This window comes from Pseudomonas sp. GW821-FHT07E12 (assembly GCF_058986605.1).
Genome location: NZ_JBYSVX010000015.1, coordinates 1 through 57,671 on the forward strand (window position 1 = coordinate 1; position 57,671 = coordinate 57,671).

44 protein-coding genes (1 of these 44 running past the window's edge) are annotated in these 57,671 nt (G+C 66.1%); 29 read left to right on the plus strand and 15 right to left on the minus strand.

Annotation, left to right across the window (positions count from 1 at the left end; genetic code table 11):
* Positions 1-306: 306 nt before the first annotated feature.
* Both AC3WJE_RS10400 and AC3WJE_RS10405 read right to left on the minus strand, forming a co-directional pair.
* Complete coding sequence (locus tag AC3WJE_RS10400; protein WP_493730719.1) at positions 307-1,404, minus strand: dipeptide epimerase; 1,098 nt, start codon at positions 1,402-1,404, stop codon at positions 307-309.
* Positions 1,401-2,846, minus strand: coding sequence for a C40 family peptidase (locus tag AC3WJE_RS10405; RefSeq protein ID WP_493730720.1), 1,446 nt, complete (start codon positions 2,844-2,846; stop codon positions 1,401-1,403). The genes AC3WJE_RS10400 and AC3WJE_RS10405 overlap by 4 nt, the downstream gene beginning before the upstream one ends.
* Positions 2,847-2,972: 126 nt before the next feature.
* On the opposite strand from AC3WJE_RS10405, the gene AC3WJE_RS10410 reads away from it, so the two are divergent.
* From AC3WJE_RS10410 to AC3WJE_RS10445, 8 genes are all read left to right on the plus strand, one after another.
* A complete protein-coding gene (locus AC3WJE_RS10410) occupies positions 2,973-4,454 on the plus strand; it encodes a transglutaminase-like domain-containing protein (RefSeq protein ID WP_493730721.1) in 1,482 nt (493 codons plus the stop codon).
* A gap of 36 nt (positions 4,455-4,490) precedes the next feature.
* On the plus strand, positions 4,491-7,490 hold the full coding sequence (locus tag AC3WJE_RS10415) for a TonB-dependent receptor (protein ID WP_493730722.1): 3,000 nt from the start codon (positions 4,491-4,493) through the stop codon (positions 7,488-7,490).
* A 55-nt stretch (positions 7,491-7,545) separates the two neighbouring features.
* Positions 7,546-9,126, plus strand: coding sequence for a serine hydrolase (locus AC3WJE_RS10420; protein WP_493730723.1), 1,581 nt, complete (start codon positions 7,546-7,548; stop codon positions 9,124-9,126).
* 1 nt (position 9,127) lies between these two features.
* Positions 9,128-9,802: a M15 family metallopeptidase gene (locus tag AC3WJE_RS10425; protein ID WP_493730724.1), complete on the plus strand. Its 675-nt coding sequence runs from the start codon at positions 9,128-9,130 to the stop codon at positions 9,800-9,802.
* A gap of 15 nt (positions 9,803-9,817) precedes the next feature.
* On the plus strand, positions 9,818-10,006 hold the full coding sequence (locus AC3WJE_RS10430; protein WP_493730795.1) for a CPXCG motif-containing cysteine-rich protein: 189 nt from the start codon (positions 9,818-9,820) through the stop codon (positions 10,004-10,006).
* Positions 10,007-10,055: 49 nt separating this feature from the next.
* Positions 10,056-10,433, plus strand: a complete 378-nt coding sequence (locus AC3WJE_RS10435; RefSeq protein ID WP_493730725.1) for a hypothetical protein — start codon at positions 10,056-10,058, stop codon at positions 10,431-10,433.
* A gap of 225 nt (positions 10,434-10,658) precedes the next feature.
* Complete coding sequence (locus AC3WJE_RS10440) at positions 10,659-11,003, plus strand: EF-hand domain-containing protein (RefSeq protein ID WP_493730726.1); 345 nt, start codon at positions 10,659-10,661, stop codon at positions 11,001-11,003.
* Positions 11,004-11,150: 147 nt separating this feature from the next.
* Positions 11,151-11,909: an HAD family hydrolase gene (locus AC3WJE_RS10445; RefSeq protein WP_493730727.1), complete on the plus strand. Its 759-nt coding sequence runs from the start codon at positions 11,151-11,153 to the stop codon at positions 11,907-11,909.
* 98 nt (positions 11,910-12,007) lie between these two features.
* Here the strand turns inward: AC3WJE_RS10445 and AC3WJE_RS10450 are convergent, their stop codons facing one another.
* The gene (locus AC3WJE_RS10450; protein WP_493730728.1) at positions 12,008-12,763 is read right to left on the minus strand and encodes an MHYT domain-containing protein; all 756 of its coding nucleotides are present in this window, start codon (positions 12,761-12,763) and stop codon (positions 12,008-12,010) included.
* Between the two features lie 59 nt (positions 12,764-12,822).
* Positions 12,823-13,641, minus strand: coding sequence for a V4R domain-containing protein (locus AC3WJE_RS10455; RefSeq protein WP_493730729.1), 819 nt, complete (start codon positions 13,639-13,641; stop codon positions 12,823-12,825).
* 409 nt (positions 13,642-14,050) lie between these two features.
* On the opposite strand from AC3WJE_RS10455, the gene AC3WJE_RS10460 reads away from it, so the two are divergent.
* Together AC3WJE_RS10460 and hglS are read left to right on the plus strand one after the other, a co-directional pair.
* Positions 14,051-14,611 carry a hypothetical protein gene (locus AC3WJE_RS10460; RefSeq protein WP_493730730.1) on the plus strand — a complete coding sequence of 187 codons (561 nt, stop codon included), beginning with the start codon at positions 14,051-14,053 and terminating at the stop codon, positions 14,609-14,611.
* A gap of 245 nt (positions 14,612-14,856) precedes the next feature.
* Positions 14,857-16,215, plus strand: coding sequence for a 2-oxoadipate dioxygenase/decarboxylase HglS (gene hglS, locus AC3WJE_RS10465; RefSeq protein WP_493730731.1), 1,359 nt, complete (start codon positions 14,857-14,859; stop codon positions 16,213-16,215).
* 435 nt (positions 16,216-16,650) lie between these two features.
* On the opposite strand, the gene AC3WJE_RS10470 is transcribed toward hglS, so the two are convergent.
* From AC3WJE_RS10470 to AC3WJE_RS10485, 4 genes are all read right to left on the minus strand, one after another.
* Positions 16,651-16,995, minus strand: a complete 345-nt coding sequence (locus tag AC3WJE_RS10470) for a hypothetical protein (protein ID WP_493730732.1) — start codon at positions 16,993-16,995, stop codon at positions 16,651-16,653.
* Positions 16,940-20,065, minus strand: a complete 3,126-nt coding sequence (locus tag AC3WJE_RS10475) for an efflux RND transporter permease subunit (RefSeq protein WP_493730733.1) — start codon at positions 20,063-20,065, stop codon at positions 16,940-16,942. The genes AC3WJE_RS10470 and AC3WJE_RS10475 overlap by 56 nt, the downstream gene beginning before the upstream one ends.
* A gap of 115 nt (positions 20,066-20,180) precedes the next feature.
* Complete coding sequence (locus AC3WJE_RS10480; RefSeq protein ID WP_493730734.1) at positions 20,181-23,414, minus strand: efflux RND transporter permease subunit; 3,234 nt, start codon at positions 23,412-23,414, stop codon at positions 20,181-20,183.
* A 92-nt stretch (positions 23,415-23,506) separates the two neighbouring features.
* On the minus strand, positions 23,507-24,751 hold the full coding sequence (locus AC3WJE_RS10485) for an efflux RND transporter periplasmic adaptor subunit (RefSeq protein WP_493730735.1): 1,245 nt from the start codon (positions 24,749-24,751) through the stop codon (positions 23,507-23,509).
* A gap of 367 nt (positions 24,752-25,118) precedes the next feature.
* Between AC3WJE_RS10485 and AC3WJE_RS10490 the strand changes: the two genes are divergently transcribed.
* The 5 genes from AC3WJE_RS10490 (at position 25,119) to AC3WJE_RS10510 (ending at position 31,038) form a co-directional block, all read left to right on the plus strand.
* Positions 25,119-26,435 carry a M20 family metallopeptidase gene (locus AC3WJE_RS10490; RefSeq protein ID WP_493730736.1) on the plus strand — a complete coding sequence of 439 codons (1,317 nt, stop codon included), beginning with the start codon at positions 25,119-25,121 and terminating at the stop codon, positions 26,433-26,435.
* A 195-nt stretch (positions 26,436-26,630) separates the two neighbouring features.
* Positions 26,631-27,449, plus strand: a complete 819-nt coding sequence (queF, locus tag AC3WJE_RS10495; RefSeq protein WP_493730737.1) for an NADPH-dependent 7-cyano-7-deazaguanine reductase QueF — start codon at positions 26,631-26,633, stop codon at positions 27,447-27,449.
* A 168-nt stretch (positions 27,450-27,617) separates the two neighbouring features.
* Positions 27,618-27,914 (plus strand): LysM peptidoglycan-binding domain-containing protein, encoded by a 297-nt coding sequence (locus tag AC3WJE_RS10500; protein WP_493730738.1) that lies wholly within the window; start codon positions 27,618-27,620, stop codon positions 27,912-27,914.
* A 28-nt stretch (positions 27,915-27,942) separates the two neighbouring features.
* Entirely contained in the window at positions 27,943-28,428 is a 486-nt protein-coding gene (locus AC3WJE_RS10505; RefSeq protein WP_493730739.1) for a hypothetical protein, read from the plus strand.
* A gap of 378 nt (positions 28,429-28,806) precedes the next feature.
* The gene (locus AC3WJE_RS10510) at positions 28,807-31,038 is read left to right on the plus strand and encodes an NADP-dependent isocitrate dehydrogenase (RefSeq protein WP_493730740.1); all 2,232 of its coding nucleotides are present in this window, start codon (positions 28,807-28,809) and stop codon (positions 31,036-31,038) included.
* A gap of 194 nt (positions 31,039-31,232) precedes the next feature.
* Here AC3WJE_RS10510 and AC3WJE_RS10515 read toward each other — a convergent pair whose 3' ends face one another.
* Positions 31,233-31,436 carry a hypothetical protein gene (locus AC3WJE_RS10515; RefSeq protein ID WP_493730741.1) on the minus strand — a complete coding sequence of 68 codons (204 nt, stop codon included), beginning with the start codon at positions 31,434-31,436 and terminating at the stop codon, positions 31,233-31,235.
* Between the two features lie 101 nt (positions 31,437-31,537).
* Between AC3WJE_RS10515 and AC3WJE_RS10520 the strand changes: the two genes are divergently transcribed.
* Both AC3WJE_RS10520 and aceK read left to right on the plus strand, forming a co-directional pair.
* A complete protein-coding gene (locus AC3WJE_RS10520; protein WP_493730742.1) occupies positions 31,538-32,464 on the plus strand; it encodes a LysR substrate-binding domain-containing protein in 927 nt (308 codons plus the stop codon).
* Between the two features lie 13 nt (positions 32,465-32,477).
* On the plus strand, positions 32,478-34,217 hold the full coding sequence (gene aceK / locus AC3WJE_RS10525) for a bifunctional isocitrate dehydrogenase kinase/phosphatase (RefSeq protein WP_493730743.1): 1,740 nt from the start codon (positions 32,478-32,480) through the stop codon (positions 34,215-34,217).
* Between the two features lie 135 nt (positions 34,218-34,352).
* On the opposite strand, the gene AC3WJE_RS10530 is transcribed toward aceK, so the two are convergent.
* Entirely contained in the window at positions 34,353-36,014 is a 1,662-nt protein-coding gene (locus AC3WJE_RS10530) for an alpha/beta hydrolase fold domain-containing protein (RefSeq protein ID WP_493730744.1), read from the minus strand.
* A gap of 32 nt (positions 36,015-36,046) precedes the next feature.
* Positions 36,047-37,498 carry an amidase family protein gene (locus tag AC3WJE_RS10535; RefSeq protein WP_493730745.1) on the minus strand — a complete coding sequence of 484 codons (1,452 nt, stop codon included), beginning with the start codon at positions 37,496-37,498 and terminating at the stop codon, positions 36,047-36,049.
* Positions 37,499-37,847: 349 nt separating this feature from the next.
* Here AC3WJE_RS10535 and argE point away from each other — a divergent pair, with 349 nt between their 5' ends.
* The 3 genes from argE to AC3WJE_RS10550 all read left to right on the plus strand — a co-directional run bounded on the left by argE (position 37,848) and on the right by AC3WJE_RS10550 (position 42,573).
* Positions 37,848-39,026 (plus strand): acetylornithine deacetylase, encoded by a 1,179-nt coding sequence (gene argE / locus AC3WJE_RS10540; RefSeq protein WP_493730746.1) that lies wholly within the window; start codon positions 37,848-37,850, stop codon positions 39,024-39,026.
* Positions 39,023-40,336, plus strand: a complete 1,314-nt coding sequence (locus tag AC3WJE_RS10545) for a spinster family MFS transporter (RefSeq protein WP_493730747.1) — start codon at positions 39,023-39,025, stop codon at positions 40,334-40,336. The genes argE and AC3WJE_RS10545 overlap by 4 nt, the downstream gene beginning before the upstream one ends.
* Before the next feature lie 110 nt (positions 40,337-40,446).
* Positions 40,447-42,573, plus strand: a complete 2,127-nt coding sequence (locus AC3WJE_RS10550; RefSeq protein ID WP_493730748.1) for a TonB-dependent siderophore receptor — start codon at positions 40,447-40,449, stop codon at positions 42,571-42,573.
* A 55-nt stretch (positions 42,574-42,628) separates the two neighbouring features.
* Here AC3WJE_RS10550 and AC3WJE_RS10555 read toward each other — a convergent pair whose 3' ends face one another.
* Both AC3WJE_RS10555 and AC3WJE_RS10560 read right to left on the minus strand, forming a co-directional pair.
* Positions 42,629-44,077 (minus strand): alpha/beta hydrolase family protein, encoded by a 1,449-nt coding sequence (locus AC3WJE_RS10555; protein WP_493730749.1) that lies wholly within the window; start codon positions 44,075-44,077, stop codon positions 42,629-42,631.
* On the minus strand, positions 44,074-45,213 hold the full coding sequence (locus tag AC3WJE_RS10560; protein ID WP_493730750.1) for a helix-turn-helix transcriptional regulator: 1,140 nt from the start codon (positions 45,211-45,213) through the stop codon (positions 44,074-44,076). The genes AC3WJE_RS10555 and AC3WJE_RS10560 overlap by 4 nt, the downstream gene beginning before the upstream one ends.
* 496 nt (positions 45,214-45,709) lie before the next feature.
* On the opposite strand from AC3WJE_RS10560, the gene AC3WJE_RS10565 reads away from it, so the two are divergent.
* The 5 genes from AC3WJE_RS10565 to AC3WJE_RS10585 all read left to right on the plus strand — a co-directional run bounded on the left by AC3WJE_RS10565 (position 45,710) and on the right by AC3WJE_RS10585 (position 50,683).
* A complete protein-coding gene (locus AC3WJE_RS10565) occupies positions 45,710-46,201 on the plus strand; it encodes an Lrp/AsnC family transcriptional regulator (protein ID WP_493730751.1) in 492 nt (163 codons plus the stop codon).
* 139 nt (positions 46,202-46,340) lie between these two features.
* The gene (locus tag AC3WJE_RS10570) at positions 46,341-47,531 is read left to right on the plus strand and encodes a CaiB/BaiF CoA transferase family protein (RefSeq protein ID WP_493730752.1); all 1,191 of its coding nucleotides are present in this window, start codon (positions 46,341-46,343) and stop codon (positions 47,529-47,531) included.
* Complete coding sequence (locus tag AC3WJE_RS10575) at positions 47,531-48,295, plus strand: enoyl-CoA hydratase/isomerase family protein (protein ID WP_493730753.1); 765 nt, start codon at positions 47,531-47,533, stop codon at positions 48,293-48,295. The genes AC3WJE_RS10570 and AC3WJE_RS10575 overlap by 1 nt, the downstream gene beginning before the upstream one ends.
* Positions 48,296-48,316: 21 nt before the next feature.
* Positions 48,317-49,603, plus strand: a complete 1,287-nt coding sequence (locus AC3WJE_RS10580) for a hydroxymethylglutaryl-CoA reductase, degradative (RefSeq protein WP_493730754.1) — start codon at positions 48,317-48,319, stop codon at positions 49,601-49,603.
* Between the two features lie 240 nt (positions 49,604-49,843).
* A complete protein-coding gene (locus AC3WJE_RS10585) occupies positions 49,844-50,683 on the plus strand; it encodes an energy transducer TonB (protein ID WP_493730755.1) in 840 nt (279 codons plus the stop codon).
* A 147-nt stretch (positions 50,684-50,830) separates the two neighbouring features.
* Here the strand turns inward: AC3WJE_RS10585 and rho are convergent, their stop codons facing one another.
* Both rho and trxA read right to left on the minus strand, forming a co-directional pair.
* A complete protein-coding gene (rho, locus tag AC3WJE_RS10590) occupies positions 50,831-52,066 on the minus strand; it encodes a transcription termination factor Rho (protein WP_493730796.1) in 1,236 nt (411 codons plus the stop codon).
* Between the two features lie 761 nt (positions 52,067-52,827).
* Positions 52,828-53,169 (minus strand): thioredoxin TrxA, encoded by a 342-nt coding sequence (gene trxA, locus AC3WJE_RS10595; protein ID WP_493730756.1) that lies wholly within the window; start codon positions 53,167-53,169, stop codon positions 52,828-52,830.
* Positions 53,170-53,366: 197 nt separating this feature from the next.
* On the opposite strand from trxA, the gene rhlB reads away from it, so the two are divergent.
* The 4 genes from rhlB to AC3WJE_RS10615 form a co-directional block, all read left to right on the plus strand.
* On the plus strand, positions 53,367-55,043 hold the full coding sequence (rhlB, locus tag AC3WJE_RS10600; protein WP_493730757.1) for an ATP-dependent RNA helicase RhlB: 1,677 nt from the start codon (positions 53,367-53,369) through the stop codon (positions 55,041-55,043).
* A gap of 230 nt (positions 55,044-55,273) precedes the next feature.
* Complete coding sequence (ftsE, locus tag AC3WJE_RS10605) at positions 55,274-55,960, plus strand: cell division ATP-binding protein FtsE (protein ID WP_493730758.1); 687 nt, start codon at positions 55,274-55,276, stop codon at positions 55,958-55,960.
* A complete protein-coding gene (gene ftsX, locus AC3WJE_RS10610) occupies positions 55,957-56,931 on the plus strand; it encodes a permease-like cell division protein FtsX (protein ID WP_493730759.1) in 975 nt (324 codons plus the stop codon). Before ftsE ends, ftsX begins: the two co-directional genes overlap by 4 nt.
* 7 nt (positions 56,932-56,938) lie before the next feature.
* Positions 56,939-57,671: the 5' portion of a response regulator gene (locus tag AC3WJE_RS10615; protein ID WP_493730760.1), read on the plus strand. Its footprint extends 110 nt past the window's final position; 733 of the gene's 843 nt are visible here — the first part of the coding sequence; it begins with the start codon at positions 56,939-56,941; the stop codon falls past the right edge of the window.

The following is a 57,671-nucleotide window of genomic DNA, read 5'->3' on the forward strand; positions in this document are numbered from 1 at the left end:
CCCCCCCCCCCCCCCCCCCCCCCCCCCCCCCCCCCCCCCCCCCCCCCCCCCCCCCCCCCCCCCCCCCGCTCCTACAAAAGCAAAAGCGAGAGCGTTTCACGCCCTGTCGGGCGCGAGTTACCTTTCTTTCTGTCCCTGCCGCGAACGACGCGCATTCATGCACGCCGCCCTTCGGGTTTTTCCCGCTGTCTCCACCGCTACGGAGGGGACCCCGGCGAGCAAAAGCCAAAACAACGGCAAGAACGGCACCAGCACCAGCAGGCCGCGCTGAGGACCTGGACCACACGCCGCTCGCGCGCAGCGCCATCACGGTCGCAACATCTCCAAGCCACGAATCTCGCGAATCCCCAACCCCGGTGCATCGGTGATGCTGATCTCCGATTCGTTGAAGATCACACCACCCTCGACCGGATTGAACTGTCCCAGCGACGGGCCATCCAGATCCACCTTGGTGATCACATCGGACTTGGCCACTGCCAGGTGCACCGCCGCCGCCACGCTGATGCTCGATTCGATCATGCAGCCGATCATGCACGGCACCCCGTACAGCCCGGCGATGTCGGCGATGCGGATCGCGTTGGACAGGCCGCCGGTCTTCATCAGCTTGATGTTGATGATGTCCGCCGCGTGGCGCTGGATCAGCTCGAACACCTGGTGCGGCGCGAACACACTCTCGTCGGCCATCACCGGCGTGTTGACCCGCTCGGTGACGTACTTGAGCCCATCAATGTCGGCAGCCTTGACCGGTTGCTCCAGCAGTTCCAGCGCCATGCCGGCTTCCTCCAGCGTGCGCATCGCGTGTACTGCCTGCTTGGCGGTCCAGCCCTGGTTGGCATCCAGGCGCAGCAGGGCGCGGCCCTCGACTGCGGCGTGGATCGCCTTGACCCGCTCGACATCCACGCCGATGTCCTTGCCGACCTTGATCTTCAGCGAGTCGAAGCCGCGCTCCACCGCCGACAGCGAGTCGGCCACCATCTTGTCGATGTGGTCCACGCTGATGGTGATGTCGGTGGTGATCACCGGATCGCCGCCGCCCAGCATCCGGTACAGCGGTGCGCCGTACAGCTGTGCCCACAGGTCGTAGACGGCGATTTCCACGGCGGCCTTGGCGCTGGTGTTGCGCTCCATCGACGACTGGATCAGCGCGGTGATGCGGTTGAGGTCGGCGATGTCCTGGCCGATCAGGCGCGGTTTGATGTGGCGTTCGATCGCCTCGACGATCGAGCCGTGGGTGTCGCCGGTGATCGGTGGGGTCGGTGCCGCTTCGCCGTGGCCGACGTGGCCACTGTCGGTGTGGATCAGCACGATCACGTCCTCGACCGTCTCCACGGTGCGCAGCGCGGTCTTGAACGGGGTCTTGAGTGGCACGCGCAGCATGCCGAGCTGGATGTCGGTGATCTTCATTCGTCAGTATGCGGGCGCATGCGCTGGATGTTGGTGATGAGGTCGAGATAGGACGCAGTATCGCTGGCAAGCATCGGTTCCAGCGGCGTCACCGATACGCCATTGAGGTGACCGGACACGCGCTTGCCATCCGCGCCGGCCCAGCCGCCGCCGGCGGTGTCGTGGATCATGTAGGTCAGTCCGTGATCGTGGCCGAGCGTGACCATCACATGGCCGGGGATATAGACCAGATCGCCGACCTGCAGCTGCTTCACCGCGGCCATGCGCCTGGCCGTGTCGTCGTTCTGGTCGAAGGCGATACGGTCCAGCGCCGGGCTGACTGCCTGCGCGCTGGTGTTGCGCGGCATCAGCACGCCGAAGCTGCGGTAGATCTCCGAGACGAAGCCGCTGCAATCGCGGGTGCCGTAGTCGTGGCCCCAGCCGTAGCGCTCGCCGAGGAACTTGAAGGCCTGGGTGATGAAGGTGCGTGGCGTCAGCGGCAGGTAGTCGGCAGCGGTGTCGGCGGTGCGTGGCAGCAACGCCGGCATCAGCGCGAGACTGCCATCGTCGTTGCGCACCGGCAGCTGGATCACCCACGCGGTGTACGGCAACTGGCCGTTGACCGGCTGGTCGGCCGGCCAGTCGGCGAGCACCGGCACGCGCACGCCCATGTCCAGTTGCAGACGCGAGAGCTGTGGCTGCTCGGGCGTGTAGGTGGTGAACACGCTGGAACCGGTGACGATGCGCTGCGGTCCCGGCCGGGCGTAGCCGAACACCTGCCCGGCGCTGCCGGTGGCGACGTAGCGTTTCTCGATCCAGGCGAAGTAGCGCTCGCTGGCGACGAACAGCCAGCGGCCATCGCGACTCTGGTGCAGCACCGCGACCGCGTCGCCGGGGAACAGCGCCGATTCCTGGAAGCGGTCGATATCGGTGTCGCCGATGCGGCTGAACACGCGCACGTCGGTCGGGAAGGTGCGCAATGCCGCGCGCTGGGTCACCAGTCCGTATTGGAGCGGGCGTGTGGCAGGAATGGTGTCGAGTGAGAGGTCGGCGACGAATCCGTCGAGCGTGGCCGCAGCCAGCGGCTGGCCCTGCGCGTCGTACAGCGTGCGGGTGGGGCGCCTGGACAGCTGGCCGATCTGTTCGCGCACCCAGTCCGCAGGCAGTGGCGAGGGCAGTGCACGCAGATCGTGGATGTGGGCGTCCTGGGCGCGCATGCGCGCGTTCTGCGCGCCGATGCCGGTGCGGTCGAGGATCACGCGGTCTGGCGTGGACTGGCGCGCGATCCAGTAGTCCGGCGACAGCTGCGCGGGGGCGACCGCGACCACGCCGGTGACCGGATCGATCGCCGCTATCGGAGCATTCGCCTGGCGCGCACCGGCCGGCAGGATCAGCGCGAACAGCAACCCAGCAGCGATGACCGGCCAGCGGCCGGGGCGGCGTCGGTTCGCTTGCATGGTCATGGCGCTCCGCGGGATATGTTCAAGAATATTTATTCGTTAATTCGTAAATTGCAAGAATAAATTATTGACCGACGGTGCCGGTGCGTGCTACACCGCGATCACCACCTGCACCGGGGAAGTGTCGTCGTGGATCTGTCTCCTGACCAGCGCCGCCCGTCGCCCGCCATGCGCGGATTGCGCGCGTTGGGCTGCGCGCTGCTGCTGGCGACGCTGCCGGCCATTGCGGCGGACGTGCCATCGTCGCTGCTGGCGCAGATCGAGGCCGGCCACTTCCGCGAGGCCGAGGCCCAGATCGATGCGGCACTGGCCAAACCGGGACTGACCGCTTCGCAGCGCGAGGCCTACGCATTCCAGCGCGAGCGGATGCGCCGGATCCGGCTGGATTTCGGCCTCGACCAAGCGGCGGTGAAGCAGCGTCTGCGCAAGTGGATCCCGGATTTCAGCGATGCCGATTTCACTGCCTGGGATGGTGCCGGGTTGCTCGAACATCTCGACATCGACGGCAGCCGTCGTTACTTCAATCGCGCGCCGTCCAACCTGTTCCGGCTCGATGCCGCCGCCAGGGCGCGGCGTGGCCCCGATGCGCCGAAGATGGTCGATGGTCCCTACGAGCATCTGCAGCCGTACCACCGGCAGGTGATCGCGGCGGCGAAGGCCGATCCGACTGCGACCAGCCTGCTGCCGCAGCGGGTGCGCATCACCCAGTCGCTGACGGTGAAGGCCGATGCGGTGCCGGCCGGCGAGACGATCCGCGCGTGGATTCCGTATCCGCGTGCGATTCCCGGCCAGCAGGAGGCGATCCGTTATCTCGTCAGTGCACCGACCGGCGCGCGCGTGGCGCCGGAAGCCACGCTGCAGCGCACCGCCTATCTGGAGCGCAAGGCCGTGGCCGGCACGCCCACCGAATTCTCGGTGAGCTACGAGCTGACGATCTACGCGCGTCACTTCGCGATCGATCCGGACAAGGTGCAGGCGACGCCGGCCGATCCGGCGCTGCAGCCGTACCTGGCCGAGCGTCCGCCGCACATCGTTTTCACCCCGGCGTTGCGCGCGTTCTCACGGCAAATCGTGGGTGATGAGACCAATCCCTACCGCATCGCACGCAAGCTGTTCGCCGCGGTCGATCGCATTCCGTGGGCCGGTGCGCGCGAGTATTCGACGATCGCCAACATCAGTGACTACGCGCTGCATGCCGGCCATGCCGATTGCGGCCAGCAGACGCTGCTGCTGATCGCGCTGCTGCGTTTGAACGGCATTCCGGCGCGTTGGCAGTCCGGCTGGACGTTCTCCGACAACGCGATCGGCTACGCCAACCTGCACGACTGGGGCTGGTTGTATCTGGCGCCGTACGGCTGGGTGCCGATGGATGTCACCACCGGCGCGCTCGCCAGCGACGATCCGGCGCTGCGCGACTTCTACTTCGGCGGCCTCGACGGCTACCGCATCGTCTTCAACGACGACTACGCGCAGCCGCTGTGGCCGGCCAAGACGCATTTCCGTTCGGAAACCGAGGACTCGCAGCGCGGCGAAGCCGAATGGCGCGGCGGCAACCTCTATTTCGACCAATGGGATTACCACTTCGACTGGCAGGTGCTGCCGGCCAATTAGCACCACCACTTCAACAACTGCAGGAGAGAGCAGGGGATGAACGGCAAGCGTTTGCGCAAGGCGGCGTTGTGCGTCGCACTGGGGGCGTGTATGGGATCGATCGCGCCGATCGTCATGGCCCAGGATGGCGCCGTCGTGGGACGCCTGCTCAGCGATGGTGGGCAGAAGCTGGAGGGCGCCACCGTGATCGTGCGCAATCCCGAAACCGGCCTCGCCCGCAGCGCCACGGCCAATGCCGACGGCAGTTATCGCATTCCACTGCTGCCGCCGGGCAACTACGTGATGGAACTGGCGGTAGGTGGCGGCGCGCCGGTGCGGGTGGGTGAGGTGAGCGTGCTGCTCGGCAACGCCACCACGGTGAACGTGCCGGTCGGTGCGGTCAGTACGCTTGGCACCGTGCAGGTGCGTGCGCCGCAGGTGATTTCGATGGTGGATGTCACCTCGACCGAGTCGGCGATGAACATTTCGCGTCAGGACGTGGCACGCCTGCCGGTCGATCAGGATCTGAAATCGGTGGCACTGCTGGCGCCGGGCGTGGTCTCGGGCAAGTCCTCGCTCGGCGGGCAGGGCATCTCGTTCGGTGGCTCCTCGGTGGCCGAGAACGCGGTCTATATCGATGGATTGAATGTCACCGATTTCTACAACCGGATCGGCTTCTCCTCGGCGCCGTTCGCGTTCTTCCAGGAGTTCCAGGTCAAGACCGGCGGCTACTCGGTCGAATACGGCCGCACCACCGGCGGTGTGATCAATGCGGTCACGCGCTCGGGCACCAACGAGTTCCACGCCGGTGTGGAGATGACCGCCGAGCCAAGTGCGTGGGGTTTGGGTGGACGCGATTACTTTACTCCCGATGGCCAGGCGTACTACATCGCCAGTCGCGACGGCGGCACCCACAACAAGCTCAACGTGTTCGCCTCCGGCGCGATCGTGAAGGACCGGCTGTTCTTCTTCGGCATGTACGAGGCGCGCGACAACCGCGACTTCAACACCAACAGCAGCGGCAGCGTCTACAACAACGGCACGTCCGACAACGGCTTCTGGGGCGGCAAGCTGGACTGGCAGATCACCGACAACCATAGCCTGTCGCTGCTGGCGTTCTCGGACAAGGACGACAGAACCACCGATGTCTATGACTACGACTATGCCAGTGCCACCCGCGGTGAAAAGACCAACGAGATCTACACCGACACCGGCGGCAGCAACTGGGCACTGACCTACAACGGCCACCTCACCGATCGCTTCACGATGAAGGCGATGGTCGGTGAGAACAAGCGCGACTATTCGAGCAAGAGCCTGGCCGACATCGAGTGCAACCGCGTCGTCGCCACCACCGCGATGACACCCTCCGGCGCGGTGCTCGGCTGCACCACCAGCTCGGCGGTGGAATCACGCCTGGATGAGCGCAAGGCCGGGCGCCTGGACTTCGAATGGTCGCTTGGTGACCACCTGCTGCGTTTCGGCCTGGACCACGAGCAGAACACCTCGACCTACGAGCGCAACTATCCCGGTCCGGGCGGCTACTACTACAACGTCTACGCGACCACGCCCGGTGCCACGCTGGCCAATGGCGGCGTGGTGCCGGCCGGCGCGACCGGTTATGTGCGTGCCCGTCGTTACGAGATCGCCGGCAAGTTCGAGACCGACAACGCCGCTTACTACCTGGAAGACAACTGGTCGATCACGCCCAACCTGCTGCTCAACCTGGGGCTGAGGCTGGAGACGTTCGACAACAAGGACAGCGAGGGCCGCAGCTACATCAAGATGGACGACATGCTCGCGCCACGCTTCGGTTTCTCCTGGGATCCGAAGGGCGACGGCTCGATGAAGGTGTTCGGCAACGTCGGCCGCTATTTCCTGCCGGTGGCCAACGTCATCAACATCAAGCAGGCCGGTGGCCTGCTCGACGAGCGCACCTACTACGTGTTCGATGGTTGGCAGAGCAATGAGCGCAATGGCTCGACCTATCTGACGCCGATCCTCGGCGCGCAGATTGGCGCGGTGGACGACTCGCAGGGCAACGGCAGCGTCGGCGACCTGCGCTCGGAAGTGGACCGCGACATGGACCCGGTCTATCAGGACGAGCTGATCCTCGGCTTCCAGCAGGCGATCAACGCGGCATGGTCGTATGGTGTGCGCGGCATCTACCGCAAGCTGCACAACGCCATCGACGACATGGAGATCACCGCCACCGGTGTCTGTGGCGATGCCTACGTCGGCTGGGTGATGGCCAACCCGGGCAAGACCGTCACCGTATGGGGCGATACCAACTGCGACGGCAAGGCCGATGGCTGGGTCAGCATCGACACCTCGAAGGAAGGCTGGGCACTGTATGACGACGAGGGCAACTACGTCGGCCAGCGCGGCTGGGTGAAGCCCAGGCGCGACTACAAGGCGCTGGAGCTGCAGCTGGATCGTGCCTGGGACGGCAAGTGGTCGATGAACGCCTCGTACACATTGGCCTACGGCCGCGGCAACGCGGAGGGGCCGGTCAATTCCGACACCAACTTCGCCGACACCGGACGCACCGAGAATTTCGATGATCCGTGGGTGAACTACGCCGGCTACGGCTATCTCGCCAACGATCGCCGCCATCAGATCAAGTTGCGCGGCGCCTATGCGATCAATGAGGAGTGGACCATCGGCGCAACCCTGGATGCGCGCTCGGGTGGGCCGATCACCGGCTTCGGCGTCGGCAATCCCTACGACGGTACCAACTACCACAGCTATTACATCTGCGTGGCCAACTGCACCTCGGCCAACGCTTCCGAGCGGGTCTACGAGCATTCCGGCCGCGGTGCCTACGGGCGGTTGCCATGGAGCTACGAGCTGGGAGCCAGCGTGACCTGGCGGAAGCACTTCGGTGCTGCCGATCTGAAGGTCAAGTTCGCGGTCTACAACCTGACCAATCAACAGAAGAAGCTGTCGGTGGACCAGGACCTGGAGACCGACATCGGTTATCGCAGCGAAACCTTCCTGTGGCCGACCAGCTTCCAGTCGCCACGCTACGCACAGCTGGTGGTCTCGCTGAACTACTGAGCCATCCGTCGCCGGACGCGCTATCGTCCGGCGACGTCGTTCCAGGAACCCCCGCATGATGCCGCCCTCGTTCGTGCGCGCCGCGCGCCGCTGCCTTCTTGTTGCGCTGTTGGCATCGCCCGTGCTGGCGTCAGCCGCCGATCGTGCACGGCTGGACACGCTGTTCGACCAGACCATGGCCGAATACCACCTGCCCGGGCTCGCGGTGGGCGTGATCGAGGACGGCCGGATCGTCTACCAGCGCACCGGCGGCGAGCGCGTGGCCGGCAGCGGCGAGGCGATCGATGCCGATACGCTGTTCAAGATCGCTTCCAACAGCAAGGCGATGACCACCGGTGTGCTGGCGCGGTTGGTCGACCAGGGCAAGCTGGCCTGGGACGATCCGGTTATCAAGTACCTGCCACAGTTCCGCATGTACGACCCGTGGGTGACCCGCAATATCCAGGTCCGCGACCTGCTGGTGCACAACAGCGGTCTCGGGCTAGGCGCGGGCGACCTGATGCTGTGGCCGGAGCCCAATGACTTCACCCGCACCGACATCATCGCCGGGCTCGCCTTTCTCAAACCGACCCACAGCTTCCGCGCGCACTACGCCTACGACAATCTGCTGTACGTGGTCGCAGGCGAGGTCGCTGCGGCCGCAGGCGGCAAGCCCTACGAGCAGTTGGTGCGCGAGCAGGTGTTCGGCCCGCTCGGTATGACCCGCTGTCAGGTCGGTGCGTGGGAGCGCGATGAGGTCGGCAACATCGCCCAGCCACACATGCGTCAGGGCGAGCGCAACCTGCCGGTGCGCGAGGACGGTGCCCGCATCCCCGATTCGCCGTCGATGGCCGCCGGCGGCATCCGCTGCAGCCTGCGCGACATGCTGACCTGGATGCAGCGCGCCTGGCTGGTGCCGGATGCCGCCGCGCCCTGGCTGTCGGATACGCAACGCCGCGCGGTCTGGACATTGGCCACGCCGATGCCGATCAGCCAGCGCATGCGCGATTGGGACAGCACCCGCCTGTACGGCTATGGCTACGGATGGCGCCTGTCGGACGTGGATGGCGAATGGAAGGTTGCGCACACCGGCACGCTGATGGGCATGTATTCCTCGCTGGTGCTGCTGCCGGACCGACGCAGCGGCTTCGTGATCCTGGTCAACGGCGATGGCGAGGCTGCGCGCACCGCGCTGGGCGAGGCGTTGCAGAAGAGTTTCACCCGCCCCGGCTCGCCCGAACTGGACGTGAGCCACTATGCGCGTCTGCTGCAGGCCGAGCGCGATGCGCCGAAGCCGGCCTCGGCGCGTAAACCTGATACCTCCGACCGCCGCGATGCGACGCCCACCGAAACCAGGCCCTGGCTGGGTGTGTATCGCGATCCCTGGTTCGGCGAGGTCAGGCTGTGTCCGGCTGGCGGCGCGGTGCGCTTCGTCGCGGCGCGTTCGCCACTGCTGCGCGGCAGGCTGATGCGCTCGCACGAGCGCTGGCTGGTGGACTGGGACGACGACAGCGTCGATGCCGAGCCGTGGCTGGCCTTCGCCAACGAAGGCACGCCGGTACGGGCTAGGATGACGCTCGCCGCGATCGATCCGGACGCCGACTTCAGCTATGACTACGCCGACCTGCATTTCACCCGCGTGGCGGATTGCCGCTAGCGTGCTGCTGTTCGCCGGTAGCGCGACTGCTGCGCCCCCGACGGTCTCGCCCGCGCATGACGCCGCGCAGGCCGGCATGCGCGACGTGGCCACGCTCGCGTCGGGCTTCGTCGTCGACATGCGCTATGCCGGTCGCGACAACTTCACCGGCCGCATCGTGCCGGGCTACGAGGCGCCACGTTGTCTGCTGCTGAAACCGGCCGCCGAGGCGCTCGCGCGCGTGCAACGCAGCTTGCACGCACACGGCTACGCGCTGCGCCTGTACGACTGCTACCGCCCGGTACGCGCGGTGCAGGCCTTCGTCGCCTGGGCGCAGGCGCCGGACGATCCGTCCAGCAAGTCCGTGCATTATCCGGACGTGGACAAGCACGCGCTGCTGGGCGACTACATCGCCGAAACCTCCGGCCACAGCCGCGGCGCCACGGTCGATCTGGGGCTGCTCGATTGTCGCGATGGCCCATGCCGCGACGTCGACATGGGCACCGGCTTCGATTTCTTCGACACGCTCGCCAACACCGACTCGCCGCGCGCCACGCCCGAACAACACCGCCATCGCCAGCAACTGCTGGAGGCGATGCAGGCGCAGGGATTCGCCAACTATCCGATGGAGTGGTGGCATTTCACCTACAAGCCGGAGCCGACCCCGGATACCGCCTACGATTTCCCCGTGAGGTGACCGCCGATGCCCGACATGCAGGAATTCATCGACATCGCCTGTCCTTATTGCGGCGAATGGATCGAGATCGCGATCGACACCTCGGTCGACCAGCAGCAGTACATCGAGGACTGCCAAGTGTGCTGCCGGCCGATCGCGATCAGCGTGACGGTGGACGAGGAGGGGCAGGCGCAGGTGCACGCGCGCTCGGAGAACGAGGCCTGACGCAGGCACGGCACACTAGAATGACGCTTCTCCCACCGGAAGCCCTTACATGAACCTGCCACTGCACTACGGCCTGCTCGGATCGCTGGAAGCCGGCCTGATCGCATTCCTGGTGGGCGTGCTGATGCTCGTGCTGTGGGAAGCGCTACGCCGCCGGACCTCGCTGTCGTACGGCCACGTGCTCGGTGGCGCTTGCGTCACCGCCGCGGCGATCGCCGCCGGCTACGACATCTGGAATCTGTTCTACACCAGCATCGTGCGGCTGGAATCGCCGCTGTATGCGCGTATTGCGCTGGCCAGCATCCACGATCCGGACGAACTGGGCTCGCGCGTGGTGCTGGAACTGGTCGGCGCACTGTCCGGTGTCGGCCTCGGCTGGTGGTTGTTCAGTGGCCAATCAGAAAAAAAGCATCCCGACGAAGGCTGAAACGCAGCGGGGAAAACGCGCGCTGGCTCGCAGTTTCCGGCGCGTTGAATGCGTGCGTTACCAAGCAATCACCTGCTGCTAACTTCGGGCTAGCCGCATTCGCCGGCGAGGTGGTTAAAACGATGTTTCGCCTCTGATCGGAGGGCAAGGCAGGTTCATGCGGGGTGGATAGCTTGGGGTGCGTGCACGGCCGCTGTGCACCCCCGAATCGAAGGAGACACCCGCATGAGTACCCGCAATCGCAAGTCGCTGCTCGTTATCACCGCCGCGCTGACCGCTGCCCTGGCGTTGCCTGCCATGGCCCAGAGCGCCGCCTCGCAGGATCCCGCCGCTGCCGCGGCGGCACAGTCAGGCCAATCGTCCGGTGGCGGGCAGACCTGGGCCAGCCTCGACACCGACGGCGATGGCGCGATCAGCAAACAGGAAGCGCAGGTCAACGCCGGCCTCGCCCAGATCTTCGATCAGGCGGACGGCAATGGCGACGGCAAGCTGACGCCGGACGAATACAAGGCCTTCGTCGCCAAGCAGCAGAGTGGCGGCAACAGCGCGCCCCCGCAGCAGCAGAACTGATCCCTGCACGCGTGTGGAGCGGAGCTTGCTCCGCTGGGGCCTTCCTGGGAAAGCTTCAGCGGAGCGGGTTCCGCTCTACGACGGGAAGGCCCGGCGGAGCAAGCTCTGCTCTACAACGCGGCGAGGCCGGGCCTTACAATCGTGTCGATGAACAGCATCGACATACGCGACGGCCACGCGATCCAACTGGTCGGCTTCGACGGCGACGACACGCTCTGGAAGAGCGAGGACTACTACCGCACCGCCGAGCAGGATTTCGAGGCGATCCTCGGCCACTACATCGATCTGCGCGACCAGCGCATGCAGCAGCACCTGCTGGCGGTCGAGCGGCGCAACCTCAAGATCTTCGGCTACGGCGTCAAGGGCATGACCCTGTCGATGATCGAGACCGCGATCGAACTGACCGATGCGCGGATCTCCGCGCAGGACATCCAGAAAGTGCTGGAAATCGGCCGCACCACGCTGCAGCACCCGGTGGAAGTGATCGCCGGCGTGCGCGAGGCGGTGGAGGAGATCGCGCGCGAGTTCGAGGTGGTGCTGATCACCAAGGGCGATCTGTTCCACCAGGAGCAGAAGATCGCCGAGTCCGGCCTGTCGGACCTGTTCCACCGCATCGAGGTGGTGTCGGAGAAGGATGCGTCGACCTACGCCCGCGTGTTGGCCGAATTCGACCTGCCAGCGCAGCGCTTCGCGATGGTCGGCAATTCGCTGCGTTCGGATATCGAGCCGGTGCTGGCGCTGGGCGGCTGGGGCATCCACACGCCCTATGCGGTGACCTGGGCGCACGAGCAGGAACACGGCGTGACCGAGGGCGATCCGCGCCTGCGTGAAGTACCCGCTGCCTCGGGTTGGCCGGCGGCGGTACGTGCGTTGGATGTGCTCGCGGGTGGAAAGGCCCCGGCCTGACACCCGGCGGCCCATGCGACATCACCGCGTGCACGACGCGCGCTGACGCGCGAATGGCGGGACGGCCACGGGCACGCCCCGTCGCAAGCCATGGCGGATCAGATCGAAACCGAGGCGCGCTGCTGCCGGCGCTGCATGGTCATCACCAGCATCACCGTCAGCAAGGCTGTGGCCACCGCGAAGATGCCCATGCCCAGGTAGTCGCCGCCCAGCCCGCCGGCGGTGCTCAGCGCGACATCCTCACCGTTGGGCATGAAGCTTGCGGCGTACATGCCGGTGTAGTGCATGCCGCACACCGCCACGCCCATCACCAGCGCGCTGCCCAGCATCTGCAACCAGCCGCGCAGGTTGAAGGCCAGCCACAGCGCCACCGTCGAGGCGACCACGGCGATCACCACGGACAGGCCGACGATGCCCGCGTCGTAGTGGATCGCTGCCGGCATCTTCATCGCGGCCATACCGGTGTAGTGCATGCCGGCCACGCCCAGGCCCATGCACAGTCCCGCCAGCAGCAGCTTGCCCCAGCCGAACACGCCGGAGCCGGCCAAGGCCAGGCCGATCATGCACGAGGCGATGCCGACCACCGCCGACAGCGTGGTCAGGCCCAGGTCGTAGGTCACCTGGATTTCCATCCGGCACGCCAGCATGGCGATGAAGTGCATGGCCCAGATCGCGCCGGCCCCCAGCGCCACGCCACCGGCGGTCACCGCCTGCCAGCGCTGCGCTCCGGTCCGCGCGGCCGGGATGCCGACTGCTATCTGCAACGCGGTGAACGAGCCGAGGACCGAAACCAGGTAGGACAACAGCATCAGGATCGGGTCGTGGATGCAATGGATCGCGTGGTCGTGCGGCATGGTGGATTTCCCCTTGGCTCGTTGTCGCGGTGGTGGCTGGCTGGCCGGGACAGCTCGGGTCAGACGTGGAACACGAACTTGCAGCAGCTCGCGCCGTTGGCGCGGCAGGACACTTCGCTGACCCGCACCAGGCCCAGATTGCCGGCCTCGTTGAGTGCGCCTTCGAGGAAGCCGCGCAGGAAGTGGCATTGCGGCGCGGTGACCGCTGGCCCCGAGTTGGCGAACGGGCTGCTGTAGGTCTTCAGCGCGTCTTCCTCCAACTCTGCGGGCAGCAGCTGGCGCAGCGCCGGCAAGGCAATGTGGCGGATCGAACCGGCCATCGGCAGACGCGCGCCCAGGGCGAAGTCGCGCTTGTACACCCAGGTGCCGACGCGGGTGCCGATGTAGCGCAGGGTCGATTCGCGCTGGGCCGGCTCCAGGCCGCGCTCAAGGCTCATCACCTGACCGAACACCTGCGGATAGTCCTTGGCGATCTGTGGCAGCAGGGCTTCGACCCGCTTCTGGTCGTAGGCGACCTTGGCCTGCTGGGTAGGGGCTTGAATGGGGGCTGGTGCCGCGACCGGTGCCACGGCGGCCGGCGCGGGTGCTTCCCGGTGTGCCGGGGGCGCCGTCTGCAAAGTGGCCGGTGCGCTGGCGTCGTAAGCGTTGGCCTCCAGGCTCTGCACCATCCAGTGCGTGCCCAGCTGTTCCTCCATCTGCATGAGGTTGGCCTCGGGCCCCTGCACGACCATGATCATGATCACGCCGCTCTCGGTGTTGGCGCGGCGGTGGCGCAGCAGGTTGAAGCGGTTGGCGATCAGCACCTCGCCCAGCGCCAGCAGCAGACCGTCCCGGCGATCGGAAACGATCTTCAGTTCTATGTCGACGAGTTTGTCCATGATTCCCCGTGTCGAACGACCGCCCGCGTGGGGCGTTTCCTGCACCGCGCGTTCCTGCATAAAAACGAGTCTCTATGCAGCTCGGTAAGAAATATCACGAAGCATGAATGCAATAACGCGACGGCCTGCACACAGGCCCACAGATGTTCGTGAGTGTCATCACGGTTCGTCAGGCCAAGAATCGGGACAGTCGGGCCGGTTGCAACGGAAGCGCCGCACAAGGGGACAGCAGGGCGAGCTCATGTTTTTCGGCACGGTCGCGGTGATGATCCGGGGCTGTGGGCGGCGATGCACAGGCCCATGAATCGCAGATCGCGCAGCAAGGTGATGGTGGATGCGTTCGTGCCTGGCAACGCCTCGGCCTGACACCCGGCGGCGCATACGGCATCATCGCCGCATGAGCTTCCGCATGCTTCCCGTCGTGTTCGCACTCGCGCTGGCGTCCGCTCCGGGCGCATTGTCGGCGCAGCAGCACGCCGCGGAATCCGCACCGGCACCGACTTACGCAGCCGGTACCGGCGATGCCTGGATCGACCGCCAGCTCGACGACATCAACACCTACGCACGTCGCTACCCGGACGCTTTCGTCGACGAGGTGGCCCGTTACGCCAATGTCCGCCGGGGCTACATCCAGGCATTGCTGGAACAGCAGCACTGGCAGCCGGGCGACATCTATTTCGCCTGCACCTGGACGTTCGTGATGAACCTGTCGTGCCGCGAGGCGGTGCGCGCGTGGAGCCGCGACCACCACGATGGCTGGAACGGCGTGGTCGGGCGCCTGCCGATCGCCCCGAACAACCTGCATTACCGCGCAGTGCGCCACGCCATCGTCGCCAGTTACGACCGCTGGGAGCGACCGATCCGGCTCGATGCTCAGCTGCAGCGCCAGTTGGGCAACCGCGCGCAGCGCCTGGAACGGGCCCAGGAAGCTGCCCGGGCCGCCGAGGCGGCCGACAAGGCCAGGCTCTGATCCACGCAATCCCCGAATCCCTGTAGGAGCGGCGTAAGCCGCGATGGGGCTTTCATGCAGGTCCCTCTGCAAAAGCCCGCACATCCATGTGCGGGGATTCAAATGGCAAGCCCCATCGCGGCTGAAGCCGCTCCTACAGGAATTTCGCGTGCCTTGCTTTGCTGCCCCGCAACTGGTCTCCCTGGGTGACCTCGGCGAAAATGCCGCATCGCCGGACCTGCCGGCTTCCGATCCGGCCCTTACCGATGAGCGACCCCGCATTCGTTTCCCCCGATGAGATCCGCAGCCTGTTCGCACAGGCGATGTCGGACATGTACCGCACCGAGGTGCCGCTGTACGGCACGCTGATGGCGCTGGTGGCCGAGGTCAACGCCGACACGCTGGCAGCCGATCCGGCGTTGGCCGGGCAGTTGCAGCGCAACGACGAGCGTGCGCGCCTGGATCTGGAACGGCACGGCGCGATCCGCGTCGGCACCGCGCAGGAACTGGCCACGCTGCGCCGGCTGTTCGCGGTGATGGGGATGCAGCCGGTCGGCTATTACGACCTGTCCGTGGCCGGCGTGCCGGTGCACTCCACCGCATTCCGCCCGGTGCGCGCCGAGGCGCTGGCGCGCAATCCGTTCCGCGTGTTCACTTCGCTGCTGCGGCTGGAGTTGATCGAGGATGAGGCGCTGCGGGCGCAGGCGGCGGAGATTCTTGCCCGACGCAAGATCTTCACCGAGCGCGCGCTGGTACTGATCGAGCAGGCCGAGCGCGAGGGTGGATTGCAGCGCAGCGACGCCGGGCAGTTCGTCGCCGAAGCACTGGAGACCTTCCGCTGGCATCGCGATGCGACGGTTTCGCTGACCACTTACCGCGCGCTGAGCGATGCACATCGTCTGATCGCGGACGTGGTGTGTTTCCACGGTCCGCACATCAACCACCTGACCCCGCGCACGCTCGATATCGACGCCGCCCAGGTCGAGATGCAGCGTCGTGGTATCGATGCCAAGGCGGTGATCGAAGGGCCGCCGCGCCGGCGCTGCTCGATCCTGTTGCGCCAGACCAGCTTCAAGGCGCTGGAGGAGGCGGTGGATTTCCCGGATACCGCTGGCGGGAAGGCGGGTACACATACCGCGCGCTTCGGTGAAATCGAACAGCGCGGCCTGGCGCTCACGCCGAAGGGGCGCGCGCTGTACGACGCGCTGTTGGCGCAGGCGCGCGCAGCCGAGGGCAGTGCGGGGGGCGACTATGCGACGCGGCTTGAAGCGGCGTTCGTCGGGTTTCCGGATGATTACGACACGCTGCGCCGCGAGGGCCTGGGCTATTTCCGCTATGGCCTGACCGAGGCAGGGCGTGCTGATCCTGCTGCGGTGGCAAAGCTGCCGGCGGAGGCGGCGATTGCGGCGGGATTGGTCAGCGCCGATCCGGTGGTCTACGAGGACTTTTTGCCGGTCAGCGCGGCGGGCATTTTCCAGTCGAATCTGGGGGGTACTGAGCAGCGTGCCTACGCGGCGCATGCCAATCGTGATGCGTTCGAGCAGGCGCTGGGGGCGGCTGTGGCGGATGAGTTTGCGATTTATGAGGGGATCGAGCGGGATTCTTTGGCGGGGTTGGTGGGGTAGTTCGTTGGCGGGGTAGTTCGAGGGGCTTTCTGTGAAAGCGGAAAGCCGGTGCTTTCTCGACGATCTATCAACTGTCGTCCCCGCGCAGGCGGTGACCCAGCGACTTCCGCGCGATCTCCCTAACATCGCGTAATTTCTCTAACGTCATCCCCGCGAACGTGGGGATCCAGTGCCTTCCGCGCCATCTCACCACCGTGGCCATCTCACTATCGTCATCCCCGCGAAAGCGGGGATCCAAGGACGTTGCTTGCTGGTTTTGACGTTGCAGTGACAGCAATAGCAATAGCAACTTCAACTGCAAAAGCTTTCGCTCCTTCGGAGCGAGTTACCTTTCTTTGCTCGTGCAAAGAAGCGCTTTTCAGCAGCCGAATGGCTGATCAACGTAACCCAAAGAAAGCACGCCCCAGTCCTCGCGCCCTCCGCTGCGCTACGGGTTCACTGCGCCAGCGGGATTTTCTGACGCGGCATCCATGCCGCGGCAGAAAACGACGTGCATCCATGCACGTCGCCCTTCGGGTTTTTCCCGCCGTCTCCGCCGCTGCGGATGGGGGCCCCGGAAGAGCGAAAGAGCAACCGCAAAATCACGGGCAACGGCAACGGCAACGGCAACGGCAACGGCAAAGCAGCGGCGTTGGTCTGCGTCGAACGTTGATTGGTCCGGGATCGGCGGCAAATCTCTCGCAAGACATTGCCGCATCCGAACAACGCGATCAGAACAACCCGGTCAGTACGAAGCAATCGGCCGCTGACGCGCCAGCTTCCGTTCGCGTCGACGTGCACGCCAATCCTTCCAGCGCTGTGCCAGGCACGAGAAGATCACGTACAGCGCGGGGGTGCTGAGCAACGTCAGGCTCTGGGAGATCAGCAGGCCGCCGATCATCGCGATGCCGAGTGGGCGTCGCAGCTCCGAGCCTTCGCCCAGGCCGATTGCCAGCGGCAGTGCCGCCAGGATCGCCACCATCGTGGTCATCATGATCGGGCGGAAGCGCACGATCGAGGCTTCGCGCACCGCCTCGCGCGGGTTCTTGCCGTGCTCGCGCTGCGCTACCTGTGCGAAGTCGATCATCATGATCGCGTTCTTCTTGACGATGCCGATCAGCAACACCAGCGCGATCATCGAGATCACCGACAGTTCGGTGTTGCTGACGTACAGCGCCAGCAGTGCACCCATACCTGCCGCCGGCAGGGTCGACAGGATCGTGACCGGGTGGATCAGGCTCTCGTAGAGCATGCCCAGCACGATGTAGACGGTCAGGATCGCCGCGATCAGCAGTATCAGCATCGAGTTCGGGTTGAGCTGCACGTTGAAGCCGCCGCCGTCGGTGAGGCGGATGTCGCCCGGCATGCGCAGGCCATCGACGGTGGCCTTGATGATCGCGTCAGCCTCGCCGGTGCTTACGCCCGGTGCGAGGTTGTAGCTCAGGTCCATCGTCGTGTACTGGTTGTTGTGGGTGATCTGCGGCGGCGCCAGTCCGGCCACTTGATGGGCGACTGCGGTGATCGGCACCATCTCGCCGCTACGGTTGGGCACGTAGATCTGGTCCAGCGCGGCGGGAGTGGCAGTCTGCGATGGCAGCGCGTTGACCACCACGCTGTACTGGTTCATGTCCGAATAGATCGTCGAGATCGAGCGCTGGCCGAATGCGCCGTACAGCGCGCCGTCGATGGTGCCGATCGAGATGCCCAGCCGCGCGGCCTTGGCGCGGTCGATCACGATGTTCTGGCGCAGGCCGGAGGTATCGACATCGCTGGCGACGTCGCGCAGTTTGGGGTTCTGCTTCAGCGCGGCGACCAGCTTGGGCAGCCATTCCTGCAACTGCGCCAGATCGTTGCCCTGCAGCGAGACCTGGTACTGCGCGCCCTGGCTGGTACCGCCGCCGCCATCGCTGGGCAGGTCCTGGATCGCGCGCAGGCGCAGGTCCAGGTCGGGGTAGTTGGCGGCCTTGGCGCTGAGTCGCGTGACCACGTCGGCGGTGGTGTCGCGACGACCTTCGGTGCGGGTCTTCAGCTCGATGTTGAACGAGGCGCTGGAACCCTGCCGGCTGGAGCCGAGTCGCGCGCCGACGATCTTCACCGCCGGATCGGCCATCAGCATGTCGGTGATGCGGCGCTGGCGCTCGACCATGTCGGCGAAGGAAACCGTGGCGCTGGAACTGGCACGGCCCCAGATCAGGCCGGTGTCCTGCGGCGGGAAGTTGCCCTTCTTGACCGCGCCGAACAGGAACACGGTGGCGCCGATCAGCACCAGCGGCGTCAGCGCGAGCAGCAATGCGTGGCGCAGCGAGAAATCCAGCGCCTTGGTGTACACGCGCACCATGCGCTCGTGCATGCGCTCCAGCCACGCGCCCACGCGGCCGGGTTCGGCGCTGGCGTGCGCCGACAGGAAGCGGCTGCACAACGCCGGCGTCAGCGTCAGCGAGACCAGCATCGACACCACGATCGCCGCCACCAGGGTGATGGTGAACTCGCGGAAGAACGTGCCGATCATGCCGCTGGCGAACAGCAGCGGGATGAATACCGCCACCAGCGAGGCGGTGATCGAGACGATGGTGAAGCCGATCTCGCGCGCGCCGGCCAGCGCGGCCTGCATCCGCGTCATGCCCTCGTCGAGATGGCGCGAGATGTTCTCGATCACCACGATCGCATCGTCGACCACGAAACCAATGGCGATCACCAGCGCCAGCAGGCTCAGGTTGTTGAGGCTGAAACCGAGGATGTACATCATCAGCGCCGAGCCGGCCAGCGACAGCGGCACCGTCACCGCAGCGATCAGGGTCGGTGCCAGCCGGCGCAGGAACAGCGCCATGGTCAGGATCACCATCGCCAGCGAGATCAGCAGCGTGGCCTGCACTTCATGCAGCGAGGCGCGGATGGTGGGGGTGCGGTCGAAGTAGGCGCTGAGCGTGGTGCCCGGCTGCAGGTAGGTGCGCAGCTCCGGGATCGCCGCCTTCACCCGATCGACGGTCTCGACCATGTTGGCGCCGGCGCGGGTGAACACATACATCACCACCGCCGGTTTGCCGTCGAGCCAGGCCGCCTGGTAGCTGTCCTGCTGGCCATCGTAGACGTGGGCGATGTCGCGCAGGCGCACCACGCGGCCGTTGGACTGGGTAGCGATGGCGAGCTGGGCGAAGTCGGCGGCCTTGGCGACCGAGTCGTTCACCACGATCGCGGTGGTGTTCTTGCCGTCGGACAGGAAACCGGTCGGCGAGGTGACGTTGGCCGCGCGCACCGCATTGCGCAGGTCGTCCGGGGTCAGGCCCATCGCGCTCATCGCGCGCAGGTCCACGTCCACCCGCACCGCCGGGGTGGAGGCACCGCCGATGTCGACCGAGGCCACGCCGGTGATCTGGCGCAGGCGCTGTGCCAGCAGCGAGTCGGCGACGTTGTACAGATCGTCGGCGGACTGGGTGGCGGAGGTGAGCGCGATCGCGATCACCGGATCGTCGTTCGGATTGGCCTTCTGGTACGACGGCGTGCCCAGGCCCGAGGGCAGGTCGGCCTGCGCGGCATTGATCGCGGTCTGCACGTCCTGAGCGGCCGAATCGATGTTGCGATCGCTCTGGAACACCATGAACACCATGCTCCGGCCTTCGGAGCTGGACGAGCGCATGCGATCGATGCCCGGCAGCTGGCCGAGGTGACGCTCCAGCGGTGCGGTGACGGTCGAGGCCATGGTGCTGGCGTCGGCGCCGGACTGGGTCGCCTGCACGAAGATCACCGGAATCGAGATGTTCGGCAGCGCCGCCACGCCCAGGCGCAGATAGCACATCAGGCCGATCACGAACAAACCGATCGCCAGCAGCGCGGTGCCGATCGGGCGCTTGATGAAGGGGGCGGAGAGGTTCATGCGGCGGGTCCGGGGGCCAGGGGCCGGAGGCCAGAGGTCAGGGAACGGCAGATGGCGGGCAGGCCCTGGCCCCTGGTCTCCGGCCCCTGGTCCCTGGCGCGCTCTGCGCGCGCGCTCATGCCCGCCCCTCCGCCACCGCGCCTTGCCGCTCCGCACGCCGGTCGCGCCATGCGCGTACGCGTTCGGAGAAGCGTTCCATGTACAGGTAGATCACTGGCGTGGTGTACAGCGTGACCAGCTGCGACAGCAGCAGGCCGCCGACGATCGAGATGCCGAGCGGGCGACGCAGCTCCGAGCCGATGCCGCTGCCCAGCGCCAGCGGCAGCGCGCCGAGCATCGCCGCGGCGGTGGTCATCATGATCGGACGGAAACGCAGCAGGCAGGCACGGCGGATCGCGTCGTGCGCGCTGGCACCGGCGCGGCGCGCCTCGATCGCGAAGTCGATCATCATGATCGCGTTCTTCTTGACGATGCCGATCAGCAGCACGATGCCGACGATGCCGTCCACCGACAGGCTCAGCCCGCACATCATCAGCGCCAGCAGCGCGCCGACGCCGGCCGGCGGCAGCGTGGAGATGATCGTGAACGGGTGGATGTAGCTCTCGTAGAGCACGCCCAGCACGATGTAGATCACCACGATCGCCGCGATCAGCAGCCACACCACATCACTCTGGCTGCCGGTGAACTCGGCGGCCTTGCCGACGAACTGCGCGTGCACCTGGGTCGGGATCTGCAGCTTCTGTTTGGCCTCCTCGATCGCCTGCACCGCCTGCGACAGCGAGTAGCCCGATGCGAGGTTGAAGGAGATCGTCACCGCCGGCAGCTGCTGCTGGTGGCTGACCACCAGCGGCGTGCTGGAGATCTTGGCCGTGGCCAGCGCCGACAGCGGGATGATGCTGCCCGCGCCGACGGTGATGCCGGTGTTCTGGTTGCCGATGCCGGTGGCGGTGGAGGAGTTCGACGAGGTCACCTGGCCGAAGCTGGTGGCATTGGTACCGGTCAGCGCACCAGTACCATTACTGGCTACCGCCAGCTGGTTCATCAACGCGGTGCTGGTGCGGAACTCCGGCGCCACTTCCAGCACCACGCGGTACTGGTTGAGCTCGGTGAAGATGGTCGAGATCTGGCGTTGGCCGAACGCGTCGTAGAGCGTGTCGTCGATGGTCTGCATCGGCACGCCCAGCACGCTGGCCTTGTCGCGGTCGATGTTGACCTCCAGTGCGTTGCCGTGGCTGGCGAGGTTGTTGTCGACATCGGCCAGCTGCGGCAGCTGGCGCATCGCCTCGGTCATCTTGGCGGCCCACTCGCTCAGCTCGGTGCTGTCCACGTCCGACAGCGAGAACTGGTACTCGGTGGCGGCCACGCGGGTATCGAGGGTGACGTCCTGCACCGGCTTGAGGTACAGCGCCACGCCCGGGATGTCCTTCACTACCGCCTGCAGGCGCGGCAGGATGTCGTCGAGCGCATCGCGCTGGCTGCGCTCTTTCAGCACGATCGACAACTGGCCCTGGTTGAGGGTCGGATTCATCGAGCCGGCGCCGATGAAGGCAGCCACGCCGGTCACCGACGGATCCTTGCGCAACGCTTCGGCAACCGCTTGCGTGCGTTGTTCCATCTGCGGGAAGGCGACGTTCTGGTCGGCCTGCACCACGCCGGTGATCAGGCCGGTGTCCTGTTCGGGCAGCAGGCCCTTGGGGATGACGATGTACAACACCACGGTCAGCCCGACCGCGGCGATCGCCACGCCCAGGGTCAGCGGTTGATGGGCAAGCACCCAGTCCAGGGTGCGCTCGTACAGCGCGACGATGCGCGACCACGTGGTGGTCTTGCCGGCGGCGGTGGCGCGCTCGTGCGCGTCCTCGCCCTCGGGCAGCGCATCGGGCTTGAGCAGGTAGGCGCACATCATCGGCGTCAGCGTCAGCGACACCAGCATCGAGATCACCACCGCGATGCTCAGCACCCAGGCGAACTCGTGGAACAGACGGCCGGTCACGCCCGGCATCAGGATCAGCGGCAGGAACACCGCCACCAGCGACACGGTCAGCGACAGCACGGTGAAACCGATCTGGCGCGCGCCGATCTCCGCCGCTTCCTGGCCGCTCTTGCCCTGTTCGATGTAGCGGACGATGTTCTCGATCATCACGATCGCGTCATCGACCACGAAGCCGGTTGCCACCACCAGCGCCATCAGCGACAGGTTGTCCAGCGACATGCCGGTGAAGGCCATCACGCCGAACGTGCCGGCCAGCGACAACGGCACCGCCACCGACGGAATGATCGTCGCCCACAGCCGGCGCAGGAACACGAAGATCACCGCGACCACCAGGCAGATGGTCAGGATCAGGGTGAACTTCACTTCATGCACCGAGGCGCGGATCGTCTCGGTACGGTCGGAGAAGACATCCAGGTGCACGTCGGCCGGCAGCACTGCGCGCAGCTGCGGCAGGATCGCGCGCACCTGCTCGACGGTCTGCACGATGTTGGCGCCGGGCTGGCGACGGATTTCCAGCAGCACCGCCGGCTTGCCGTCGGCCCAGGCCGCGAGCTGGTCGTTCTCGACGCCGTCGATCACCTTGGCCACGTCGGACAGGCGCACCGGGCGGCCGTTGCTGTAGCTGATGATGGTGTCGCGGTACTGCGCCGCATCGGTGAGCTGGTCGTTGGTGCCGATGCTGTAGGACTGGGTCTTGCCGTTGAGCGAACCCTTCGGCGCGCTGACGTTGGTCTGGGTCAGCGAGCTGCGCAGCGATTCCAGCGTCAGGCCCATGTTCGAAAGCTGCGCCGGATTGACCTGGATGCGCACCGCCGGCCGCACGTTGCCGGCGATCGAGACCAGGCCCACGCCCTGCACCTGCGACAGGCGCTGGGCCAGGATCGCATCGGCGTAGCGGTTGATCTCGCGCAGCGGCAGCGTGTCGGAGGTCAGTTTGAGCGTCAGGATCGCCGCGTCGGCCGGATTGACCCGGTTGTAGACCGGTTGGTACGGCAGCGAGGAGGGCAGGGTCGCCTGGCGGATCGCCGCCTGCACGTCCTGTGCGGCGATGTCGATGTTCTTCTCCATCGAGAACTGCAGGATGATCGTCGACAGGCCGGCCGAGGAGTCGGACGTCATCATGTCCAGCCCGGAGATCTGCCCGAGCTGGCGTTCCAGCGGCGTGGTCACCAGCGAAGCCATCGTGCTGGCATTCGCACCCGGGTACTGGGTGGTGACCACCAGGCTCGGCGCGTCGATTTCCGGCAAGGCCGACACCGGCAGCTGGCGGTAGCCGAGGATGCCGAGCAGCATGACGCCCGCCATCAGCAGCGAGGTGGCGATGGGTCGGCGGATGAAGATCGTCGAGAAGCCCACGGAGGGTGTCCTTGCTGGAAACGGCTAAACGGAGCCGGCGCGGGAGGCACCGGCACGCAGGCGGGGCGCGTTGCGCCACCGCCGGTTACGGATCAACGCGGGCCACCGCCGGAGCGACGTCCACCACCACTGCCATTGCCGCGGCCCTGCTTCTGCTGGGCGGCCTTCAGCTCGGCGTCGGTCGGCGGGGCCGGGGTCTCGCCCGGGGCCAGCGCATTGACCTTGCTGCCCGGCTTCAGGCGGAACTGGCCTTCGGTGACCACCTTGTCGCCGGCCTTCAGGCCGCTGGCGATCTGCACGCGGCTGTCATCGACCTCCACGCCCTGGGTCACCTTCTGCATCTTGACCGTGTTGTCGGCCTGCACGACGTAGACATAGTCGCCATCGGGGCCGCGCTGCACCGCCTGCGCCGGCACCACCACGCCGCCAGCGATCGTGCGCAGTTGCAGGCGCACGTTGACGAACTGGCCCGGCCACAGCGCGTTGTCGGCATTGGTGAACACCGCGCGCGCGGCGAAGGTGCCGCTGTCGCTGCTGATGGCGTTGTCGATCACGTCGAGCTTGCCGTCCTCGGTGAGCACGTGCGCGTCGCCGCGGTCGAGTGCGGCCACCGGCAGCGGTGCCTGCGCCTGACCTTCGCGCACCGGCTGCAGTTGGGTTTCGGGCAGGTTGAAGGAGACGTAGATCGGGTGGATCTGGGTCAAGGTGACGATCGTGGAGCTGGTGGTGACGACGTTGCCGGCATCCACGCCGCGGATACCGGCGATGCCGTCGATCGGCGCGGTGATGCGGGTGTACTGCAACTGCACCTGCGCGGCGCGCATCGAGGCGTCGTTGGCGGCCACCGCCGCTTCGTACTGGGCGACCTGGTTGCGCAGCGTGTCCAGATCGGTCTTGGCGACGTAGGGCTGGTATTCCGGTGCGTTGGAGCGGCTGTAGCTGGAACGGGCGGTGGCCAGCAGCGCCTGGTTCTGCTGCTTGGCGCCGACCGCCTGGTCGTAGCTGGCCTGCAGGCTGCGCGGGTCGATCTGCGCGAGCAGGTCGCCCTTCTTCACTTCCTGGCCTTCCTTGAAGTTGAGGCTCATCAGCTGCCCGCCGACCTGCGGGGTCACCGTGGCGGTGTTCAGCGCCTTCACCGTGCCCAGCGCGGTGGCATAGACCTGCACGTCCTGGGTGCTGGCGACCACGGCCGTGACCGGCACCGGGCCGGCGCTGTCGTCATCACCGCCGGCGCCCGACGCCTTGCCGTGGGAACCGCCGCGCAGGACGCGCGCACCGACGACCAGCACGATGACCACCGCCACGACGAGCAGTGAGACCTTCCAGAAACGCGACATTCGACAACTCCTGATGGCGGGGGCGGGGCGCGGCTGGCACGACCCGGTTGGCTGGACGGGAAGCATATCGTCGGCCCCCGTCGTTTGGACCATGACTGACGGGATAGGAGGTAGACCGCTTATGCCTGGGTTGGTTCAGCCGGTCGGACCAGCATGCCCACAAACGCATTACGGTGGCGTCGGTTGACGCCGTGACGACATCCGGTCGACTTCCGTAGGAGCGACTTCAGTCGCGACGGGCCTTACCGGCAATGTCCCGTCGCGACTGAAGTTGCTCCTGCAAAGGACCGAACCGTGCCGTTCGGCCTATGGCAGGTTTCGGACATGTCCTAAAGTGGCTGGGTTCACCACCCGAAAAGGAATCCCGATGCGTCCCACCCGCCTGTTGGCCTGCTCGCTGCTGCTGGCCGCCCCCGCGCTTGCCCTGGCCCAGTCCGCCGAGCGCCCCGAAGTGGCCGCCGCGGCAAGCAAACTGCAGGCCCAGGTGGTGCAGTGGCGCCGCGACTTCCACCAGCACCCGGAGCTGTCCAACCGCGAGGTGCAGACCTCGGCCAAGGTCGCCGCACAGCTGCGCAAGCTCGGCCTGAAGCCGCAGACCGGCATCGCCCACCACGGCGTGGTGGCGATCATCAAGGGCGGCAAGCCCGGCCCGAAGATCGCCCTGCGCGCCGACATGGACGCGCTGCCGGTGACCGAGCAGACCGGCCTGCCGTTCGCCTCCAAGGCCACCGGCGAATACCGCGGCGAGACCGTCGGCGTGATGCACGCCTGCGGCCACGACGCCCACACCGCGATCCTGCTCGGCGTGGCCGAAGCGCTGGTGGCGATGCGTGACCAGCTGCCGGGCGAAGTGATGCTGATCTTCCAACCCTCCGAGGAAGGCGCGCCGGGTAACGAAGAAGGCGGTGCCTCGCTGATGCTCAAGGAAGGCCTGTTCGCCGACTTCAAGCCGGAGGCGGTGTTTGGCCTGCATGTGTTCTCCAGCGTCCAGGCCGGCAAGATAGCCGTGCGCGGTGGCCCGCTGATGGCAGCGTCCGACCGCTTCAACATCAAGGTGATCGGCCGCCAGACCCATGGCTCGGCGCCGTGGAACGGCATCGACCCGATCGTCACCGCCGCCGACCTGATCGGCACCGCCCAGACCGTGGTCAGCCGCCGCGCCAACATCGCCAAGCAACCGGCGGTGGTCAGCTTCGGCGCGATCAAGGGCGGCATCCGTTACAACATCATCCCGGACGATGTGGAGATGGTCGGCACCATCCGCACCTTCGACGAAGGCATGCGCCAGCAGATCTTTGCCGACCTGAAGACCGTCGCCGAGCACACCGCCGCCGCCCACGGCGCCACCGCCGAGGCCAACGTGCCGGACCAGGACGGCAACCCGGCCACGATCAACGACCCGGCGCTGACCGCGAAGATGCTGCCGAGCCTGCAGGCCGTGGTCGGCAAGGACAACGTCTACGAGCCGCCGCTGCAGATGGGCGCGGAAGACTTCTCCTTCTACGCCCGCGAAGTGCCCGGCCTGTTCTTCTTCGTCGGCTCCACCTCGGTGGGCATCGACCCGGCCACCGCGCCCAGCAACCACTCGCCGAAGTTCCTGCTCGACGAGAAGTCGCTCGACGTCGGCCTGCGCGCGCTGCTGCAGGTCTCGCTGGACTACCTGGAAGGCACCCAGCCGGGCTGATCTAGTGCCTCGAACATGACCTTGTAGGAGCGGCTTCAGCCGCGATGGGGCGTTCCCATTTGAATCCCCGCACATGGATGTGCGGGCTTTTGCAGAGGGATCTGCGTGAACGCCCCATCGCGGCTGAAGCCGCTCCTACGGTTCACAAGCGCCCCATACACCCGCCGGCCAGCCCCCGGTCCGTAGAATCGCGGGATGAACACCGTCCAAGATTCCAGCCTCGGCCGTGAGGTCGCCTACCCGGATCGCTACGATCCGACCTTGCTGTTCCCGATCCCGCGCAGCGCGGGCCGTACCGAGATCGGCATCGACACAGCCCTGCCGTTCGCCGGCCACGATCGCTGGCATGCCTACGAACTGAGCTGGCTCGACGCCCACGGCAAACCGTGCGTGGCCACCGCGACCCTGCGCGTGCCGTGCGAGTCGCCGTACCTGATCGAGTCCAAGTCGCTCAAGCTCTACCTCAACTCGCTCAACGGCACGCGCTTCAACAGCGCCGAGGCGGTGCGTGTGTGCATCGCCACCGACCTGTCGGTGAGTGCCGGCGCCGAGGTGAGTGTCGAGTTCGGCCTGCCGCCGGTGGATACGGTCGGCGAGGGCGAGTCGATCGACGCACTCGATGTCGCCATCGACGATTACGGCCCGCCCAACGCCAGCTACCTGCGTGCCGATGCCGGGGGCGAAGCGGTCGAGGAGACCCTGGTATCGGCACTGCTGAAGTCCAACTGCCCCGTTACCGGCCAGCCGGACTGGGCCAGCGTGAGCTTGCGTTACCACGGCACGAAAATCGACCGTGAAGGCCTGTTGCGCTATCTGGTCAGCTTCCGCGATCACGCCGAGTTCCATGAGCAGTGCGTGGAGCGCATCTTCCACGACGTGCAGCAGCAGTGCCGCCCGCAATGGCTGACGGTCGAGGCGCGCTACACCCGTCGCGGTGGGCTCGACATCAACCCGTTCCGCGCCAGCCCGCAGCTGCCGGAGTCGCTGTCGGCGTTGCGCGACCCGCGCCAGTAACAGGTGTTCAGACGACCGGCCCGGTGCTTGCGCACGGGCCGGTGCAAGCACTTCAGGGGGCGCATAACCTCTAGATTTCCTGCATGCCAGCTTCACGTGCGCGCGATCCGTCCTTAACATCCGCCGTGAGACGGTAGCCGCCAGTCCGGTATCAAGGAACCGCTGGCGATGAGCAACGACAAGAAAGCCGATTTTTCCGACGTGACCGCCAAGGTCGACAGCACTGCCCCGGCGACGCCGAAGGCTGATTTCTCCGATGTCACCGCAAAGGTGGACAGCACCGCCGAGGTCGTCGGCGAGCAGTCCTACACCGTGAAGGGTGGCGATTCCTTATCCAAGATTGCCAAGCAGTTCTACGGTGACAGCAACGCCTGGAGGCGCATCTTCGACGCCAATACCGACGTGCTCAAGGATCCCGACAAGATATTCCCCGGCCAAACGCTGCGCATTCCCGCCAAGTCCTGATCCCGACCCACCTTTCGGAGCAAACACCATGCAGAAGACCCATCTTTCCGGCGCCGTGATCCTGGGCCTGACCGCCGTGCTGGCCCTGGCCGGTTGCAAGAAGAAAGACGACACCAGTGTCGACAGCACTGCGCCTGTGGCCAGCACGCCAGCGCCTGCCACCACGCCGGAACCGGCGCCTGCCGCCACCGGCGTCAGCGTGACCGGCGTGACCGTCGGCAACACCGCCGCCGCCGACAAGTCGGTCGCAGCGGTCGCCACGCTCGGCGCCAAGGACAAGATCATCGTCTCGGTGAAGACCGACGGCACCGCCAGCAACGTGCCGGTGGCGGTCAAGCTGACCTACCAGGATGGCCAGGTCGCCGGCCAGCAGAGCGCGTCGATCAATGCCAGCGGTGCCGAAACCACCAATGTCGAATTCAGCAAGGCCAGCGCCTGGCCGGCGGGCAAGTACACCGCCGACGTGACGGTGGATGGCAAGTCGGCCGGCACCCAGCAATTCGAGGTGAAATAGGAAGGCCCAAGGGGAGCAGTACGCCCGTCGACTCTCTCCCGACGGGCGTTCTTTGCTGGGGGCGCAGCGCGGGCTGCGCCTCCTTTTTTATTGGCTGCGCCGGCGCCGCGAAAGCCCGGCCAGTCATTGCGATGCGTGCGGAATCGGTTTTCGATGCAACCGATTGGCCCGGGTGGAACGCTGGATTCGCGCCGGCTCGGCTTTACCCCGTCGCCCCGCAGACGCGACAATGAAACGCTTGATCGATCCCGTTCCAGCCTGCGGCCGGCACGGCGGGCACACGCGGTGGCAGACGACAACGCCTCCGCAGCCCGATGAAGCTGCTTCCTTACCTTCGCCGCGGCTTTCTTCCCGAACCAGTACGAGTCCACGCAGAACATGTCGAACACCCCGAAGATCATCTACACGCTCACCGACGAGGCACCGTTCCTGGCGACGCAGTCGCTGCTCCCGATCATCAAGGCCTACACCGGCACCGCCGGTATTGCAGTGGAGACCCGCGACATCTCGCTGGCCGGTCGCATCCTGGCGCTGTTCCCGGACTACCTGAGCGACGCGCAGAAGATCGGCGATCACCTGGCCGAACTGGGCGAGCTGGCGACCCAGCCGGAAGCCAACATCATCAAGCTGCCGAACATCTCCGCCTCGGTGCCGCAGCTGAAAGGCGCGATCAAGGAACTGCAGGCGCAGGGCTATGCGCTGCCGAACTACCCCGATGCGCCCAGCGACGACGTCACCCGCGACATCAAGGCGCGCTATGACCGGGTCAAGGGCAGCGCGGTCAATCCGGTGCTGCGCGAGGGCAATTCCGATCGCCGCGCGCCGCTGTCGGTGAAGAACTTCGCGCGCAAGCACCCGCACCGCATGGGCGCCTGGGACAAGGGTTCGAAGACCACGGTGGCGCACATGGCCAGTGGTGATTTCTACGGCAGCGAGCAGTCCGCCACCATCGACAGCGCCGGTAGCGTGCGCATCGAACTGGTCGGCAACGACGGCGTGACCACGCTGCTGAAGGAGAAGACCACGGTCAAGGCCGGCGAGATCATCGATGCGGCGGTGTTGAGCCGCAAGGCACTGGCGCAGTTCGTCGATGCCGCCATCGCGCAGGCGCGCGCGCAGGGCGTGCTGCTGTCGCTGCACCTGAAGGCGACGATGATGAAGGTCTCCGACCCGATCATGTTCGGCGTGGTCGTCGGCGAGTTCTACAAGAACACGCTGAGCAAGCACGCCGATGCGCTCAAGCAGGCCGGTTTCGACCCGAACAACGGCATCGGCGATCTGTACGCGCGCATCGGCGCACTGCCGGAAGCGACGCAGGCCGAGATCAAGGCCGATATCGAGGCCGAGTACGCCCAGCGCCCGGCGCTGGCGATGGTGAATTCCGACAAGGGCATCACCAATCTGCACGTGCCCAGCGATGTGATCGTCGACGCCTCGATGCCGGCGATGATCCGCGACAGCGGCCGCATGTGGAACACCGAGGGCAAGTTGCAGGACACCCTGGCGCTGATTCCGGACCGCAGCTACGCCACCATCTACCAGGCGGTGGTCGAGGACTGCAAGGCGCACGGCGCGTTCGATCCGGCCACGATGGGCAGCGTGCCCAACGTCGGCCTGATGGCGCAGAAGGCCGAGGAATACGGCAGCCACGACAAGACCTTCCAGATCCCGCGCGACGGCGTGGTGCGCGTGGTCGATGAGACCGGCACCACGATCTTCCAGCACGCGGTCGAGGCCGGTGACATCTGGCGCATGTGCCAGACCAAGGACGCGCCGATCCAGGACTGGGTCAAGCTGGCGGTCAATCGCGCCCGCCTGAGCGGCACCCCGGCGGTGTTCTGGCTGGACCCGCAGCGCGCCCACGACGCGCAGGTGATCGCCAAGGTCGAAACCTACCTCAAGGATCACGATACCGCCGGCCTGGACATCCGCATCCTGGCGCCGGTCGAGGCGATGAAGTTCTCGCTGGAGCGCATCCGCAAGGGCCAGGACACCATCTCGGTCACCGGTAACGTATTGCGCGACTATCTGACCGACCTGTTCCCGATCATGGAGCTGGGCACCAGCGCCAAGATGCTGTCGATCGTGCCGCTGATGGCCGGTGGCGGCCTGTTCGAGACCGGTGCCGGCGGCTCGGCGCCCAAGCACGTGCAGCAGTTCGTCGAAGAGGACTACCTGCGCTGGGATTCGCTCGGTGAGTTCCTCGCGCTGGCCGCTTCGCTCGAGCACCTGGGCGAAACCTATGGCAATGCCCGCGCCAAGGTGCTGGCGCAGGCGCTGGACGCGGCCAACGGCCAGATCCTGGACAACAACAAGTCGCCGGCGCGCAAGGTCGGCGAACTCGACAACCGTGGCAGCCACTTCTTCCTGGCCCTGTACTGGGCGCAGGCGCTGGCCGCGCAGGACCAGGACGCCGAGCTGAAGGCCAAGTTCGTGCCGCTGGCCAAGCTGCTGGCGGAGAACGAGCAGACCATCATCGGTGAGCTCAACGGTGCGCAGGGCAAGGCCGTGGACATCGCCGGTTACTACCACCCGGACCTGAGCAAGATCGAAGCCGCGATGCGTCCGAGCAGCACCCTCAACGCCGCGTTGGCGACGCTGGCCGGCTGACCGAGCGGCGTTTTGCAAGACCCAAGGCCCGCCTCCTCACGGAGGCGGGCTTTTCTTTGGGCGGCTACCGATGCCGCATGCCTTTTGTGGGAAGCCTTTGTGGGAGGGACTTCAGTCCCGACGGGCCGTACCGGCAAAGCGTCGGGACTGAAGTCCCTCCCACAACGCGCCCCTTTCTGTCTCGCCACTGCCGCTCACCTAAACGGCGACAGCGCCGTCATCGCACGCGCCAGCACCGAAGCACGCCGCCGCTGACCACGTTCGCGACGTTGCCGAACGCGTTCTCGATCACCCACGTTGGCCGTATGGATCGTCTCGGCGGACTTGGCCAACTGGCGCGCCAGCTCCACGTTGGTGATGTGCCCATGCATGAAAAGCAATCCGTTGAAGATGCCCATGTCTACGTCTCCACTTGAGTGAAATCGACAATAGGCGCAGGCTGGTTGAGTAAAAAGCGAGAATTCCGCAACCAATCATTGAGAAATACTCAAGCCTCGTCATGACAAAGCCGCCACTCCATGCACTGCAGGGATTCGTGACCGCCGCGCGTCTGGGCAACCTTTCCAGGGCAGCCGAGGCGATGAACGTCACCGTCAGCGCACTCAGCCACCAGATGCGCGGCCTGGAGGAGCGGCTGGGGCATCCGCTGCTGGTGCGGCAGGCACGCGGCGTGACCACCACGCGGGAAGGCCAGCGTCTGCTTGAACAGGTCGCGCCGCACCTGGATGCGATCGCGCTGGCGTTCCAGCCGTTCGCCGCGCGCCATGACGACGTGCTTACCATCAGCATCACGCCGTCGATGGCCTCGGCCTGGCTGGTGCCGCGACTCAGCGATTTCCTGTCCGCGCATCCGCAAGTCGAAATCAACCTGCAATCCAGCGAGCGCCTGGTGGACTTCGAGCGCCAGCTTCAGATCGATGCCGCCTTGCGTATCGGTGCAGGGGACTGGCCCGGCCTCACCGCCGAACGGCTGTTCGACGACTGGCTGGTGCCGATGGCCAGCCCGGCGCTGATCCGCCGCATGGGCGGGATCGACAAGCGGCCGCTGCTCGAATGGCCGCTGCTGGGTGCCCGCGACCGCGAGTGGGAGCGCTGGTTCGCCGCGACCGGCGACAAGGTGCCCGCGCGCTACGTGGCGGTGCTCGACGATTCCGAATCGCACCATCGGGCAGCGCTGGACGGCGTCGGCGTGGCGCTGGGGCGGGTGACCCGGGCGCGGCTGCTGATCGACTCCGGCCAACTGGTGCCGCTGTCGTCGCATCGGCTCAAGACGACCTGGTCGCATTACCTGGTCTACCCGGCGCGCTCGGCCGGGCATCGCGGCCTCCTGGCGTTCCGCGAGTGGCTGCATGCACAGGCACGCGAACACGACCGGCACATGCAGGAGGTTGCGGAACAGCCGCCGCGTCCGCGCCGGCGTCGCTGAGTACACTGCGGCCATGAATCTCGCACCGATCCCGCCGCAGTCCGAACGCCGCGCCGAGGCGATCGGTCGCGCGATCTTCGAGGCGTTCGAGGACTACCACGCGCGCTTCGCCGAGGTCACCGCGCGTGCCCGGCAGCGCTTTGAGGCGCGTGACTGGAGTGGCGCGCGCGAGGACGCGGTTGAGCGCATCGCGCTGTACGACCAATACATCGCCGAGTGCATGCTGCGCCTGCGCGCGGTGCTGATGGGACAGGCGCACGACCGCGCGCTGTGGATCCGCGCCCGCGAGCACTATCTGAAGTTGATCGCCGCACTGCTGGACCAGGAGTTGTACAAGACCTTCTACAACACGCTGACGCGGCGCTACTTCCGCACCCGTGGCGTGGACCCGCGCATCGAGTTCGTCGCCCTCGACATCGAGCCGACCGACGCGATCACCCATCCGGTCGCGCGCCACACCTACGCGGTCTCGCCCGGCCGGCTGACCGAGATGCTGATGCGGGTGCTCGGCGACTATCCATTCGAAGTGCCGTACGCGCACCGCACGCGTTGCGCCGCGGCGATTGCGATCCGCCTGCAGGACGATCTGGCGCACTGGGGCGAGCACCCGGTGCGCAGCGTCGAGCTGCTGGAGACGGTGTTCTATCGCGAGCGCCGCGCCTATCTGGTCGGACGCGTATTCGGCGAACACCGTTTCTCGCCGTTTGTGATCGCGCTGGTCAACGACGAGCGCGGGCTACGCGCCGAGGCGGTACTGACCCGGCGCAGCGACGTCGCGCAGTTGTTCAGCAATTCGCGCAGTTACTTCCAGGCCAACCTGGGTACCGTCGGCGATGCGGTGGTGTTCCTGCGCAGCCTGCTCACGCACAAGCCGATCGACGAGCTGTACACCATGCTCGGCCGCGCCAAGCAGGGCAAGACCGAGCGCTACCGCACCTTCTTCCGCCATTTCGAGATACACACCGACGAGCGACTGGTGCATGCCGAAGGCACGCCCGGCATGGTGATGGTGGTGTTCACCCTGCCGAGCTATCCGCTGGTGTTCAAGGTGATCCGCGACCGCTTCGCCTATCCCAAGCAGATCAGCCGCGAGCAGGTTGAAGAGAAATACGAACTGGTGTTCCAGCTCGATCGCATCGGCCGCCTGCTCGACGCCCAGCCGTATCGCTTCATGCGCTTCCCGCGTTCGCGCTTCGCGCCGGCGCTGCTGGAAGAGCTGCTGGGCAGCTGCGCGCACAGCATCACCGAGGATGGCGAGGACCTGATCATCGAGCTGTGCTACGTGCAGCGCCGATTGCGGCCACTCAATCTCTACCTGCGCGAACAGCCGCTGGAGAACGTGCGCGCGGCGGCGATCGACTACGCGCAGGCGATCAAGGACATGGCCCGCAACAACATCTTCCCCGGCGACATGCTGCTGAAGAACTTCGGCATCACCCGCCACCGGCGCGCGGTGTTCTACGACTACGACGAGCTGTGCCTGGTCACCGAATGCAACTTCCGCGACTGGCCCCAACCGACCAATTACGAAGAGCAGATGTCGGCCGAACCCTGGTTCCACGTCGCCCCGCGCGATGTCTTCCCCGAACGCTTCCCGCTGTTCATGGGATTGCCGGCAGCGCAGTTGGAGGCAGTGCGCGCGGTCCACGCCGACCTGTTCGACCCGCAATGGTGGCGCAGCCTGCAGGCGCGCCTGCGCGAGGACGACTATCCCGATACGCCGCCTTATGCGGATTCACTGCGGCTGGCGTGAAGCACGGTCCGCGCGCTAATGGGTGTACGACATATCGCAGGCAGCAGGGCATGGAGCGGCGTGTTGTGAGCCTCTGCCTTGGTTCATGGGAAATGATCATGCGGAATTCCCGCCGGACGCCTTGATCGCGGCTGCTCATCCCGCCGCGATGAGGGCGTCCTCGGCCCGGACTCGGGGGTGATCAATGTGCTCACCACCGTCGAGCCCGAACACCCTGCGCAGGAACACGGCGCCGTCCTCCAGTGCCTGCCGGGCGATGGAAGACACCGACACCGCTTCGATGAAGCTGTGGGGTGCGCCCGGATAGAGCTTCACCTCGACGTTCACGCCCGATGCGAGCAGTTTGCCGGCCATCGCCAGATTCTGTTCGGTGAGTACGTCGCACTCGCCGACGCCGATGAAGAAGGGAGGCAGCCCTGTCAGCTCGGCCAGCAGGCCATGGGCATACGGATCGTTGCGGTCGCCGGGCCGGGAGATGTAATGGTTCCAGAAGGTATCTACTTCCTGCGCGGTCAGCATGTCTGCGTCGGTACCGTAGCGGCGGCGCGAATGCGGTGAGCAATCGGGCGTGAATCCTGCGTAGTAGCTCAGGATGGCGCCGATGCGATCGGCTTCGCCGAGATCGCGCAGTTTGAGCGCCGCACCGGTGGTCAGGTTGCCGCCGGCGGAATCTCCGCCGAGCGCCAGCCGGTCTGCATCGAGTCCGTGCTCTGCGCCGTTCGCCTGCAGCCAGCGCACGACATCGACGACCTGTTCCATTGCGACGGGATAGTGCACCTCGGGCGACAGTGCGTAGTCGATGCCGACCACGGCAACACCGGCGCGCGCGGCCAGTTCGCGCATCACCCGGTCGTGGGTGTTCAGGCTGAACATCGCCCAGCCGCCGCCATGCAGGAAGCCGAGCGTCGGCTTGGCCGTGCCGGGCGCTGGATCGTAGATGCGCAGTCGGACCGGGCCATGCCGGGTATCGGCGAAGATCTCTTCGATGCGCGCGATCGTCGGCCCGCCTTCGCACCAGGGGCGCCGGACCTGCTCCACGATCTCGCGCTGGGCCGGCCAGTCCAGGGTTCGCCCGGCTCGCAGGCGGCGGCCTTCGGCGATCACGCTGTCGATGAAGTGGGCTATCTCCGGGTCGATCGGCTTGGCCGACGGGGTGATGGCGGCGATCGCACCGGCGCCACGGCCGCCGTCGAAACGGCGCATCCACGTGGCCAGCGAGTGCTGCCGTGTATCCCACAGCCCGCGCAGGATGTCGTCGAAGACGTCGTCACGTTCGTCCTGGCCCAGCTTGAAGGTGGCGCGCGATTCGCGGATGTGCGCGTGGAAGCCGACGACGTGTTCGCGCAATGCGAAGTAGCGCTCGCCCATCTCCTCGACGCGCCATGCGCCTGGGCGCTCCCGTTCCTGGTCGGCGGTCAGTCGTCGCAGCAGGCGGTCGGCATCCTCCGGCGTGTCACGCAGTTCGATGTCCACGTCGAACACGATGCTGGTGTAGTTCCAGGTCGGTGCACGGGTGCGATCGGCGAACCAGGACGGCGAGATATAGCCGTGCGGGCCGATCAGCAGTACCGTCGCGCGCGGATCGTCGGCCAGTGCGCGCCACTGCGGGTTGCTGCGCGCGAAGTGTCCGAGCAGGCGCAACGGCCGGCCGGCGGTATCGCATTCGACCTGGACCGGCAGCGGTGTGGCCGACAGCGCTCCGGCTGGGCCGGACACGATCCAGGCGAAGGGTTGTTCGGCGACGAGATCGGTCGCGCTCTGATCGGAGAGCGGCCGGAAAAGCGATGGAGTGGGCATGATGTCCGGCGCTGAGTCGATCGGGGGGAGGTTCATTGGATGGACGCGGCCACCGAATGAGCCGGCCAGTGGTCGACCCAGGGGCTCGTCGCTTCGAGTTCATAGGCGAGTGCGAGCAGGGTGTCCTCCTGTCCGCGGTCGGCCGCGAACATGCTGCCGATCGGCAGGCCGCCGCGGCTACGCGACAACGGCAGCGCGATCGCCGGTGTACCTGCCATGTTCTGCAGAGGCGTGTAGTCGATCCACTCGAACATCGTCTTCATCAGGGTCTGCATCGGCACATCCGGCGCGAAGGTTCCCAGCAGCGGAGGCGGTGCGCTGACCACCGGGGTCAGTACGACGTCGAAAGTGCTGAAGAAGGTGGCCAACAGTTGTGGAAGCTGCGCGATCTGCCGGTAGGCCGCTTCCAGCGCATGCGTGGGCAGACGCTGCCCACGCGCGCCGAGGTCCAGCGTCCACGGCTCCAGCATGTCCTCCAGGCGGTGCGCGCCGACCCGCGCACGGGCGGCGTCGACGCAGTCGGCCGCCAGATGCGACCACAGGTCTTCGAATGCGCCCAGGAAAGCGTCCCCATCGAGCGGCCATTGAGCGTGCTCCACCCGATGGCCCAGCGATGCGCACAACGTCGCCGTGTGCGTGATGGCTTGTCGGACTTCCGGATGCGGCGCACTACCGCGCAGACCATGTTCGATCACCGCGATCTTCAGGCGTCTGCTCGAAGGCCCCTGGACCATCGTGCGTCCTGCCTGCAGATGGGTCGCGGCGAATGCCCAGGCGGTATCACGTACGCTGCGCGAATGCAGGCAGTCGGCCACCAGAAGATCCTCGACGAGGTGGCGTGCACGCACACGCACCGTGCTGTCGCGGCCGGGCTTCAGCCCCACCACGCCGCAGCAGGAGGAGGGCAGCCGGATCGAACCGCCGCCATCGCTGCCGTGCGCGAAGGGCACCAGGCCGGCGGCGACCGCGGCAGCCGCTCCGCCGCTGGAGCCGCCGGGCGAATGCGCCAGCGACCACGGGTTGCGGGTTACCGGGCCTTGCAGTGGTTCTGTCGAAGCGAGCAGCCCGAACTCCGGCATTGACGACTTGCCGACTGCGACCAGGCCCTGCGCGAGGAGTCGCTGGACATAGGGGTATCCGTGTTCCAGCAGCGCCCCGCTGCGGCTGCGTGAGCATGCCAGCGTCGGCATGCCCGGATAGTCCAGCGAGTCCTTGGCCAACCAGGGCACGCCTGCCATCGCGCCACGCGTGGATGCGCCGCCGACGGAGCTATCCAGCGCGGTGGCCGTGCGGCGTGCCAATCCGAATGCGCGATGGCTCAACGCCTGCAATTGTGGGTCCAGTGCCTCGATCCGCAGGATCGCGGCTTCTACCAGACCACCGGCGTCGATGTCGCCGGCTTGCACCAACGCGGCCTGGTCGTGGGCATCGAGGCGGCCGATGGTGAACGCATCAGAGCGCGTGAGGGGGGAACGGACGGACATGCGTGCGAAAGGCTCCGGTGCTACTGAGGCTGCAAGGGCGAAGGACACATCGGTTACCGCTGCGCGGCGCGCGGATCGAAGCCGTGCGGGCCGACATATGCGGCGGGAGGACGTTGTCGATCGGTCATGGCATTTCATGCTGTCCACGACGAAGTTCCGATGCTTCGCCATCTCATCCGCCGACTTCGCCGAACACGTCCATCGATAACCGCGACGTGCGGGCGGTAGCAGCAAACCCGCGTCCGACCTGCGGCGGCGGCTGTTTCGGTTAAGTCGTTGCCTTGATCGGCGTCTTCGGCGCAGCGTCCCGGGGCTACGCTCGGAACACCTTTCAGTAACGGGGCCGGCCTTGCCACGCACTTCCTCAACCGATCCCACGAGCGCACTCGACTGGCTCGCACGGCTGGTCGCCTTCGATACCACCTCCCGCAATTCCAACCTGGCGCTGATCGAGGCGATCGAAGCGTGGCTCGGCGGGCTCGGCGTGCGTTCGGTGCGGGTCATGGACGCGGAACGCCGCAAGGCGAACCTGCTGTTCTCCATCGGTCCGGATGTCGCTGGCGGGGTGGTGCTGTCCGGCCACACCGACGTGGTGCCGGTCGATGGACAGGATTGGAGCAGCGACCCGTGGACGCTGTCCGAGCGCGATGGACGGCTCCATGGCCGGGGTACGGCGGATATGAAGGGCTTTCTCGCGGCCGGTTTGTCGCGGGTGCCGGCGATGCTGGATGCCGGACTCAAGCGGCCGGTGCATTTCGCCCTGTCCTACGACGAGGAGGTCGGCTTGCTGGGAGCGCCTTCGCTGATCGAGACGATCATGACCAACCTGCCCACGCCCGGTTTGGTGATCGTGGGGGAACCGACCGGGATGCGGATCGTCGACAGGCACAAGGGCATCATGGGGTTGCGCACTACCGTGACCGGCCACGAGGCGCATTCCAGCCAGACGCATCTGGGCATCAGCGCGAACGTGGTGGCGACACGGCTGATGTCGCGGATCGTGGAGATCGGCGATCGCCTGGTGGCCGCCGCGCCCGCCGCGAACGGTTTCGAGCCGCCGCATACCACCATCACCATCGGCCTGATCCAGGGCGGCACGGCGGCGAATATTCTCGCCAGGCAATGCGCCTTCGTCTGGGACATCCGCTCGGCCTCGCCGCTGGAAGCGCGGGCGGTGTACGACGAGGTCGAGGCGCACGCCAGGCAACTGGAGTCCGCGATGCGGATGCGCTTCCCGGCGTGCCGTATCGTCACCGAGATACTTTCTGATGTGCCGGCCCTGACCGGCGCGGTCGCAGCCGGTACGCACGCGCTGCAACTGGCATCGCAGTTGGCCGGCACGAGCGAGCGCGAGGCTGCATCCTATGTCGCGGAGGCAGGGTTGTTCGAGCGCGCCGGGCTGCCGACCGTGATCTGTGGCCCCGGCTGGATCGCGCAGGCACATCAGCCCGATGAGTACATCGAGATCCACCAGCTCGTCGCAGGCGAGGCATTCATGGACCGCTTGATCGAGGAGTTGTGCAGGTGACCGACGTCTCCGTCAGTAGCTCCCCCCGGATCGCCGGCCGCCGCAGTTGGGTGCTCGGCGTGCTGACCTCCATCTATCTGGTGAACTTCATCGATCGCCAGATCCTGGCGATCCTGCTGCCGCAGGTGAAGGCAGAGTTCGGCCTGTCGGATACCTCGCTTGGACTGCTGGTGGGACCGACCTTCGCGCTGTTCTACGCCACGATGGGCCTGCCGCTGGCGCTGCTCGCCGACCGGATCAATCGCCGCTGGTTGATCGCGGTGTCGCTTGCGCTGTTCTCGACGATGACGATCGCCTGCGGCCTCGTAGTGCAATTCTGGCAACTGGTCGTGGCACGCATCCTGACCGGCGTGGGCGAGGCGGGTACCGGGCCCGCCTCGCAGACGATGATCACCGATCTCTATCCACCGCAGCGGCGCGCACGCGCACAGGCGGTCTACGCCACCGGCGCCAACCTCGGGGTACTGGTCGCGTTTGCCGCAGGTGGGGCGATCGCCCAGGCATGGGGCTGGCGTGCCGCGTTCTTCGCCGCCGGCGTCCCGGGGCTGGTGCTCACGGTGGTGATGCTGGTGACCGTGCGCGATCCGCAGCGCGGTGCGAGCGACCCTGCGGTCTCACATGACGACGCGCCCGCGCTCGGCATGGTGATGCGCCAACTTTGGCAGAGCCGTGCTTTCCGCTACACCGCGCTGGGCGCGTGCTCGACCTGTTTCACCGCCTATGCGCTGGGCGGTTTCTTTCCGCTGTTCCTGGCCCGCAGCCATGGCATGTCGACCGGCGAGATCGGCATCACCATGGCCCTGATCATGGGCGTCTGCGGCGGCCTGGCGACCTATGCGGCCGGGCATCTTGCCGACCGTTTCGGGCGCGGCGACCAGCGCTGGTATTCCTACATCCCCGCGCTTGCTGCGCTGGCGCCGCTACCGTTGGCGCCGATCTGCTTCCTCGCGCAGGACACGGGCATCGCACTGGCGGCCGCCATCGTCCCGCTGTCGCTGACCGCCGCGTTCATCGGCCCGACCATCGCGGTCGTCCAGCGACTGGTGCCGTTGCGTAGCCGCGCGACCGCCGTGGCGACCCTGATCCTGATCGACAACGTCGTCGGCCTCGGCCTGGGGCCGCAGTTCGTCGGTCTCGCCAGCGATCTGTGGAAGCCAACGCTGGGCGAGGACTCGCTGCGCTACGCCATGCTTGCCGCGATGGCCGGCTCTGCCGTGTCGGTGTTCGGCTTCGTCATGGCGGCACGTCATCTTCGCGCCGATATCGATGCCCGCGAGCGTTCCGCGCCTGCGTCGGCATCGAATGGATAAGCATCCACCTTGGACCGCCAAGCTGCCGGGAGAGAGGCCGGCTAGGTTCGTCATGGGCCGGCTCGATGCCATCGCCGCCGGATGACAAGAACCTTTGGAGAGAGGCCGACATGAACAACCCCACCCGCATGCCGATTCCATGTGCGATGTTCCTCGCGCTCCTGGCGACGCCGACATTCGCCCAGACCGGCACCGCGACTACCGACACAGAACCCACCGATCTGGATGCGGTACGCGTGGTTGGCCAGCGTGCCAACCGAGTCAGCAACGGTGCAACCAATCTCGATCTGGATATCAAGGAAACTCCGCAATCGATCAGTGTGGTCGATAGCAAGCAGATGGAGCAGTTCGGCGCCACCAGCCTCAACGACGCGTTGCGTCTGGCCACCGGCATCCAGGTCGAGGAGGTCTCGACCAACCTCACCCAGTTCCTCGCACGCGGCTTCGAGATCAGGAACACCCAGATCGACGGTGTCGGCCTGCCTAATGGGTGGGGCGTCGTCACCAATGCGATGGACGCCTTCGGCTACGACAAACTGGAAGTGATCCGTGGCGCCAACGGTCTGCTGACCGGCGTGGGCAATGCCTCGGGCACGATCAACTACGTACGCAAGCGCCCGACCAATGACACGCAGGGCTCGGTGGGGGTCAGTTACGGTTCGTGGGACAAGCGGCGTGTCGAGGCGGATTACTCAACGCCGTTCACCAGCGACGGCACCTGGGCCGGCCGCGTGGTGGCCGCGCGCGAGAACAGCAACTCGTACCTGCGTGATTTCGAGAGCGAGCGGACCTTCCTCTACGGTGTGGTCGACGGGCAGATCGGTGAAAACGGCACGCTGGCGTTCGGCTATTCCTGGCAGCAGGCCGACACCAACGGCAACATGTGGGGGACGCTGACCTTCGTGGCCAACGATGGCCGCCAGCTCGAATGGGACCGCAGCGCCTCGACCACGCAGGACTGGACGTACTGGAACTCGACCACCCATAACGGATTCGTCGAATACACGCATTATCTCGGTGCGGACTGGCGCCTGAAGGCGTCCTACAACTACCGCCTCTATGATCATGATTCGCAACTGTTCATGGCCTATTCCCCCACCGGGCTGGATCCGGTTACCGGCGAGGGCCTGGTGGGCTGGGCCTACAAGAGCCCGTACAAGACGACCGCCCATCTGGGCGACATCGCGATCAACGGCCGCTTCCACCTGTTCGGTCGCGAGCAGGAAGCGTTGTTGGGCATGAGCGTGGCCAGGAGCGAGGGAACGGAGTGGTACAACCCGGCGGATTTCTCCGGCCCGGCCTTCGGACTGCTGCCGGGCTTCCCATACGCCGGCAACGCGATTCCCGAGCCGGTCTGGAATGACCGCATCTTCTATACCCAGTTGAATCAGCGGCTGAAGCGCGCGTTCGGCGCGACGCGGGTGTCGTTGACCGAGCGGCTCAAGGCCATCGTCGGCTTCAACTGGGCCGAGTATCACCGCGATGGCATCGACGCCGAAGCCGCGCGTTTTGATCAGACCGAGAGCAACCTCAGTCCCTACGCCGGTTTGACCTGGGACTTCAGCGACAAGGTGCTCGGCTACGTCAACTATTCGGATATCTACCAGCCGCAGGACCGCTACGACATCAATCACGACTATCTCGATCCGAGCAAGGGCGTGAACTACGAGATGGGCCTCAAGGCCGAATGGCTGGATCGACGCCTGCTGACGACGCTGGCCTGGTTCAGTGCCAAGCAGGAAGGACTGGCCACCTATGCGGGTATGGTGTTCGAGACCGGCTACGCGTACTCCTACTACACCGGCGTCGACGTCGAATCGAAGGGCTTCGAGTTCGAGGCGACCGGCAGGCTCAACGAGCATCTCGATCTGGTCTTCGGCTATACCCAGCTGCGGATGAGTGGTCAGAACGGTAGCGATACTTACGCGTGGGTGCCGCGCCGTACCGCCAACCTGATACTCAGCATGCGTGTGCCGAGCTATACGGCACTGTCCTTCGGGGTGGGCGGTCGCTGGCAGAGCGAGGTGTCCAACACGGACACCTACAGCGGCTACCGCGTACGCCAGGGCAGCTACGCGATACTCAACGCGTTCGCCGCCTGGGATATCCAGCCCAACCTTACGTTGCGTGCCAACGTCGGTAATCTCACCGACGAGAAGTACATCAACAGCCTGTACTCGGCCAGTTACTACGGCGCGCCACGCCACTACTCCGTGAACCTGGACTGGCGGTTCTGATCGTGTGGGCAGGGGCGGCGGCTTTGTCGCTCGCCCCCGAGCCGCTGAGCCAGCGCTAGGGCGTCTGCTCGTTGTCGCTGCTGATCCATCCCTTGAGGCGTTCGGCGATGTGGCGCTTCAGGGCAGGGTGACGTTCGATCGCGTGATCGATACCTGCGGTATCGCCATCGCGTAGATGTTCATCCAGGAACGCGAGGACCAGATCGCCGGTTGCCGACAGTGCTTCGTCGCCGTCGATGCTGCCCACCCGCGCTTCCCGTTTCGGGCCCGTCAGCAGGGTCACAAGATCGGTGAATCCCATGTGGCGGGCGCCTTCAAGACGGACTCGCAGCACATCCTTGTCCTCGCCGACATTGCGCCATGCGGCGTAGGCGAGGTCATTCGGGCTGAAGTCGGGTTGTTGTGGCTGGCCCTCGAACAGGCTGTAGCGGGTCCAGTCACTCAACATCAGCAACAGCGGCCGTCCGACCGGTTGGTCGAAGAGGTCGGGATCGAAATTCTGCCCATCCAGATTCACCGCTGCACGGCAAGCATCGACCTGCCTGCAGCTCGTAGCCGCTGTTGCGCCGCCGAACGACATGCCGGCGAAGGCAATACGGTGGCGGTCGGTGGCGATCAGCGGTTGGCGCAGCGCCGGGGGAGCGTTGCCGTCGAGGATGGCCTGGGCGACCGCCAGCGTATCGGCACGCCATTCGACAAGCGAACGACCGATCCGCGTCGCCGCAAGCGCCTCGGCGTAATCGGTCAGTGCCTCGCGCCGCGCCGCGAGGTCCGCCCCGCTCACCAGAACCTGCAGCGCCTTGGCGAATCGTGGATCGTCGCCGGTGCCGGCAGGCTTGGTCGCGATGATGCGGCCATCCTGCAGACGCACATCGGTGGTGTCCCCTGGATGCGTGATCGACACCACGATGTAACCGTGGCTCGCCAGACGTGCGGCGAGCACGCTGTTCTGTTCCGGATACAGGAAGAAGCCATGGCTGAAGACCACAACCGGGAACCCCTGCATTCGCCGGGCCGGAGGCGCCTCCGGCCGCACCGCCATGCGCGCGGTGGTCATCGCGTGCAGTTCGTCTTCGGTGTAGCCAAAGTTGCGGGCGAGCGCGGGCACGGTAACGGCGGCCGTGTCGGTCTCAAGATAAGCGCTGTCGCCGACCGCGCGACCTTCAGCCGGGTACCACACGAGCGCCGGTAGCCGCCTCGGCCCACTGGCCGGGTCATCGGCGTCGAGTCGGCGCGATGGGTCGACGAACTCGGCCTTGGCGACACCGACGGCATACTTGCCATCCGGCATCGGCAATGCCGGCACCGAGGCCTGCGCGACGGTGGAGCACACCGCGATCGCAATCGCAATCACAATGAACGAACGTCCCATCATGATTCCTTTGTATCGACGGCAACGCGAAAGCGTGTGATCACTCCCGGCGCAGCGGCTGTTGGCGATTGCATGCAAGTACCCCTCGGATTGATTGGGTCGGCGCGTGGCGCGGAAGCGGGTGTGGGTCATCGCCACGCCTGTTCGGCCACCGCGAAACCAGTGTCTCTGTCCACAAGCGGACCGCCGCCAAGCGCTGGCAGTTGGCGGGATCGTTCACGCGGCAACTCCGTGTACATGCCGCGCATCGCCATCGTGCGGGCGAGGGTCGGGCTGGAGCCGAACGCGAGCTTGAACGCGCGCGTGAAGCTTCCCGGACATTCGTATCCACATTCGATTGCGATGTCGATCATCGGCATATCGCTCTTGCTGACCAGTGCCATCGCCTTCGTCAGCCTGACCTGCTTGTAGACCTGCCCCACGCTGCCGCGTAGCAATACCTGGAATCCATGCTGCAGTTTCTTGATCGTCATGCCGACTGCAGCAGCGAGTTCGGTCACGCTCAGCGGCTCATCGAGGTTCTCCTCGATGAGCCGCTTGGCGAGCCCGACCTTCTCGACGTCGGAGCGTCGCAGCACCGGGCTGTCGGCATCGTTGCCCTCGGCATATGACTGGATCGCCGCGCACACGATCTCGATCGACTTGGCGATCAGATAAAGCCGTCGCAGCTCGCCTTCATAGGGGCATTCGAACGCCTGCGTCGCCGCGATGCTCGCGCTGCTGCCGAGCGGCGTGTGACGCAAGCCGATCGGGGTCCGGTGAAGGATGTAGTCACGGAAGATCGCCGGTAGTGCATTGGCGTCCAGGCCGAGTACATCCTGGATCCGGTCGCGGCGCAGGAAAACCGAGACATAGCGCAGCGTGCGGTGCGGTTCGTAAACCGTATGCACGGCATCGCCATGCGAAAGACCGAAGAACGTACAGAACCCATGCGCGAGCGCCTCGTCGGCAGGATCGTCGCCGGCGGAAATCCTGGTGCGTCCCTCGATCATGGCGCAGAACACCAGATGATCGTCATGGCGGTGCGAGCGCGAGATCGGGCATGCGGCGCGGAAATCGACCACCGCGATCGACAGCGCGTCGTTGAGCTGCATGAATTCCCAGCCGCCGTTTCCTACGGACTGATCGTAGCGATGCCGGAAACCATGTCCCGAGACGAGCGGCTCGCGCCAGCCTTCGAGCACCGTTGTGCCGCGCCAGCGCGCTGCTTCCGCTGGCTGCCCGGCGCAGTCCAGCATGTCCTCAATAGTGCGGTCGTTGAGCATCATCAGACATCCCCCCGTGCTTGCTCGAATCAATACACATCATGCCTCCATCAGACTCGGGACCGGCTGCATCCGCTGACGGCGAGTGCTGGCGTCGGCGCATGCCCGGGTCGGTTTCGGCTAAGTCGCCGCCCTGATCGGCACCTACCTCGCGCTGTCCCGGGGCTACGCTCGGATCACTTTCCAGTGACGGCTCAGATCTTGGAACTCGCCTCCTCATCCCCCTTCATGAAAGGCCGGCATCGGTCCGCTGTCCAGTGGCGGTTCCGAGTATGCGGCCTGCGCCATGTGCTTGTTTTGGAAGAGGGGGCGACGTCGACCAAGCAACAACTCGGCGTGACGGCAGGCACAGACGCCAGGAGCCGACGCCAGGATGCCGAAATACGCCGCGTATGCCCACGGCGGCGTCGCCTTCCTGCAGGGATGTGCATCGATAGTGCGATGGTCGCCCACCGGCCCGGGTGCGAGATTCCAGTTGACGCCACGCTTGGTACTGCCCATGTCCCAGAAGGATTCCCTCGATCGGATCGACCTGAAGATCCTCCACGCCTTGCAGGAGAACGCCCAGATCAAGAATCAGGTGCTGGCCGACCGGGTCGCGCTGTCGGCCAGTGCATGTCTGCGCCGGGTCCGCGATCTGGAGACACGAGGCTTCATCATGGGCTACCGCGCCCATATCGCGATCGATCGGATCCGCACCGTCACCATCGTGATCGCGCAGGTCTCCTTCGAGCGGCATTCGGTCGGCAGGTTCGTGGGCTTCGACGAGTGGGTGAGGACAACGCCGGAGATCGTGGAATCGGTGCGGATCAGTGGCCACTACGACTACATGTTGCGCGTGGTGGTGGGCGACATCCACGACTGGAAGCGCGTCATGCGGGAGATGACGAACGGCGATTTCGGCGTGGAGAAGATCGTCTCCAATTTCCTGATGGAGGACGTGAAGTCGTTCGAAGGTTACCCGCTGACGTCGGCGGGCAATCCGGACTGAGCCTCGCCTGCATGCACGGACATCTCATCGCCTTCCAGGATGGAGCCGGCACGCGGCGTGCATCCGCCACCGGGGAGGGCAGGTGATGAAAGAATCAGAATCCGCCGCTGTGCCTGTTTCCGGGCAGCGGAGTGGCCCGTTGCGTGGACTCGTGGTGCTGGATATCACGCGTGTCGTGGCCGGTCCCTACTGCTCGATGATCCTGGCCGACCTCGGCGCGCGCGTGATCAAGATCGAGCATCCCGATGACCCGGACTACGTCCGCGATTTTCCGCCGTTCGTCGGCGAAGGCGATGCGCGGTTCAGCGCGTTCTTCGCGCAGTACAACCGCAACAAGGAGGGCATCACCCTCAACCTCAAGCACGAGGCCGGCCGGGAACTGCTCAAGAAGCTGGTGGCGCATGCCGACGTGCTGGTCGAGAACTTTCGGCCTGGCACCATGCAACGCTTCAGCGTGGGCTACGAGACCCTGCGCGCCGAGAATCCCCGGCTGGTGTATGCGGCGATCAGCGGGTTCGGACAAACCGGGCCGAATGCGCTCAAGCCGGGGTTCGACAACAGCGGCCAGGCCACCGGTGGATTGTGGTCGATGAATGGTTTTCCCGACCGCACACCGGTACGGGTTGGCACGATCATCGGCGACGTGTCCGCCACGTTGTTCGCCACGATCGGCGTGCTCGCCGCCATCCGCGAAGCGGAGCGGACGGGATTGGGGCAGATGGTCGACGTGTCCCAGCAGGATGCGGTGCTGGCGCTGACCGAGAACGCGGTCGTCAAGTACACCGTCGATGGTGAAATTGCCGGTCCGCTCGGCAACGAACATCCGTTCGTCCGGCCCTACGGACAGTTTCCCTGCCAGGACGGTCACGTGTTTTTCGGCGCGTACAACGACAAGCTGTGGACGTTGTCGTGCCACAAGTTCGGCACTCCCGAGCTGATCGACGATCCAGAGATTGACAGCATGGCCAAGCGTTTCGATCCGGACGTGTATGCACGCCGGGTCAAGCCGGTCGTGGAGGCATGGTTCCGGGAGCGGAGCAAGGCCGAACTGGAAGCGCTGGCGGGAGACGACATTCCGCTGTGCGCGGTGAAGAACATCAAGGAGGTCGTCGAAGACCCCCACATCGCGGCACGCGGAATGATCGTGGACGTCGAGTATCCGGAGGGGCGGGTCGGGATGTTCGGCACGCCGATCAAGCTCTCCTGCACGCAGGCGGATGTGGGTGGACACGCGCCGCGCATCGGCCAGCACAACGCCGGGATCTATGCGGAGCTGCTCGGCATTGATGCGGAAGCCTTGCAGCGCCTGAAGTCACTGGGAGCGGTGTGATGACGATTGCATACGATGTCTCCGACGGCATCGCGATGGTCCGCTTCGACCGTCCGAAAAAACTCAATGCATTGACGCTTTCGATGTATCGCGAGTTGGGCGAGGCATTCGTCGCCGCGCGCGATGACAAACGTGTCCGCGTGGTGATCCTGACCGCTAGCGGTCAACGCGCGTTCTGCGTGGGCGCCGACCTCGGCGAGTCGATTCCCGCGCTCATGGAGGACCGGTTCGACATCTCGCAATGGGATGACGCCCACTTGAAGAACCTGCGGCTCTACAAGCCGGTTCTGTGCGCGATCAATGGCCTGTGCCTGGGCGGTGGCTTCGAGATCATGCTGGGCACGGATATCCGGATCGCATCGGATACCGCGACATTCGCATTGCCCGAGGCCTCGCTTGGCATCGTGCCGGCAGGCGGGACGCTGGTCCGCCTGGTCAGGCAGATTCCCTATGCGCACGCGATGGAACTGCTGCTCACTGCGAACGGTTTCAGCGCACACGAGCTGCTCGCCAAAGGATTGCTCAACCGCGTCGTGTCGCCAGCAGAGTTGATGCCGCAGACGCTGGCGATCGCCGAGCGGATCAAGGCGCTCAGTCCAGCCGCGCTTGCGGTGATCAAAGAGTCGGTGCATCGCCTGGTCCACCTGCCGGAAGCCGAGGCGTTCGCCGAGGAGGCCCGGCTGGGTCAGCGCGCCTTCACCAGCGCAGACGCACGGCGCGGGCTGGCTGCTTTCGCGCACAGGCAGACCCCGGTCTTCGATTGACCCACTTTCTCCAGGACAGACATGAACGTCACCAGTCGCATTCCCGGCTTCTACAAACTGGATCCGGAAGGTCGCTTCCACCAGATCGTCGAGTTCAGCGGATTGCCAGCCGATGAACTGCGCCCGTTGCGGGAGACGGATGCCGCGATGGCATCGATCGCCGACCGCATGATCGAGAACGCGGTGGGAACCATCGCGATTCCGCTCGGGATAGCCGCTAATTTTCTGATCAACGGCACCGACTATCTGGTGCCGATGGCTACCGAAGAGCCCTCGGTGGTTGCAGCCGCGAGCAACGCCGCACTGATCGCGCGCGTGCACGGCGGATTCCACACTTCCAGCATGGCGCCGGTGATGATCGCGCAGGTGCAACTCCTGGATGTCGCCGATCCCCAGGGCGCTCGCCTGCGTCTGCTGGAGGCCCGCGAAGAGCTCATCGAACTGGCCAACGCGCAGGATCCCCTGTTGGTCGAACTCGGTGGCGGCGCCCGCGACATCGAGGTGCGACTGATCGAGTCGGGCGCGTTTCGTTGCGTGGTCGTGCACCTGCAGGTCGACGTCCGCGATGCAATGGGCGCGAACGCGGTCAACACCATGGCCGAGGCGCTGGCGCCGAGGATCGCCGCGATCGCACGCGGGCGGAGCTTGCTGCGGATCCTCTCCAACAAGGCCGACCTGCGCCTGGTGCGCGCACGCGCGGTGTTCGATTCGGAGAAGATCGGCGGCACTGAGGTGGTGGACGCCATCGTCGACGCGTATCGGTTCGCCGCTGCCGATCCGTACCGTGCCGCCACCCACAACAAGGGCATCATGAATGGCATCTCCGCAGTGGTGCTTGCAACCGGCAACGACACCCGCGCGGTCGAAGCCGGAGCGCATTGCCACGCATGCCGGGACGGGCGCTACACGTCGCTGTCGCACTTCGAGAAGGATGCCGATGGGCATCTGGTCGGGTCACTGGAGCTGCCGCTCGCGCTGGGGCTGGTCGGCGGAGCGACCAGAACCCACCCGACGGCGCAGGCTGCGGTGAAACTGTTGGGCAGCAACAGTGCCCGGCAGTTGGCCGAGATCACGGCCGCAGTCGGGCTTGCGCAGAACACGGCCGCGCTGCGCGCGCTGGCGACGGAGGGCATCCAGCGCGGTCACATGTCGTTGCACGCACGCAACGTGGCGATCGCAGCAGGGGCGGTAGCGGACGAGATCGGGCCACTGGTGGAGCGTCTGGTGGCCGACGGTCACGTGCGCTTGGACCGCGCGCAGCAGATCATCGCCGGGCTCAGGGCCGAACGCGACCTGCTTCCAGAGTAAAGAAGCCCCGTCTGAACCGTCATGAGGGCGTTACTGTCGACTAGACGATGGTCGCTTGAAGTGCCGTGCATGCAGCCATCGCATTGGCAGGACGATCATCCCGCGTCCTATGCGGATGCGCTGCGACCGGCGTGATTTGTCACTGGATGCGGACTGCGATTTAATCCGCCCAGATCGTACAAGGAGCGCGTCATACAGAAGATGGAGCGGAAGACGGTAGTGGGGACCGGATGGCTGTTGTTGCTCACGCTGTTGGTGGGCACGGCACCAGCCGTAGCCGCGGGGCCAGCGAGCGTGCGCAAGCAGATCGAGAGCAGTCTGCTGGTGGAAGGAAAGATCGACATCGAGCCGGATGGCTCGGTATCGAAGGTTGCGTTCGATCGCGAAGAAAAGCTGCCCGAGGGCGTGGTCCAGTTCGTCCGCAATTCGGCGCAACAATGGAAGTTCGAGCCGGTCGCGGTCGACGGCAAGGCGGTTCTGGCGCGTGCACCGATGAGCGTGCGCGTGGTCGCCAAGAAGCTCGATGACGGTCAATACCGGATCGGGATAAGCAGTGCGAGCTTCGAGGGCAATGACGAGAAGCGTTCCGACCGCGTGACCTCGATCAAGATGGCGCCGCCGGGCTATCCTTCGAATGCTGTCAACGCGGGTGTCACGGGCACCGTGTATCTGATTCTCAAGGTCGGTCGCGACGGCAGTGTGCAGGATGCGGTGGCCGAGCAGGTCAACCTACGGGTCGTAGCTCCGGAAGCACAGATGCGCACATTCCGCGGCATTCTCGCAAAGAGCGCATTGGGCACGGCCCGCAAATGGACGTTCCGTCCGCCCACTGAAGGCGAGCATGTCGCCGAGCCCTATTGGACGGTACGTGTGCCGGTCTTCTATAGCTTTGGAAATCAGTCCAAGGATGGCGACTATGGCCGCTGGTTCAGCTATGTGCCGGGGCCGCGTGAGCGCGCATCCTGGGTGACTGGGGAGGATAAGGAGGGTTTCTCGCCCGATGCATTGGTCGAGGGGCGTGTCTATATGGCGGGTCAGCAGAACGGCCCGCGCCTGCTCACTCCGCTGCAGGGCGGCTGATCCGGCAATGGGCTGATGTTGAAGGGATTTAACTGTCTCGCCTTCATGTGCTTGCGCGACTGACGGACTACATCCTGCAACCAGCAGCGCAACAAAAAACGCCCCGCGATCGCGGGGCGTTTTTATTGATGCACGGTTGCGTGGAACTCAGCGCTTCATCGAGCTGAAGAACTCGTCGTTGGACTTGGTGTTCTTCATCTTGTCGAGCATGAACTCCATTGCCGCGATCTCGTCCATCGGGTGCAGCAGCTTGCGCAGGATCCAGATCTTCTGCAGCAGCTCCGGCTCGATCAACAGATCCTCGCGGCGGGTGCCGGAGCGGTTGATGTCGATGGCCGGGTAGACGCGCTTCTCGGCGATACGACGGTTCAGGTGCACTTCGCTGTTGCCGGTGCCCTTGAACTCTTCGTAGATCACCTCATCCATCTTGCTGCCGGTGTCGACCAGCGCGGTGGCAATGATGGTCAGCGAACCGCCTTCCTCGACGTTGCGGGCCGCGCCGAAGAAACGCTTCGGGCGGTGCAGCGCGTTGGCGTCCACGCCGCCGGTCAGCACCTTGCCGGAGCTTGGCACCACGTTGTTGTAGGCGCGGGCCAGGCGGGTGATCGAGTCCAGCATGATCACCACGTCCTTCTTGTGCTCGACCAGGCGCTTGGCGCGCTCGATCACCATCTCGGCGACCTGCACGTGGCGCGCGGCCGGCTCGTCGAACGTGGAGGAAATAACCTCGCCGCGCACGGTGCGCTGCATTTCGGTCACTTCTTCCGGGCGCTCGTCGATCAGCAGCACGATCAGGTGCACTTCCGGGTGGTTGGTGGTGATCGCCGTCGCCACCTGCTGCATCATCATCGTCTTGCCGGCCTTGGGCGGGGAGACGAGCAGCGCACGCTGCCCCTTGCCCTGCGGTGCCATCAGATCGAGGATGCGGCCGGTGATGTCCTCGGTCGAACCATCGCCGCGCTCCAGGCGGAAACGCCTGCGCGGGAACAACGGGGTCAGGTTCTCGAACAACACCTTGTTCTTCGACGCTTCCAGCGGCTCGCCATTGATCGTATCGATCGTGGACAGCGCGAAATAGCGCTCGCCGTCCTTCGGGAAGCGGATGCGCCCGGACAGGTAGTCACCGGTGCGCAGGTTGAAGCGGCGGATCTGGCTCGGCGAGATGTAGGTATCGTCCGGGCCGGCCAGGTAGCTGGCCTCGGCTGCGCGCAGGAAGCCGAAGCCGTCCGGCAGGATTTCCAGCACGCCGTCGGCGGCGACGCCTTCGCCGTGGCGGGTCAGCACCTTCAGCAGCGCGAAGATCACGTCCTGCTTGCGGGCGCGGGCCACGCCTTCCTGGATGCTGAGCTGCTCGGCGATTTCCAGCAGCTTGTGCGCCGGCATCTTCTTGAGATCGCTCAGCGAGTACTGCGGGAAGCCTTCCGGCACGCTCGGATGCGGGCGTGGCACGAAGGTGTTGTCGCTACCGCCGTCCTGCGGCATGCCATCGCTGTTGCCGAAACGCTCGCGGTTGCGATCGCGGCGGTTGCGGAAGCGGTCGCGGCGGTTGTTGCCCTGGCCTTGCCCCTGGCCCTGGCCGCCCTGCGGATTCTGGGCCTGATTGGGGTTGTTGAAGCGCTGTTGGCCACCTTCGCGCTGCTGCTCGGTGCCGCCTTCGCCGGACGAGGCGGGTGCGGTGGTGGGAGCAGCGACGGCCGGTGCGGGCCTGGCTTCGGGAGCAGGACTGACCGGAAGCGGCAGGTCGGTCTGCGGAGTGGAGTTGTCGGCGCCTTCGCTGGCGGCGGCCTTGACGACGCGAGGCTTGCGCACGCGTTTCTCGACGGGGGCGTCGACGCTCCCGGTTTCGGAAGAAGTATTATCGGACAAGTGCTTGATTCCTCGCTGTGAGATGCGAGCGCCCGGCAGGGCGGACAGGTGGTTGGGAAGGGATGTCTAGAAGGACTTCTAGAAGACGCGGCGCCGGAAGGCGGCCGGATTGGGCGACACTAACACCCGTCCGAGCAAGCGCGCAAGCCACGCGGTGGGCTGCGGTTCAACTATCGGCGACGCCTTGCGGGCGTGCCATCCATTTCCGAGCGGGTTGCGTTGGATCTGAATGGCAAGCCTTGTGACCGCACAGCCTCCAGGCCGGCGGTCCCGGGAACTCAGGCGGCCGCGCCGCCCAGGCTCTTGTCGATCATCTGGGTCAGCTGGCCCTTGCCGACCGCGCCGATCTGGGTGGCCTGGACCTGGCCATCCTTGAACAGCAGCAGCATCGGGATCGAACGGACGTGGTACTTCACGGCCAGCGCGCGGTTCTCGTCGACGTTGACCTTGGCCACCTTCAGTTTGCCGCCATAGGTGTCGGCCAGATCGTCCAGCACCGGCGCGATCATCTTGCAGGGGCCACACCATTCGGCCCAGAAATCCACCAGCACCGGTTCCCCGGACTTGAGTACGGCGGCGTCGAAGTCGGCATCGCCGACGTGCAGAACCTTGTTGCTCACTTTCGGTCTCCTGGAGCCCTGGCGGTGCCCGGAAACGGGCTGGCCGCCGCATTGGGGTAAACTGGGGCATTGCGCGGCGGATTCAATAGAGTCTCCTGAAGCCGCGCTGTCCGGCGCAAGGGCCGCAGTGTGCGACGCTGCCGGAATCGATGCAAGCCGCGCCGGGGTGGCCCCAGGCGCCCCACGAAGATGGAATGATGAGCGACAAACCGCTGACAGATTTGACTTTTTCCTCGTTCGAGCTGCACCCGTCGCTGCTCGCGGGACTGGAAGGGGCCGGGTTCACCCGCTGCACGCCGATCCAGGCCCTGAGCCTGCCGATGGCGTTGGCCGGACGTGATATCGCCGGCCAGGCCCAGACCGGCACCGGCAAGACCCTGGCGTTCCTGGTGGCGGTGGTCAACCGCCTGCTGAACCGCCCGGCGCTGGCCGACCGCAAGCCTGAAGACCCGCGCGCGCTGATCCTGGCGCCGACCCGCGAGCTGGCGATCCAGATCCACAAGGACGCGGTGAAGTTCTGCTCCGACCTGGGCCTGCGCTTCGCGCTGGTCTACGGCGGGGTGGACTACGACAAGCAGCGCGAGCTGCTGCAGCAGGGCGTGGACGTGATCATCGCCACCCCGGGCCGGCTGATCGACTACGTCAAGCAGCACAAGGTGGTCTCGCTGCATGCCTGCGAGATCTGCGTGCTCGACGAGGCCGACCGGATGTTCGACTTGGGCTTCATCAAGGACATCCGCTTCCTGCTGCGGCGCATGCCCGAGCGTGGCACCCGCCAGACCCTGCTGTTCTCGGCCACGCTCAGCCACCGCGTGCTGGAGCTGGCCTACGAGCACATGAACGAGCCGGAAAAGCTCGTTGTCGAGACCGAGAGCATCACCGCCGCGCGGGTGCGCCAGCGCATCTACTTCCCCGCCGACGAGGAGAAGATCCCGCTGCTGCTGGGCCTGCTCTCGCGTGGCGAGGGCGCGCGCACGATGGTGTTCGTCAACACCAAGGCGTTCGTCGAGCGCGTGGCGCGCGGGCTGGAGCGGGCCGGCTACCGGGTCGGCGTGCTGTCCGGTGACGTGCCGCAGAAGAAGCGCGAGAGCCTGCTCAACCGCTTCCAGAAGGGCCAGCTGGAAATCCTGGTCGCCACCGACGTGGCCGCGCGCGGCCTGCACATCGATGGCGTCAAGTACGTCTACAACTACGACCTGCCGTTCGACGCCGAGGATTACGTACACCGCATCGGCCGTACCGCGCGACTGGGCGAGGAGGGCGATGCGATCAGCTTCGCCTGCGAGCGTTATGCGATGAGCCTGCCGGACATCGAGGCCTACATCGAGCAGAAGATCCCGGTCGAGGCGGTCAGCGCCGAACTGCTGACCTCGCTGCCGCGTCCGGAACGCGCGCCGGTCGAGGGTGAGGAAAACGAGAGCGTCGGCGAGATCTTCCGCGAGGCCCGTGAGCAGCGCGCTGCCGATGAGCAGCGTCGCGGTGGTGGTCGCAGCGGCAGTGGCCGTCCCGGTGAGCGTTCGCGTGGCGAAGGCGAGCGCAGGCCGCCGCGTCGCAAGCCGAAGCCGGAAGGCGAGGCCGTGGCTCCGGTCGCGGTTGCCGCTGTGGCCCCCGTGCAGGCAGCGACCGTACCGTCGCCGGCGGCATCCGTGGTCGAGGGGGGCGAGGAGCGCGCACCGCGCAAGCGTCGCCGTCGTCGTCGCGGTCGTCCGGTCGATGGTGCTGCGGTGGCTGCCGATGCGGGCGCTCCGACGCCGATCTCCACCGCGCGCAAGCCGGTCCAGGTGGTCGCCACCCCGGTCAAGGCCGCGGCCAACAACGACTCGTTCCTGTCGCGCCTGGGGCGCAAGATCCGCTCGCTGGTATCGGGTGGCTGAAACACCGGCCGCGGCCTTCATGGTCCGCGGCCGTCCCGCAGGTAGAGCCGGGTCCGCTCGGCTCAGGCCGCACCGGCAGAACTCTGGTAGAGCCGGGCTTGCCCGGCTCAGACCCTCGCGGAAGGCATCCCGCGCAGCCCCGAAAGGGTATGCAGACAAAAGCACCGTTGCACCGCGATCCCTTGACGGCACGACGGTGCAATTCGTGGCCGCTCCGGCATAATTGCTGAATGAGCGTCCTGCGATTCGACAATGTCAGCAAGCAATATCCCGGCGGCCATGCCGCGCTGGAGGACGTGAGCTTCGAGGTCGCCGAGGGCGAGATGCTGTTCGTCACCGGCCACTCCGGTGCCGGCAAGAGCACGCTGCTCAAGCTGATCCATCTCAGCGAGCGTCCGAGTCGGGGCGCGGTGATCTTCGGTGAGCGCAACCTGCTGAAAGTGCGTGGCGGCAAGGTGCCGCTGCATCGGCGCGAGATCGGTGCGGTCTACCAGGATCACCGTCTGCTGATGGATCGCAGCATCGCCGAGAACGTGGCCCTGCCGCTGATCCTGCGCGGCACCCGCCGCAGCGAGATCGGCAAGCGGGTGCGTTCGGCGCTGGAGCGGATCGGTCTGGCGCATCGCGAGCAGGCGCTGCCTTCGCAGCTGTCGGCCGGCGAGCAGCAGCGCGTCGGCATCGCCCGCGCGATTGTCGGCGAGCCGAGCCTGCTGGTGGCCGACGAGCCGACCGGCAACCTCGATCCGACCCTGGCCGCCGAGATCATGCAGTTGTTCGCCGAACTGCCGGCGCGCGGCACCAGCGTGCTGGTGGTCAGCCACGACCTGGCGCTGCTCAAGCAGATGCGCAAGCGCGTACTGATCCTCGACCACGGCCGTCTGGTCGACGACATCTCGCCGCAGGATTTGGCCGAATGAACACGCTCGCGAACAAGCCCGCGAACAAGCCGAGCAACAACGGGGCCCGCGCGCCATCGCGGCTGGGCATCTGGTTCGACCATCACCTGCACAGCATCGTGTTCAGCCTCGGCCGGGTGCTGCGCAAGCCATGGGCGACGCTGCTGACGGTGCTGGTGATGGCGCTGGCGCTGGCATTGCCGCTCGGGCTGTCGATCGCGCTGGACAACGTCAAGCATCTGGCCGGCAGCGTGCAGCAGTCGCGCGACATCAACGTGTTCCTGAAAACCGACGTGGGCGGTTCCGCTGCCGGGCTGCTGGCCGAGTCGATACGTGGTCGCGCCGACGTGGCCGAGGTGACGCTGCGCACGCCCGAGCAGGGGCTGGCCGAGCTGCGCGAGAGCGCCAAGCTGGACGCGGCGATCGACGCGCTGGGCGACAACCCGTTGCCGACGCTGCTGATCGTCACTCCGGCCGCCGACGGCGACGACGCGCGTCTGGCCGAGTCGCTGCAGGGCATGACCCAGGTCGATCAGGTCCAGCACGATGCACTGTGGCGCAAGCGTCTGGACGGCTGGCTGAAATTCGGCGAGCGGCTGGTGCAGGTGTTGTCGGCGTTGCTCGGCGCCGGTGCCGTGCTGGTGGTCGGCAATACGGTGCGGCTGGACATCCAGTCGCGGCGCGAGGAAATCGGCGTGCTGCAACTGCTGGGCGCCAGCGACGGTTTCATTCGGCGTCCGTTCCTTTATCTGGGGGCGTGGTATGGCCTGGGCGCCGGTCTGGTCGCGCTCGGGCTGGTCGGGCTGTCCGGTCTGGCGCTGGGTGGGCCGCTGGCGGCGTTGTCCGACAGCTACGGCAGCAGTTTTGCACTGCACGGGCTGGACCTGCTGCACTCCGGTTTCGTGCTGATCGGCACGGTGCTGCTGGGCTGGCTCGGCGCGTGGCTGGTGACCGGCCACTTCCTGCGCCAGACTCGCCCGACCGAAACCTGAGCCCCATATGCGCACTCCCGATCTCAAGCACCTGGTCAGCGCGGCCCCGCGGGTGATGGTCGTGGACGGCTCCAAGCTGGTGCGCAAGCTCATCGCCGATGTACTCACGCGCGAACTGCCTGCGGTGCAGGTGGTCGGCTGCGCCAGCATCGCCGAGGCGCGCGAAGCCTTGCAGGCCGGCTCGGTGGATCTGGTCACCACGTCGCTGGCGCTACCCGATGGCGACGGCCTGGCGCTGGCGCGCAGCGTGCGCGAAGCCGCCGGGCAGGCCTACGTGCCGGTGATCGTGGTTTCCGGTGATGCCCAGCAGCATCTGGTCGAGCGCCGCTTCACCGAGTACGTCACCGACTACTTCGACAAGGCACTCGGCCACGAGGCGCTGGCGACATTCATCCGCGGCTACGTGCAGCCCGAGCCGGTGGCCGGTGCGACCGTGCTGTACATCGAGGACAGCCGGGTCGTCGCCGAGGCCACCAAGCGCATGCTGGAACGGCAGGGGCTGAAGGTACTGCATGTGCTGACAGCCGAGGAGGCGTTCGCACTGCTGACTGCCGAATCGTTGGGGCGCACGCCGCATCGCATCGACCTGGTGCTGACCGACGTCACCTTGAAGGGTGAGCTCAGCGGTCGCGACGTGGTGCAGCGCATCCGCATCGACTTCGCCTACGGCAAGCGTCGTCTGCCGGTGCTGGTGATGACCGGCGACGGCAATGCGCACAACCAGTCCGAGTTGCTCAGGG

Bases quoted from the DNA above. Each gene is read 5' to 3' on its own strand.
- AC3WJE_RS10515 (WP_493730741.1), bottom strand. From the start codon at position 31,436: ATGGGCATCTTCAACGGATTGCTTTTCATGCATGGGCACATCACCAAC.
- AC3WJE_RS10415 (WP_493730722.1), top strand. From the start codon at position 4,491: ATGAACGGCAAGCGTTTGCGCAAGGCGGCGTTGTGCGTCGCACTGGGG.
- AC3WJE_RS10420 (WP_493730723.1), top strand. From the start codon at position 7,546: ATGATGCCGCCCTCGTTCGTGCGCGCCGCGCGCCGCTGCCTTCTTGTT.
- AC3WJE_RS10430 (WP_493730795.1), top strand. From the start codon at position 9,818: ATGCAGGAATTCATCGACATCGCCTGTCCTTATTGCGGCGAATGGATC.
- rho (WP_493730796.1), bottom strand. From the start codon at position 52,066: ATGCCGGCGCACAAGCTGCTGGAAATCGCCGAGCAGCTCAGCATCCAG.
- ftsX (WP_493730759.1), top strand. From the start codon at position 55,957: ATGAACACGCTCGCGAACAAGCCCGCGAACAAGCCGAGCAACAACGGG.
- AC3WJE_RS10505 (WP_493730739.1), top strand. From the start codon at position 27,943: ATGCAGAAGACCCATCTTTCCGGCGCCGTGATCCTGGGCCTGACCGCC.
- AC3WJE_RS10580 (WP_493730754.1), top strand. From the start codon at position 48,317: ATGAACGTCACCAGTCGCATTCCCGGCTTCTACAAACTGGATCCGGAA.
- ftsE (WP_493730758.1), top strand. From the start codon at position 55,274: ATGAGCGTCCTGCGATTCGACAATGTCAGCAAGCAATATCCCGGCGGC.
- AC3WJE_RS10550 (WP_493730748.1), top strand. From the start codon at position 40,447: ATGAACAACCCCACCCGCATGCCGATTCCATGTGCGATGTTCCTCGCG.
- AC3WJE_RS10475 (WP_493730733.1), bottom strand. From the start codon at position 20,065: ATGAACCTCTCCGCCCCCTTCATCAAGCGCCCGATCGGCACCGCGCTG.
- AC3WJE_RS10520 (WP_493730742.1), top strand. From the start codon at position 31,538: ATGACAAAGCCGCCACTCCATGCACTGCAGGGATTCGTGACCGCCGCG.
- AC3WJE_RS10530 (WP_493730744.1), bottom strand. From the start codon at position 36,014: ATGCCCACTCCATCGCTTTTCCGGCCGCTCTCCGATCAGAGCGCGACC.
- AC3WJE_RS10460 (WP_493730730.1), top strand. From the start codon at position 14,051: ATGCTTCCCGTCGTGTTCGCACTCGCGCTGGCGTCCGCTCCGGGCGCA.
- AC3WJE_RS10510 (WP_493730740.1), top strand. From the start codon at position 28,807: ATGTCGAACACCCCGAAGATCATCTACACGCTCACCGACGAGGCACCG.
- AC3WJE_RS10490 (WP_493730736.1), top strand. From the start codon at position 25,119: ATGCGTCCCACCCGCCTGTTGGCCTGCTCGCTGCTGCTGGCCGCCCCC.
- AC3WJE_RS10450 (WP_493730728.1), bottom strand. From the start codon at position 12,763: ATGCCGCACGACCACGCGATCCATTGCATCCACGACCCGATCCTGATG.
- rhlB (WP_493730757.1), top strand. From the start codon at position 53,367: ATGAGCGACAAACCGCTGACAGATTTGACTTTTTCCTCGTTCGAGCTG.
- AC3WJE_RS10485 (WP_493730735.1), bottom strand. From the start codon at position 24,751: ATGTCGCGTTTCTGGAAGGTCTCACTGCTCGTCGTGGCGGTGGTCATC.
- queF (WP_493730737.1), top strand. From the start codon at position 26,631: ATGAACACCGTCCAAGATTCCAGCCTCGGCCGTGAGGTCGCCTACCCG.
- AC3WJE_RS10555 (WP_493730749.1), bottom strand. From the start codon at position 44,077: ATGACCCACACCCGCTTCCGCGCCACGCGCCGACCCAATCAATCCGAG.
- AC3WJE_RS10405 (WP_493730720.1), bottom strand. From the start codon at position 2,846: ATGACCATGCAAGCGAACCGACGCCGCCCCGGCCGCTGGCCGGTCATC.
- AC3WJE_RS10535 (WP_493730745.1), bottom strand. From the start codon at position 37,498: ATGTCCGTCCGTTCCCCCCTCACGCGCTCTGATGCGTTCACCATCGGC.
- AC3WJE_RS10440 (WP_493730726.1), top strand. From the start codon at position 10,659: ATGAGTACCCGCAATCGCAAGTCGCTGCTCGTTATCACCGCCGCGCTG.
- AC3WJE_RS10560 (WP_493730750.1), bottom strand. From the start codon at position 45,213: ATGATGCTCAACGACCGCACTATTGAGGACATGCTGGACTGCGCCGGG.
- hglS (WP_493730731.1), top strand. From the start codon at position 14,857: ATGAGCGACCCCGCATTCGTTTCCCCCGATGAGATCCGCAGCCTGTTC.
- AC3WJE_RS10455 (WP_493730729.1), bottom strand. From the start codon at position 13,641: ATGGACAAACTCGTCGACATAGAACTGAAGATCGTTTCCGATCGCCGG.
- aceK (WP_493730743.1), top strand. From the start codon at position 32,478: ATGAATCTCGCACCGATCCCGCCGCAGTCCGAACGCCGCGCCGAGGCG.
- AC3WJE_RS10575 (WP_493730753.1), top strand. From the start codon at position 47,531: ATGACGATTGCATACGATGTCTCCGACGGCATCGCGATGGTCCGCTTC.
- AC3WJE_RS10565 (WP_493730751.1), top strand. From the start codon at position 45,710: ATGTCCCAGAAGGATTCCCTCGATCGGATCGACCTGAAGATCCTCCAC.
- AC3WJE_RS10400 (WP_493730719.1), bottom strand. From the start codon at position 1,404: ATGAAGATCACCGACATCCAGCTCGGCATGCTGCGCGTGCCACTCAAG.
- AC3WJE_RS10435 (WP_493730725.1), top strand. From the start codon at position 10,056: ATGAACCTGCCACTGCACTACGGCCTGCTCGGATCGCTGGAAGCCGGC.
- AC3WJE_RS10445 (WP_493730727.1), top strand. From the start codon at position 11,151: ATGAACAGCATCGACATACGCGACGGCCACGCGATCCAACTGGTCGGC.
- AC3WJE_RS10500 (WP_493730738.1), top strand. From the start codon at position 27,618: ATGAGCAACGACAAGAAAGCCGATTTTTCCGACGTGACCGCCAAGGTC.